General features: G+C 72.8%; 49 protein-coding genes and 1 riboswitch. Of the genes, 31 read left to right on the top strand and 18 right to left on the bottom strand.

Features of this window, described 5'->3' with window-relative positions:
• Positions 1 to 125: 125 nt before the first annotated feature.
• Genes C7456_RS07550 through C7456_RS07540 form a run of 3 tightly spaced genes read left to right on the top strand, consistent with a single transcriptional unit; the run spans position 126 to position 1892 of the window.
• Entirely contained in the window at positions 126 to 770 is a 645-nt protein-coding gene (locus C7456_RS07550) for a YceI family protein (RefSeq protein WP_109723141.1), read from the top strand.
• Positions 754 to 1335, top strand: coding sequence for a cytochrome b (locus tag C7456_RS07545; RefSeq protein ID WP_109723140.1), 582 nt, complete (start codon positions 754 to 756; stop codon positions 1333 to 1335). The genes C7456_RS07550 and C7456_RS07545 overlap by 17 nt, the downstream gene beginning before the upstream one ends.
• Positions 1332 to 1892, top strand: a complete 561-nt coding sequence (locus tag C7456_RS07540; protein WP_109723139.1) for a YceI family protein — start codon at positions 1332 to 1334, stop codon at positions 1890 to 1892. Before C7456_RS07545 ends, C7456_RS07540 begins: the two co-directional genes overlap by 4 nt.
• 649 nt (positions 1893 to 2541) lie before the next feature.
• On the opposite strand, the gene C7456_RS07535 is transcribed toward C7456_RS07540, so the two are convergent.
• Complete coding sequence (locus tag C7456_RS07535) at positions 2542 to 2796, bottom strand: glutaredoxin family protein (RefSeq protein ID WP_425454629.1); 255 nt, start codon at positions 2794 to 2796, stop codon at positions 2542 to 2544.
• A gap of 234 nt (positions 2797 to 3030) precedes the next feature.
• On the opposite strand from C7456_RS07535, the gene C7456_RS07530 reads away from it, so the two are divergent.
• The 3 genes from C7456_RS07530 to C7456_RS07520 all read left to right on the top strand — a co-directional run bounded on the left by C7456_RS07530 (position 3031) and on the right by C7456_RS07520 (position 8268).
• Positions 3031 to 5436, top strand: coding sequence for a TonB-dependent siderophore receptor (locus tag C7456_RS07530; RefSeq protein WP_109723137.1), 2406 nt, complete (start codon positions 3031 to 3033; stop codon positions 5434 to 5436).
• Between the two features lie 139 nt (positions 5437 to 5575).
• Positions 5576 to 6958, top strand: coding sequence for an L-serine ammonia-lyase (locus tag C7456_RS07525; protein ID WP_109723136.1), 1383 nt, complete (start codon positions 5576 to 5578; stop codon positions 6956 to 6958).
• Between the two features lie 104 nt (positions 6959 to 7062).
• The gene (locus C7456_RS07520; protein WP_425454627.1) at positions 7063 to 8268 is read left to right on the top strand and encodes a Fic family protein; all 1206 of its coding nucleotides are present in this window, start codon (positions 7063 to 7065) and stop codon (positions 8266 to 8268) included.
• A gap of 129 nt (positions 8269 to 8397) precedes the next feature.
• Here the strand turns inward: C7456_RS07520 and C7456_RS07515 are convergent, their stop codons facing one another.
• Positions 8398 to 8790 (bottom strand): transcriptional regulator, encoded by a 393-nt coding sequence (locus C7456_RS07515; RefSeq protein ID WP_109723135.1) that lies wholly within the window; start codon positions 8788 to 8790, stop codon positions 8398 to 8400.
• 106 nt (positions 8791 to 8896) lie between these two features.
• Here C7456_RS07515 and C7456_RS07510 point away from each other — a divergent pair, with 106 nt between their 5' ends.
• Complete coding sequence (locus C7456_RS07510) at positions 8897 to 9778, top strand: hypothetical protein (RefSeq protein WP_109723134.1); 882 nt, start codon at positions 8897 to 8899, stop codon at positions 9776 to 9778.
• Positions 9779 to 9861: 83 nt separating this feature from the next.
• Here the strand turns inward: C7456_RS07510 and C7456_RS07505 are convergent, their stop codons facing one another.
• Complete coding sequence (locus C7456_RS07505) at positions 9862 to 10467, bottom strand: OmpH/Skp family outer membrane protein (RefSeq protein ID WP_109723133.1); 606 nt, start codon at positions 10465 to 10467, stop codon at positions 9862 to 9864.
• A 331-nt stretch (positions 10468 to 10798) separates the two neighbouring features.
• Here C7456_RS07505 and C7456_RS07500 point away from each other — a divergent pair, with 331 nt between their 5' ends.
• Both C7456_RS07500 and C7456_RS07495 read left to right on the top strand, forming a co-directional pair.
• A complete protein-coding gene (locus C7456_RS07500; RefSeq protein ID WP_109723132.1) occupies positions 10799 to 12463 on the top strand; it encodes an APC family permease in 1665 nt (554 codons plus the stop codon).
• A gap of 270 nt (positions 12464 to 12733) precedes the next feature.
• A complete protein-coding gene (locus C7456_RS07495) occupies positions 12734 to 13324 on the top strand; it encodes a YceI family protein (RefSeq protein WP_211306285.1) in 591 nt (196 codons plus the stop codon).
• Positions 13325 to 13558: 234 nt separating this feature from the next.
• On the opposite strand, the gene C7456_RS07490 is transcribed toward C7456_RS07495, so the two are convergent.
• From C7456_RS07490 to metX, 3 genes are read right to left on the bottom strand one after another with little or no spacing between them, the layout of a single operon-like run.
• Entirely contained in the window at positions 13559 to 14644 is a 1086-nt protein-coding gene (locus C7456_RS07490; RefSeq protein WP_109723130.1) for a homoserine dehydrogenase family protein, read from the bottom strand.
• Entirely contained in the window at positions 14641 to 15828 is a 1188-nt protein-coding gene (metB, locus tag C7456_RS07485; RefSeq protein ID WP_109723129.1) for a cystathionine gamma-synthase, read from the bottom strand. Before metB ends, C7456_RS07490 begins: the two co-directional genes overlap by 4 nt.
• A 24-nt stretch (positions 15829 to 15852) precedes the next feature.
• Positions 15853 to 16878 (bottom strand): homoserine O-succinyltransferase MetX, encoded by a 1026-nt coding sequence (gene metX, locus C7456_RS07480; RefSeq protein WP_109723128.1) that lies wholly within the window; start codon positions 16876 to 16878, stop codon positions 15853 to 15855.
• An 88-nt stretch (positions 16879 to 16966) separates the two neighbouring features.
• A riboswitch (SAM riboswitch) is annotated at positions 16967 to 17079 on the bottom strand.
• A gap of 177 nt (positions 17080 to 17256) precedes the next feature.
• Here metX and C7456_RS07475 point away from each other — a divergent pair.
• The 7 genes from C7456_RS07475 to C7456_RS07445 all read left to right on the top strand — a co-directional run bounded on the left by C7456_RS07475 (position 17257) and on the right by C7456_RS07445 (position 24798).
• Positions 17257 to 18030, top strand: a complete 774-nt coding sequence (locus C7456_RS07475; RefSeq protein WP_109723127.1) for a 2OG-Fe dioxygenase family protein — start codon at positions 17257 to 17259, stop codon at positions 18028 to 18030.
• Between the two features lie 169 nt (positions 18031 to 18199).
• Positions 18200 to 18445, top strand: a complete 246-nt coding sequence (locus C7456_RS07470; protein WP_109723126.1) for a hypothetical protein — start codon at positions 18200 to 18202, stop codon at positions 18443 to 18445.
• 117 nt (positions 18446 to 18562) lie between these two features.
• Positions 18563 to 18919, top strand: coding sequence for a DUF1304 domain-containing protein (locus tag C7456_RS07465; RefSeq protein WP_109723125.1), 357 nt, complete (start codon positions 18563 to 18565; stop codon positions 18917 to 18919).
• 62 nt (positions 18920 to 18981) lie between these two features.
• Positions 18982 to 19650, top strand: a complete 669-nt coding sequence (locus tag C7456_RS07460; protein ID WP_109723124.1) for a M24 family metallopeptidase — start codon at positions 18982 to 18984, stop codon at positions 19648 to 19650.
• An 84-nt stretch (positions 19651 to 19734) separates the two neighbouring features.
• The gene (gene fusA / locus C7456_RS07455; RefSeq protein ID WP_109723123.1) at positions 19735 to 21891 is read left to right on the top strand and encodes an elongation factor G; all 2157 of its coding nucleotides are present in this window, start codon (positions 19735 to 19737) and stop codon (positions 21889 to 21891) included.
• 184 nt (positions 21892 to 22075) lie between these two features.
• The gene (locus tag C7456_RS07450) at positions 22076 to 23677 is read left to right on the top strand and encodes a peptide chain release factor 3 (RefSeq protein ID WP_109723122.1); all 1602 of its coding nucleotides are present in this window, start codon (positions 22076 to 22078) and stop codon (positions 23675 to 23677) included.
• 209 nt (positions 23678 to 23886) lie between these two features.
• Positions 23887 to 24798 (top strand): CPBP family intramembrane glutamic endopeptidase, encoded by a 912-nt coding sequence (locus C7456_RS07445; protein ID WP_109723121.1) that lies wholly within the window; start codon positions 23887 to 23889, stop codon positions 24796 to 24798.
• Positions 24799 to 24802: 4 nt separating this feature from the next.
• Here the strand turns inward: C7456_RS07445 and C7456_RS07440 are convergent, their stop codons facing one another.
• The 4 genes from C7456_RS07440 to C7456_RS07425 are packed head-to-tail and all read right to left on the bottom strand — an operon-like array spanning position 24803 to position 29120.
• A complete protein-coding gene (locus tag C7456_RS07440) occupies positions 24803 to 25273 on the bottom strand; it encodes a hotdog fold domain-containing protein (RefSeq protein ID WP_109723120.1) in 471 nt (156 codons plus the stop codon).
• Between the two features lie 49 nt (positions 25274 to 25322).
• On the bottom strand, positions 25323 to 25712 hold the full coding sequence (locus tag C7456_RS07435; RefSeq protein WP_109723119.1) for a hypothetical protein: 390 nt from the start codon (positions 25710 to 25712) through the stop codon (positions 25323 to 25325).
• Between the two features lie 11 nt (positions 25713 to 25723).
• Complete coding sequence (locus tag C7456_RS07430; RefSeq protein ID WP_109723118.1) at positions 25724 to 28195, bottom strand: acyl-CoA dehydrogenase; 2472 nt, start codon at positions 28193 to 28195, stop codon at positions 25724 to 25726.
• A 19-nt stretch (positions 28196 to 28214) separates the two neighbouring features.
• Positions 28215 to 29120, bottom strand: coding sequence for an alpha/beta fold hydrolase (locus C7456_RS07425; RefSeq protein WP_109723117.1), 906 nt, complete (start codon positions 29118 to 29120; stop codon positions 28215 to 28217).
• 236 nt (positions 29121 to 29356) lie between these two features.
• On the opposite strand from C7456_RS07425, the gene C7456_RS07420 reads away from it, so the two are divergent.
• From C7456_RS07420 to C7456_RS07400, 5 genes are all read left to right on the top strand, one after another.
• Positions 29357 to 29938 (top strand): TetR/AcrR family transcriptional regulator, encoded by a 582-nt coding sequence (locus C7456_RS07420; protein ID WP_109723116.1) that lies wholly within the window; start codon positions 29357 to 29359, stop codon positions 29936 to 29938.
• 483 nt (positions 29939 to 30421) lie between these two features.
• Positions 30422 to 32194, top strand: a complete 1773-nt coding sequence (locus tag C7456_RS07415; RefSeq protein WP_109723115.1) for a phosphoenolpyruvate carboxykinase (GTP) — start codon at positions 30422 to 30424, stop codon at positions 32192 to 32194.
• Positions 32195 to 32501: 307 nt separating this feature from the next.
• On the top strand, positions 32502 to 33050 hold the full coding sequence (locus tag C7456_RS07410) for an RNA polymerase sigma factor (RefSeq protein ID WP_109723328.1): 549 nt from the start codon (positions 32502 to 32504) through the stop codon (positions 33048 to 33050).
• Positions 33047 to 33481, top strand: a complete 435-nt coding sequence (locus C7456_RS07405) for a hypothetical protein (RefSeq protein WP_109723114.1) — start codon at positions 33047 to 33049, stop codon at positions 33479 to 33481. The genes C7456_RS07410 and C7456_RS07405 overlap by 4 nt, the downstream gene beginning before the upstream one ends.
• Before the next feature lie 16 nt (positions 33482 to 33497).
• Positions 33498 to 34403 (top strand): DUF4097 family beta strand repeat-containing protein, encoded by a 906-nt coding sequence (locus C7456_RS07400; protein ID WP_109723113.1) that lies wholly within the window; start codon positions 33498 to 33500, stop codon positions 34401 to 34403.
• A gap of 386 nt (positions 34404 to 34789) precedes the next feature.
• Here C7456_RS07400 and C7456_RS07395 read toward each other — a convergent pair whose 3' ends face one another.
• Positions 34790 to 35662 carry a hypothetical protein gene (locus tag C7456_RS07395; protein WP_342767294.1) on the bottom strand — a complete coding sequence of 291 codons (873 nt, stop codon included), beginning with the start codon at positions 35660 to 35662 and terminating at the stop codon, positions 34790 to 34792.
• Between the two features lie 395 nt (positions 35663 to 36057).
• On the opposite strand from C7456_RS07395, the gene C7456_RS07390 reads away from it, so the two are divergent.
• Positions 36058 to 38829, top strand: coding sequence for a bifunctional diguanylate cyclase/phosphodiesterase (locus C7456_RS07390; RefSeq protein ID WP_109723327.1), 2772 nt, complete (start codon positions 36058 to 36060; stop codon positions 38827 to 38829).
• 126 nt (positions 38830 to 38955) lie between these two features.
• On the opposite strand, the gene hslO is transcribed toward C7456_RS07390, so the two are convergent.
• Positions 38956 to 39870 (bottom strand): Hsp33 family molecular chaperone HslO, encoded by a 915-nt coding sequence (gene hslO, locus C7456_RS07385; protein WP_425454626.1) that lies wholly within the window; start codon positions 39868 to 39870, stop codon positions 38956 to 38958.
• Positions 39871 to 40210: 340 nt separating this feature from the next.
• On the opposite strand from hslO, the gene mtgA reads away from it, so the two are divergent.
• From mtgA to C7456_RS07370, 3 genes are all read left to right on the top strand, one after another.
• Positions 40211 to 40933, top strand: coding sequence for a monofunctional biosynthetic peptidoglycan transglycosylase (gene mtgA, locus C7456_RS07380; RefSeq protein ID WP_109723110.1), 723 nt, complete (start codon positions 40211 to 40213; stop codon positions 40931 to 40933).
• 217 nt (positions 40934 to 41150) lie between these two features.
• Positions 41151 to 42080: a glycosyltransferase family 2 protein gene (locus C7456_RS07375; RefSeq protein ID WP_109723109.1), complete on the top strand. Its 930-nt coding sequence runs from the start codon at positions 41151 to 41153 to the stop codon at positions 42078 to 42080.
• A gap of 99 nt (positions 42081 to 42179) precedes the next feature.
• Positions 42180 to 42608, top strand: coding sequence for a CBS domain-containing protein (locus tag C7456_RS07370; RefSeq protein ID WP_109723108.1), 429 nt, complete (start codon positions 42180 to 42182; stop codon positions 42606 to 42608).
• 8 nt (positions 42609 to 42616) lie between these two features.
• Here C7456_RS07370 and C7456_RS07365 read toward each other — a convergent pair whose 3' ends face one another.
• Complete coding sequence (locus tag C7456_RS07365; RefSeq protein ID WP_281268506.1) at positions 42617 to 43918, bottom strand: NTP/NDP exchange transporter; 1302 nt, start codon at positions 43916 to 43918, stop codon at positions 42617 to 42619.
• A 74-nt stretch (positions 43919 to 43992) separates the two neighbouring features.
• Here C7456_RS07365 and C7456_RS07360 point away from each other — a divergent pair, with 74 nt between their 5' ends.
• Positions 43993 to 45615 carry a GMC family oxidoreductase gene (locus C7456_RS07360; RefSeq protein ID WP_245889800.1) on the top strand — a complete coding sequence of 541 codons (1623 nt, stop codon included), beginning with the start codon at positions 43993 to 43995 and terminating at the stop codon, positions 45613 to 45615.
• 122 nt (positions 45616 to 45737) lie between these two features.
• On the top strand, positions 45738 to 47051 hold the full coding sequence (locus tag C7456_RS07355) for a serine hydrolase domain-containing protein (RefSeq protein WP_109723106.1): 1314 nt from the start codon (positions 45738 to 45740) through the stop codon (positions 47049 to 47051).
• A gap of 80 nt (positions 47052 to 47131) precedes the next feature.
• On the opposite strand, the gene C7456_RS07350 is transcribed toward C7456_RS07355, so the two are convergent.
• The 4 genes from C7456_RS07350 to gcvT all read right to left on the bottom strand — a co-directional run bounded on the left by C7456_RS07350 (position 47132) and on the right by gcvT (position 51071).
• Positions 47132 to 48154: an energy transducer TonB gene (locus tag C7456_RS07350; protein WP_109723105.1), complete on the bottom strand. Its 1023-nt coding sequence runs from the start codon at positions 48152 to 48154 to the stop codon at positions 47132 to 47134.
• Between the two features lie 313 nt (positions 48155 to 48467).
• Entirely contained in the window at positions 48468 to 48971 is a 504-nt protein-coding gene (gene metJ, locus C7456_RS17680; RefSeq protein WP_109723104.1) for a met regulon transcriptional regulator MetJ, read from the bottom strand.
• Between the two features lie 513 nt (positions 48972 to 49484).
• Positions 49485 to 49880 (bottom strand): glycine cleavage system protein GcvH, encoded by a 396-nt coding sequence (gene gcvH / locus C7456_RS07340; RefSeq protein WP_109723103.1) that lies wholly within the window; start codon positions 49878 to 49880, stop codon positions 49485 to 49487.
• A 90-nt stretch (positions 49881 to 49970) separates the two neighbouring features.
• Positions 49971 to 51071, bottom strand: a complete 1101-nt coding sequence (gcvT, locus tag C7456_RS07335; RefSeq protein WP_109723102.1) for a glycine cleavage system aminomethyltransferase GcvT — start codon at positions 51069 to 51071, stop codon at positions 49971 to 49973.
• 230 nt (positions 51072 to 51301) lie between these two features.
• Between gcvT and C7456_RS07330 the strand changes: the two genes are divergently transcribed.
• Genes C7456_RS07330 through C7456_RS07315 form a run of 4 tightly spaced genes read left to right on the top strand, consistent with a single transcriptional unit; the run spans position 51302 to position 54831 of the window.
• Complete coding sequence (locus C7456_RS07330; RefSeq protein WP_109723101.1) at positions 51302 to 52450, top strand: MlaE family ABC transporter permease; 1149 nt, start codon at positions 51302 to 51304, stop codon at positions 52448 to 52450.
• Positions 52447 to 53259, top strand: coding sequence for an ABC transporter ATP-binding protein (locus C7456_RS07325; RefSeq protein WP_109723100.1), 813 nt, complete (start codon positions 52447 to 52449; stop codon positions 53257 to 53259). The genes C7456_RS07330 and C7456_RS07325 overlap by 4 nt, the downstream gene beginning before the upstream one ends.
• Positions 53260 to 53263: 4 nt before the next feature.
• Positions 53264 to 54202, top strand: a complete 939-nt coding sequence (locus C7456_RS07320; protein ID WP_109723099.1) for an MlaD family protein — start codon at positions 53264 to 53266, stop codon at positions 54200 to 54202.
• Positions 54199 to 54831 carry an ABC-type transport auxiliary lipoprotein family protein gene (locus C7456_RS07315; protein ID WP_109723098.1) on the top strand — a complete coding sequence of 211 codons (633 nt, stop codon included), beginning with the start codon at positions 54199 to 54201 and terminating at the stop codon, positions 54829 to 54831. Before C7456_RS07320 ends, C7456_RS07315 begins: the two co-directional genes overlap by 4 nt.
• Here the strand turns inward: C7456_RS07315 and C7456_RS07310 are convergent.
• Positions 54785 to 55432, bottom strand: coding sequence for an alpha-ketoglutarate-dependent dioxygenase AlkB family protein (locus tag C7456_RS07310; protein WP_245889799.1), 648 nt, complete (start codon positions 55430 to 55432; stop codon positions 54785 to 54787). The genes C7456_RS07315 and C7456_RS07310 overlap by 47 nt on opposite strands.
• Between the last annotated feature and the right edge of the window lie 245 nt (positions 55433 to 55677).

The raw sequence follows: 55677 nt of genomic DNA, 5'->3' as shown, positions 1-55677 counted from the left end.
CTGCGGGATGATGCCAAAAAACGCCGTGCCATGGCGCATCGCGGGGCGCGCCGCCCTTTTTGCGCAACGCTGCGTTCACCGCGCGGCGCTGGCGCGCGCCGCCGGGTTCGGCCAGACTTCGCCGCATGCGCCGCGCCCGTCCGACAAGCCCGCTGCTGGCACTCGCCCTGCTGCTGCCGGCCGTCCTGCCCGCGCAGGCGAAGGAGGCGCGCTACCGCTACGACACGGTGCACAGCCAGATCCTCTTCAGCATCGACCACGACGGCTACTCGCGCCCGTTCGGCCGGCTGCGCATCGCGCAGGGCTGGCTGCGCTTCGACCCGGGCGACTGGTCGCGCTCGGCCACCGAGCTGGACATCGACCTGCGCAGCCTGGACATGGGCGACGCGGAGTGGAACGCCGCCGTGCTCAAGGGCGCCTTCCTCGACGCCGGCCGCGCGCGCTACGCGCACTTCGCCAGCACCTCGGTCGAGCGCAGGGACGCCCAGCACGGCGTGCTGCACGGCACGCTGACCCTGCGCGGCGTGACGCGGCCGGTGGACGTCGACTTCCGCTTCAACCGCGAGGGCCGCACCGTCTACGGCCTGCACGACGTGGCCGGCTTCTCCGCCACCGCGCGGCTGGACCGCACCGCCTTCGGCAGCACCGCCTACCAGGGCTCGGTCGGCCGCGACGTGATGGTCTGGCTGGAGCTGGAAGCCATCCGCGACGACCGCGCGCCCGCCCCGTCCGCCACCGCCCCGGAGCCCGCCCATGCCGCTGCGCAGTGACGCCGACCGCTGGGGTTCGCTGGCCAAGACCCTGCACTGGCTGATGGCGCTGGGCATCATCGGCGTGGGGATCGTCGGCCTGTGGATGACCGGCATGAAGCCGCCGATGGCCAAGATCGGCGTGTACGCGCTGCACAAGTCGATCGGCCTGACCCTGCTCGCGCTGGCGCTGCTGCGCATCGCGTGGCGGCTCGTCGACGGCCGCCCGCGCGAGCTGCCCGCGCCGCGCTGGCAGCGGTGGGCCGCGCACGCGGCGCACTTCGCGCTGTACGTGCTGATCCTGGCGATCCCGCTGAGCGGCTGGTGGTTCAACTCGCTGCACGGCTATCCGCTGCAGTGGTTCAAGCTGTTCAACCTGCCGGCGCTGGCCGCCAAGGACGAGGACCTGGCCCGCGTCGCCCACGCCGTGCACGAGTACGGCTTCTGGCTGCTGGTGCTGGTGCTGGTCGCCCACGTGGGCGGCGCGCTCAAGCACCACGTGTTCGACGGCGACGACGTGCTGCGCCGCATGTGGCCGTTCGCGCGCCTGCGCCAGCCCCCCACCGACGGAGGACCCCCGCCATGACCCGGACCGCTTCCCCGCGCCTCGCCCTGCTTTTCGCCCTGCTCCTGCCCGGCGCCGCGGCCGCGGCCGACTACCAGGTGCAGCCGGCCGCCAGCCGGCTCGGCTTCAGCGCCACCTTCCAGGGCGGCGCCTTCGAGGGCACCTTCGGCAAGTGGAACGCCGCGATCAGCTACGACCCGGCCAACCTGGCCGCCTCGAAGTTCGACGTCACCGTGGACACCGCCAGCGCCAGGACCGGCGACAGCGACCGCGACGGCGCGCTGCCCGGCGCGGACTTCTTCGACGTGGCGCAGTACCCGCAGGCGCACTTCGTCACCACCGGCTTCCGCCAGGCCGGCGGCCAGGTGATCGCCGACGGCCGGCTGACCCTGCGCGGCGTGACCAAGCCGGTGAGCCTGGCGGTGACGTTCAAGCCGCAGGGCGACGGCGCCACGCTGGACGTGAGCACCACGCTCAAGCGCCTGGACTTCGGCGTGGGCGGCGGCGACTACGCCGACACCTCGGTGATCGGCGCCGACGTGAAGGTCAGCGCGCACCTGCAGCTGGTCTCGAAGTAGGTCCGCGCGCGGCAGGCCCGCGAGGCGGATCGCCGCCACCTCTTTCCCACCCTGCTCGCAGCTCCCTTTTCCCCACCCTGGCCGCAGCTCCCTCTCCCCGGCGGGGAGAGGGTTGGGGCGAGGGGCCGGTCTTGCGGCAACGCTGGCAACCGCCGAGGCTCCGTTCCAGAGCCGAAGCCAGTCCGGGAATCCGCGCCGAATCCGCAGCCCGCTCCGAGCAAGCGCTTTCGCAAGCCCCGCCCCTCACCCTGCCCTCTCCCCGGAGGGGAGTGAGGAAGGCACGGCGGCCGGCATGCGGCTCCCGCGCCGCCAGGTTCGCTATGCGATCCCCGTAGCCTCTCTCCCCGTCCTGGCCGCAGCTCCCTCTCCCCTGCGGGGAGAGGGTTGGGGTGAGGTGCCGGTCTTGCGGCAACGCTGGCAACCGCCGAGGCCCCGTTCCAGAGCCGAAGCCAGTCCGGGAATCCGCGCCGAATCCGCAGCCCGCTCCGAGCAAGCGCTTTCGCAAGCCCCGCCCCTCACCCTGCCCTCTCCCCGGAGGGGAGTGGGAAAGGCGCGGCGGTGCGGAGGGTGACGCAAACCTGCGAGCCACCGCGGCAGCCGCTCGCCAGCGTGCTTCGCCGCCTGGCTTTCGCCGGCCTCGGCCCCTACCTCACTCCGGCTCTCTCCCCACCGGGGAAAGGACGCCCAGGAACGCGCGCACCGCCGCCGCGTCGAACGGCCAGTCCAGCTCGCGGCCGCCGTCCGCGTCGCGCAGCACCGGCACGCGCGCGCCGTAGCGCGCCTCCAGCGCCGCGTCGTCGTCCACCCACACGCTGTCGAAGTCCGGCGCGCGCGCCTCGGCGAGCACGGCCAGCGCCTGGTCGCACAGGTGGCAGTAGTCGCGCTGGTAGAGCACAAGTCGCATCGGCATGGGCCGCACACGATAGCCCACCGCGACTGCCGCCCGCGAACCCGCGCGGCATCCGCCGGGATGCCCCCGGCCCCGTGCCGGCCGCGACCCGCTGCCGCAGTCCATTGCACCGCACAAATGATAATTAATATCATTTACACGATTGCGGAGCCGCATGCCGGGTCGCCGATACGGCCGGGTTGCCGCCTCCGCACGCACCACACCAAAAACCACAAGGCTTCCTCCCCGATGTCATCCCACCCCCTCGCCCCGTCCGGCCCGCGCCGCCCGCTCTGCCGCGCCCTGCTCGCCGCGTTCGGCCTCGCCGTTCTCGCCTCGCCCCTCGCCGCCCGCGAGGCGCCGGCCGCCACCCGCCAGCTGCACCGCTACGACATTCCCGCCGGCCCGCTGGCACAGGCGCTGGACCGCTTCGCGGCGCAGGGCGGCGCGGTGGTCGAGCGCGACCTGCCGCTGGACGGCAAGCGCAGCCACGGCCTGCACGGCGACTACGCCGCGCAGGACGCGCTGGCGGCGCTGCTCGCCGGCTCCGGCGTGAAGGCGCTGGACCAGGGCGGCGGCCGCTACCGGCTGGCCGCGCGCGCGCCCGGCGAGCCCGAGGGCGTGACCACGCTGGAAGGCGTGCAGGCCACCGCCGACGTGGTGCAGGACGACGGCTACACCGTGCGCGCCGCCCGCGGCGCCACCCGCCTGCCGCTGTCGCCGCGCGAGACGCCGCAGTCGGTCAGCGTGGTCACCCGCCAGCAGATGGACGACTTCGGCCTCGACAACATCAACGCGGTGCTGGACGCCACCACCGGCGTCAACGTCGAGCGGGTGGAGACCGACCGCACCTTCTACAGCGCGCGCGGCTTCGACGTCACCAACTTCCTGGTCGACGGCCTGGGCCTGCCGTTCACCAACGGCGAGCAGGAAGGCGACATCGACACCGCCCTCTACGAGCGGGTGGAAGTGCTGCGCGGCGCCAACGGCCTGCTTTCCTTCACCGGCAATCCCTCGGCCACGATCAACTTCGTGCGCAAGCGGCCCACCGCGGACGTCCAGGGCAACGTCGGCGTCGGCGTGGGCAGCTGGGACGACCGCCGTCTGGACATCGACCTGTCCGGGCCGCTGAACGCCTCGCACAGCGTGCGCGGCCGCCTGGTCGCCACCGACCAGGACACCGACAGCTACCTGGACCGCTACCACCTGCGCAAGCAGGTCCTCTCCGGCATCGTCGAGGCGGACCTGAGCAACAGCACGCTGCTCAGCGCCGGCGTCAGCTACCAGGACAACCAGCCGCGCGGCGGCATGTGGGGCGCGCTGCCGCTGTACTACGCCGACGGCAGCCCCACCGACTACGCCCGCTCGACCAACCCGGCGGCACGCTGGACCACCTGGGACGGCGCCGACACCCGCGCCTTCGTCGAACTGACCCAGGACCTGGGCGCCGACTGGAGCCTGAAGGCGACGTTCAACTACCGCCGCTTCGCCGAGGGCGGCAACCTGTTCTACGTCTACGGGACGCCCGACCCGGCCACCGGGCTGGGCCTGTTCAGCTACCCCTCGCGCTACACCAGCGTGGAGAAGCAGTACGTGGGCGACCTCTACGCCAGCGGCCCGTTCGAGCTCGGCGGCCGCCGCCACGAGCTGGTGCTGGGCGCCAACGCGGCCAAGAGCGACGCCGACCAGCGCTCCCTGTACGGCAACGACGTCGGCACGCCGCTGCCCAGCCTCGACGACTGGAACGGCGACTATCCCCGGCCCGCCTTCGACGCCTCGCGGCAGGGCGCGCAACTGCACCTGCGCCGCAGCAGCCTGTACGCCACCGCGCGCTGGAACCTGGCCGACCCGCTCAGGCTGATCACCGGCGCCAGCCTGGTGCGCGTGCGCGGCAGCGGCGAGAACTACGGCACGCCCAACGACTACCGGCGCACGCGCGCGGTACCGTTCGTCGGCGCGGTGTACGACCTGTCGCGCAACTACTCGCTGTACGCCAGCTACGCGCAGCTGTTCAACCCGCAGACGCAGACCGACGTCAACAACAAGGTGCTGGACCCGGTGATCGGCGCCAACCTGGAGGCCGGCGTCAAGGGCGAGTGGTACGAGGGCCGGCTCAACGCCTCGTTCGCGCTGTTCCGCACCCGCCAGGACGGCCTGGCCGAGTACGCCGGCCACAGCCTGGAGACCAACCTGGACTACTACCGCGGCATCGACGCCGCCGCCAGGGGCTACGAGTTCGACGTGGGCGGCCAGCTCACCGAGCACTGGCAGCTGAGCGGCGGCTACACCCAGCTCGGCCTCGCCGACCCGGACGGCCACAACGTGCGCACCTACGTGCCGCGCCGCACCTTCCGCCTGGCCACCAGCTACCGCTTCCCGGCCGCGGGCGTGAAGCTGGGCGCCACGCTGCGCTGGCAGGACGCCATCCGGCGCGACCAGGGCGCGGTCGCCACCGACGGCAGCGAGATCGTCACCCGCCAGGGCGGCTACGCGGTGCTGGGCCTGATGGCCGGCTACGACTTCGCGCCGGGCTGGAGCGCCACGCTCAACCTGGACAACGTCACCGACCGCAAGTACCTCACCAGCCTGTACTGGGGCCAGGCCTACTACGCGGCGCCGCGCAGCTGGATGCTCGACGTGCGCTACAGCTTCTGACGCGCGCGCCCGGCGCCGCGGCCACGGCGCCGGGCGCAACCCTGCTCCGGCCGCGGGAAACGTACGCTCCCGCATCGAAGCGCCGGCGCACGCCTGCCGTAGAATGGGGCATTGCCCCACTCCCCCGCGTGCATCACCCATGGCAGTCAGCGTCTTCGACCTGTTCAAGATCGGCATCGGCCCGTCCTCCTCCCACACGGTGGGCCCGATGCGCGCCGCCGCGCGCTTCGGCGAGCGCTGGCTGGAGGAGAAGGGCGCGCTCGGCCGCGTGGCGCGCGTGCGCGCCGAGCTGTACGGCTCGCTGGCGATGACCGGCCGCGGCCACGGCACCGACAAGGCGGTGCTGCTGGGCTTCGAGGGCCAGCACCCGGACACCGTCGATCCCGACGCCATCCCCGGCATCCTCGAGCGCATCCGCGCCACCGGCCGGCTGCTGCTGCTGGGCAAGCACGCGATCGACTTCGACGAGAAGCGCGACCTGGTGTTCAACAAGCGCCAGAAGCTGCCGTTCCACACCAACGGCATGCGCTTCACCGCCTACGACGCGGAGGGCCGCGAGCTGGCCACGCGCGACTACTACTCGGTCGGCGGCGGCTTCGTGGTCAACACCGACGAGGCGGCCGAGGACCGCATCGTCGCCGACACCACCGAGCTGCCCTACCCGTTCGCCACCGGCGACGAGCTGCTGGCGCTGTGCGAACGGCACGGCCTCACCATCGCGCAGCTGATGCTGGCCAACGAGAGCGTGTGGCGCCCGGCGGAGGAGACCCGCGCGGGCCTGCTCGCCATCTGGAAGGCGATGCAGGACTGCGTCAACCGCGGCCTGCGCTCGCCCGGCACCCTGCCCGGCGGCCTGCACGTGGCGCGCCGCGCGCCGGCGATGGCCGAGGAGCTGCGCAGCCAGCCGGAGGCCGCGCTGAAGGACCCGCTGACCATCCTCGACTGGGTGAACCTGTACGCGCTGGCGGTGAACGAGGAGAACGCCGCCGGCGGCCGCGTGGTCACCGCGCCCACCAACGGCGCGGCGGGCATCGTGCCGGCGGTGCTGCACTACTACCACCGCTTCTGCCCGAAGTCGGACGAGAACGGCATCGTCGACTTCCTGCTCACCGCGGGCGCGATCGGCATCCTCTACAAGGAGAACGCCTCGATCTCCGGCGCCGAGGTGGGCTGCCAGGGCGAGGTGGGCGTGGCCTGCTCGATGGCCGCCGGCGGCCTCACCGCCGCGCTGGGCGGCAACGTGCTGCAGGTGGAGAACGCCGCCGAGATCGGCATGGAGCACAACCTGGGCCTCACCTGCGACCCGATCGGCGGCCTGGTGCAGATCCCCTGCATCGAGCGCAACGCGATGGCCTCGGTGAAGGCGATCAACGCCAGCCGCATGGCGCTCAAGAGCGACGGCAAGCACCGCGTCTCGCTGGACAAGGTGATCGCCACCATGCGCGAGACCGGCCGCGACATGAAGGACAAGTACAAGGAAACCTCGCGCGGCGGGCTGGCGGTGAACGTCATCGAGTGCTGAGCTCGCGCAGAGGCTTCTGCACCGGCATCCGCCTCTTGTTGTAGGCAGCCTTGCACATGCCGCGCGTTGCGCCCCACATTATCGTCAGCCTTTGATAAGGCTCCGTGATATGGCCCATACGCAAGGTTCCTGACGCACATGACCGCCCATCGCCACCGCGCAGGGCGCTATATCGCGCAGCCGACCGGCTACCGCGCCTTCTTCCCCGCGCCCTGCCGCCGGAACCACCGATCCGCCTGACGGACCAGCTGCAGTCCCTGCTGTCCACGGCGGATCGCGCGCTGGGACGCCTGGACGGTTCCATCCAGACGCTGCCCAATCCGGACCTTTTCGTCTTCATGTATGTGCGCAAGGAAGCCGTGCTCTCCAGCCAGACCGAAGGCACGCAAAGCTCCCTGCAGGACCTGCTTGCCGCCGAGGCGCACATGTTCACGCCCGACATGCCGCACGACGTGGATGAAGTGGTCAACCATGTCGCCGCGACGAATTACGGCCTGGAGCGGCTCAAGGAACTGCCCCTCTCCGTGCGGCTGATCCGGGAAATCCACGGTCGCTTGCTGCAGGGAGTCCGCGGCGCGCGGCTGACGCCTGGCGAGCTGCGCCGCTCGCAGAACTGGATCGGGCCGGCGGGTTGTTCGCTCAACGAGGCCAGCTTCGTCCCGCCTCCGCCGCACGAAGTGCCCGCCATGCTTGGCGCCCTGGAAAACTTCCTGCATACGGACAGCAGCCTACCGCCGCTGATCCAGATCGGCCTGGCCCATGCCCAGTTCGAGACCATCCACCCCTTCCTCGACGGCAATGGGCGCGTGGGCCGGCTGCTGATCACCTTCCTGCTCTGCCAGCGCCAAATCCTGCCGAAGCCGGTCCTGTACCTCTCGCACTTCTTCAAGCAGTTCCGCACCGAGTACGACGAACATCCGCAGGCCGTGCGCGATCGTGGCGACTGGGAGGGCCGGCTCGGGTTCTTCCTCCGTGGCGTCGCCGTCGTCAGCCACGAGGCGACCGAGACGGCGCGCCGCATCCTCGCGTTGCGCGAACAGCACCGCGGCGCCGTCACGGCCAGCCTGGGACGGGCTGCCGCGAACGGGCATCGGATACTGGAACACCTCTACCAGAACCCGATCATCTCCGTCGCCGGCGTGCAGAAGCTCACCGGCACCACCTACACCGCGGCCGACAACATCGTCTCCCGGCTGGTGGGGCTGGACATCCTGCAGGAAGCCACGGGCTACCGGCGCAACCGGCTGTTCCGTTACCAACCGTACATCTCGATCTTCGGCGAGAACACGTCGCGGGAAGACGGCGCCTGAACCCGTCCGGGCGCGGCGGCCATGTCGACGCGCCTTGCCTCGGCCGCCCTCGGCAAGTTCCGCGATCAGTTCGCGCACGGGCTTGCGCTTCCACGCCGTCCACGGCACCGGCATCGAGCGCCGGCTGGCTCAGCGCGTCTTGCGCGGCGCCCCGCTCCGCGCGAGCGCCGCGATCAGCTCCCGCACCAGCGCGCGGTGCGCCTGCGGCAGGGCGAGGAATTCCTCGATGGCCAGGCGGTCGGCGGCGCTCGGGCGCACGGACCAGCCGGCCGGCTCCTCGCGCACGCTTCGCGCGCCGTACTGGAGCTGGTAGGGCTCCAGGCCGACCAGCCCCGCCAGCGCGCGCAGGGCCGCGGGCTTGGGCATGTAGCGGCCGCCCAGCCAGCCCGAGATCGCCTGCGCCGTCACCACCACGCCGTGCCGGGCCAGCAGCTTCTCCAGCACCACCGGCCGGGGCTCGATGTCGGCGTGCTTCAGCGCGGCGCGCAGGCGTGCGGCGAAGGCGGCGTGTTCCCTCTTCATGCCGGGAACGGTAGGTGCAGCGCCCGCCGATAAGGAAAGGCATGCTTTCGTTTTCAGTAAAGTTTTGCTTTCATTCCGGCAAACGGCACTTGCGGGACTTGGCACGATGGACGAACAGGGCGAACCGCGCCTCCCGGCCGCCGGCGCGGAGCCGCACGAGGCCCCCGGCGCTTTCATCGAGGTTCCGCTGCGCGCGGACTTCGCCCGTTACGATTTCGCCCTGCCCATGCTGCGGCTCGATCCCGGCGAGGAGCCGCCGCTCGACGACGACGCGGCCGGCCCGTCGCACCCGGCGTGGCCACCGCCGGAAGCCGCCGGCCGTCCGGCCCGGCGGGACGCCCTGGCGTGGTTCCTCACCCTGCCCGCGTTGCATGCGGGACGATCCGCGCCCGCGACGGCGCACGCGCGCATGCCGGCGCAGGACGAGCCGCCGCCCGGCGCCGGGCCGGCGCCGCGGCGCGGCCGCGACCATCCGGTCCCGCTGCGGCGGCTTTCCGAACTCCCGAAGCTGCGCGTGCACCGCGAGCGCTCGCTGGCGGTCGGCAAGTGCATCTACCCGCGCCTGCCGCTCGGCGCGCGCGACGCGGTGCGCGAGATCGAGTTCCTGGCCTGGGCCGAGGAAGACCCCGCCGTGCTCGCGCTGTGCCGGCTCGACGAGCGCCACGCCTTCCCCGACCTCGCCTACCCGGACGACGCCGGCCGCCACGTGCCGTACCGGCCGCACTTCGTCGCGCGCACCGCCGTGGCGGACTACCTGGTCGACCTGCACGAGGAACCGGCCGCCGCCGCGCGCCGGCGCGTCGCCATGCGCTGGTGCGAGCTGGTCAACGCGCTGCCCGCCGCGCAGCGCGGCGACCGGCCGTGGCTGTACGCGCCGCTCGGCCCGCTGCCCTTCACGCCGTGGCGGCGGCGGCAGACGCGGCTCTCCGACCTGCTGGCCGGGGCGCGCTTCCGGCTCCGCGCCGCGCACGGCGCGCCGGCGGATTGAAGTCGCGGCGGTTTTCGGGATCGCGGCCGGAGGAATCGCACCCGCGGCTGCACGAGAGCCGCCGCAGTCGAGCCAGGCCCGGCCTACTTGCCCGCGGCCGGGGCGGCCGCCTGCGCCGGCAGCCTCTCCAGGTCGAAGCTGATCGTGCTCATCTTCGCGTCCAGGCCCTGCACCACGGCGGGCGTCAGGTCGTTGGCCATGTTGCCGCCGAGCACCACGCCGCGGTCGAGCAGCAGGCCGCAGCCCTTCTGCTGGTACACGCTGGCGACCACCGGCTGCGCCGCCGCGCCGATGCGCTCCATCACCCTGGCACGGGTGGCCTCCAGCTCGCGGCCGCGCAGGTTGCCGTCCGCCTCCAGCTTCTGCATGCGCTGACCCAGCGCCTGCTCGCGGCTCTGCCGCTCCTCCGGCTTCAGCGAGGCCGCCTGCGCGCGGTAGGCCTGCACGTCGGCGTCGAGCGGCTTGCGCTCGGCCGCCATCTCGGACTGGATCTGCTGGGCCAGCTGCTGCAGCCGCGCGGCGGCGGCCTTGCCGACCTTCGCGTTGGCGAACACCGCCTCGCGCGAGAGCAGGCACACGCCCGGCACCGCATTGCCGCCGAGGGAGGGCGCCGAGGGCGCGTTCTGCGCCGCGGCGACCGTCGCCGACAGCAGGCCGGCGCCGAGGAGGGTGAAGGTGGAAAGACGCATGGTGGGGAACCTCGTTGTCGAAAGGGCCGCCGTGGCGGGGGCAGGCGGCGGCACGCCCGGACCGCCAACGGTAGCCGCATCCCCGCGCGGAGGAAACGCCCCTCGGCGGGAACGGCCTCCGGCCGCGACGGCCGCCGCGCATCCCCGCGCGGAAGAGACGCCTTCGACGGCATTCCTGCCCGAAAGTTTCCGGCTCCCGCGCGCGCGGAAGCCGCGCCCCGCCGCAACGCAGCATGCGGCGAGGCTGACAGGCCGTGCCGGCCTCTGTCATCATCGAGAGGTTTGTGCCGTCACGGCGGTGCCTTGTCACTCGGAAAATGCGGGAGCCTGCATGACTTCTCACAGCCCGATCCGCCGCGACGTCGGCCCCTTCGCCCTCATGCTCACCGGCCTCGGTTCGATCATCGGCTCGGGCTGGCTGTTCGGCGCCTGGCGGGCCGCCGGCCTGGCCGGCCCCGGCGCGATCTGGGCCTGGGTGCTGGGCGCGGCGATCATCATGACCATCGCGCTGACCTACGCGGAGCTGGGCGCGATGTTCCCCGAGTCCGGCGGCATGGTGCGCTACAGCCACTACTCGCACGGCTCGCTGGTGGGCTTCATCGGCGCGTGGGCGAACTGGATCGCGATCGTCTCGGTGATCCCGGTGGAGGCCGAGGCCTCGGTGCAGTACATGGCCTCGTGGCCGTGGCAGTGGGCGCAGAACCTGTACATGCACATGCCCGACGGCCACGGCGAGCTGACCCTGCCGGGCCTGGCCATCGCCGCGGTGCTGGTGATCATCTACTTCCTGCTCAACTTCTGGAGCGTGAAGCTGTTCGCGCACTCCAACACCGCGATCACCGTGTTCAAGCTGATCGTGCCGGCCGCCACCGGCCTGGCGCTGATCGCCAGCGGCTTCCACGCGGAGAACTTCCACGTGGGCGTGCACGGCGACGCGCACGCGATCGACTTCGCCGCGGTGCTCACCGCGGTGGCCACCGCGGGCATCGTGTTCAGCTTCAACGGCTTCCAGAGCCCGGTGAACCTGGCCGGCGAGGCGCACGAGCCCGGCAAGAGCATCCCCTTCGCGGTGATCGGCTCGATCGTGCTGGCCACCATCGTCTACGTGATCCTGCAGGTGGCCTACCTGGGCGCGGTGCCGCCGGAGCTGCTGGCCAAGGCCGGCTGGCACGGCGTCGACTTCCGCTCGCCGTTCGCGGAGCTGGCGATCATCGTCAACCTGCACTGGCTGGCGATGCTGCTGTACGTGGACGCCTTCATCAGCCCCAGCGGCACCGGCATCACCTACACCGCCACCACCGCGCGGATGATCTACGGCATGGAGCGCAACGGCACGCTGCCGAAGATCCTGGGCACCGTGCACCCGAAGTGGGGCATCCCGCGCCCGGCGATGTGGCTCAACCTGGCGGTGTCCTACCTGTTCCTGTTCTTCTTCCGCGGCTGGGGCACGCTGGCGGCGGTGATCTCGGTGGCCACCATCATCTCCTACATGACCGGCCCGGTCAGTGCGATGACCCTGCGCCGCACCGCGCCGGACCTGCACCGCCCGCTGCGCATCAAGGGCCTGCCGGTGCTCGCCGGGGTGGCCTTCGTCATGGCCACCGAGCTGCTGTACTGGGCCAAGTGGCCGCTCACCGGGGAGATCATCCTGCTGATGGCGGTGGCGCTGCCGGTGTACCTGTACTACCAGGCCAAGGCGGACTGGCACGACTTCGGCCGGCAGATGAAGGGCGCCTGGTGGCTGGTGTGCTACCTGCCGACGCTGGCCTTCGTCTCGTGGATCGGCAGCACCACCTTCGGCGGCCGGGGCTACCTCTCCTACGGCGTCGACCTCGCGGTGGTCGCCGCGACCGGCCTGGTGTTCTACCTGTGGGGCGTGAAGTCCGGCTGGCGCACGCCGTCGGTGGAGGCGGCGCAGCTGGAGGCCCGCATCGACCCGGTGTCGCCGCTGGTGCCGCCGGACGAGGAGACCGCCGAGCGCATCGCCGGGCGCTGAGCCGGCGGTCGGCATGCCCCGAAAGGACGCGCGGCCCACAGCCGCGCGTTTTTTATTCGGATCGAGGCACGGCGGCCGCGCCGGCCGGGCATGGACCTCGCGCCCGGTGCCGTGTCGATAGCGCCCGCTCCCGCTCGTCGTGGAGACAAGCGGCGCGAACGTCGCCGCGACTTGCGGACGACCGTGCCGGCAGGCACATGCCCTGCCGCGGCGGACCCGGCCCGCCGACGCACTCCATGCCCGCCGCCTCTCGCCCACGAAGGAACCGCCATGTCCCCCAGCCCCGCCATGTCCCGCACGCTCGGCCTCGCCCTGCTGTTCTCGCTGGGCACCGCCCGCGCGGCCAGCGCGACCTACGACATCGACCCGGACCACACCTATCCCAGCTTCGAGGCCGACCACCTCGGCGGGCTGTCGGTCTGGCGCGGCAAGTTCAACCACACCACCGGCACGGTGACCCTGGACAAGGCCGCCGGCACCGGCACGGTGGATGTCGTCGTGGACATGCGCAGCGCCGACTTCGGCCAGGAGGAGCTGAACAAGGGCGCGCAGGGCGAGGAGCTGTTCGAGTCGGACAAGTATCCGACGGCGCACTACGTCGGCAGGCTCGCCGGCTTCGCCGACGGCAGGCCGACCGAAGTGGTCGGTGAGCTCACCCTGCACGGCGCCACCCATCCGCTGACGCTGAGGATCGACAGCTTCAAGTGCATGCCGCACCCGATGCTCAAGCGCGAGGTGTGCGGCGCCGACGCGCTGGCCACGTTCAAGCGCGACGACTACGGCATGAGCGGCGGCAAGGACTACGGCTTCAGGATGGACGTGACGCTGCGCATCCAGGTCGAGGCGATCCGGCGGCCCTGACCCGGCGGATCGTCCGGATCGCGCCGCCACGATCCGGGCCGCAGGGTCCATGCGCCGCCTGCGCGCGGCGCGCCCGCTTCCCGCTTCGGGAGTTTCCCGATGACCACCGCCTCCCCTGCGCGCCGCGCCGGAGATGGCGGGCCACCGGGGCGCGGCGCGGATGGCGTGCGCGGCACGCCATCCCGACTCGCAGCGCTTCGCGTCGGGCTCCGGCCCGCGCCGGCACGACGGGCGCTAGAGCAGCGCCAGCACGTCCCCCAGCAGCGCCTGCGCCGTCACCTCCGGCCCTGCGCCCGGCCCCTGGATCACCAGCGGCTGGGTGTTGTAGCGGGTGGTGGTGAGGGCGAACTGGTTGTCGGTGCCGTACAGCCGCGTGGCCGGATGGCCGGCCGGCACCTCGACCAGGCCCACGCGGGCGCGGCCACGCTGGTTGAGCCGGGCGAGGAAGCGCAGCGCGCCGCCGCGCGCCTTCGCCGCGGCATGGCGCGCGGCGAGCGGCTCGTCCAGCTCGGCCAGGCGCGCCAGGAAGGCATCCACGTCCACGCCGCGCAGCGGCTCGGGCACCAGGCTCTCCACCTCCACCTCGTCCGGGCGCAGCGCGAAGCCGGCGTTGCGGGCGAGGATCAGGAGCTTGCGCGCCACGTCCTCGCCGGACAAGTCCGAGCGCGGGTCCGGCTCGGTGTAGCCGCGCTCGCGCGCCTCCAGCAGCAGCGCGGAGAACGGCCGGCTGCCGTCGTACTGGTTGAACAGGTAGGACAGCGAGCCGGAGAACACGCCCTCCAGCGTGAGCAGCGCATCGCCGCAGCCGCGCAGCCGGCGCAGCGTGGACAGCACCGGCAGGCCGGCGCCCACGGTGGCCGAGTCGCCGTAGCGGCCGCCCTGCGCCACCGCGCCCTGCAGCGCGCGCCAGCCGGGCAGGTCGCCACCGGCCAGCGCCTTGTTGGCGGTCACCACGTGGTAGCCGCGCGCGAGCCATTCGACGTGGCGCGAGGCCAGCGGCGCCGAGGCGGTGGCGTCCACGATCACCCGCACCGCCGCGCCGCTGGCGTCCAGCGCGGCGAGCAGCGCCGCGTCGTCGCGCGCGTCGCCCTGGCCGCGCAGCTTCTCGCGCAGCGCGCGGTCGGCCAGCTGCGCCGGGTCGGTCTGCTGGCGGCGCGAGTTGGCCGCGCCGACCAGCCGCAGCGCGGCGGCGGCCGGCGTGTTGAGCAGCTTGAGGAAGGCGCCGCCGACCACGCCGGTGCCCAGCAGCACCACGGCGGCGGACGACGACGCGCGGGGTTTCGGCGCGGACGCGGCCTCCGCCGCCAGCACCGCGCTCATGCGCCCACCGCGCGTTTGGACGTCCGCACGGCTTGCGCGCGCGCCAGCGCGGCGGCGAGGTCGCGCACGAGGTCGTCGCCGTCCTCGATGCCCACCGACAGGCGCAGCAGCGCGTCGGCGATGCCGGCGGCGCGGCGCGCCTCCGGCGCCATCGCGGCGTGCGTCATGCTGGCCGGGTGCGCGACCAGGCTCTCCACGCCGCCCAGCGACTCGGCCAGCGAGAAGTACTTCAGGCCGTCGACGAAGGCCTCGATCTGCGGCACCTCGCCCTCCAGCTCGAAGCTCAGCATCGCGCCGAAGCCCTGCTGCTGGCGCGCGGCCAGCGCGTGCTGCGGGTGGGCGGCGAGGCCGGGGTAGTAGACCTTGCGCACCGCGGCGTGGCCGTCCAGGAGCTCCGCGATGCGCGCGGCGTTCTCCTGGTGCTGGCGCAGCCGCACCCCCAGCGTGCGCAGGCCGCGCAGGGTGAGGTAGCTGTCGAACGGCGCGCCGGTGAGGCCGTTGCAGTTGCCCCACCACTTCAGCCGCTCGGCCAGCGCGGCGTCGCGCGCCACCACCGCGCCGCCGACCACGTCGCTGTGGCCGTTGATGTACTTGGTGGTGGAGTGCACCACCACGTCGGCGCCCAGCGCCAGCGGCTGCTGCAATGCCGGCGAGAGGAAGGTGTTGTCCACCACCACCAGCGCGCCCGCCGCGTGCGCGGCCTGTGCCACGTGGCGGATGTCGGTGATGCGCAGCAGCGGGTTGGACGGCGTCTCCACCCACACCAGCGCGGGCTTCTCGGCCAGGCCCGCGGCCAGCGCGGCCGGGTCGGTGAGGTCGGCGAAGCGCACCTTGAAGCGCTCCTTCCTCGCCCAGGCGTCGAGCAGGCGCCAGGTGCCGCCGTAGCAGTCGTGCGCGGCCAGCACCGTGGCCCCGGCCGGCACCAGCTCCAGCGCCAGCGCCACCGCGGCCATGCCGCTGGCGGTGACCACCGCGCCGGCGCCCTGCTCCAGCCCGGCCAGCGCCTCGGCCAGCAGGTCGCGGGTGGGATTGCCGCTGCGCGAGTAGTCGTAGGGCCGCTTGCGGCCGAAGCCCTCGAAGGCGTAGTTGGTCGACAGGTGCAGCGGCGGCACCACCGCGCCGTGCTGGCTGTCCGATTCGATGCCGGCGCGCACCGCGCGGGTACAGGGGGCCGAGTCGCTCATGGTCGTGGGGTTCCTTGCTGATGTTCAGGCCAGCGCCTCGCGCAGCAGCGGCGCGAGCTGGGCGGTTTCCTTGAGGAAGGCGTCGTGGCCGTAGGGCGACTCGACCACTTCCAGCGTGGCCGCGCCGCGCAGCCGGCGCTGCAGCTCGCACAGGTCGGCCAGCGGCACCAGCCGGTCGGAGGGGAAGCCGATCAGCGTGGCCGGCACCGGCACCTCCTCGGGGCGCACGTCGTGCAGGTCGATCGACTCGGACAGCGCCAGGAAGCGCTCGGCGTCGAAGCGCTCGACGAAGCGGCGGCCGGCCTGCTCCAGGTAGTCCTCCACCGGGAAGCGGAAGCGGCCGTCGCGGAACTCCGGGCCGCCGGCGAAGCGGCGCGCGAACTCGTCGCTGCCGCGGTAGGTGGTCATGGCGAGCTGGCGGGCCAGCGCCAGCGCCTCGTCCACCTGCCCGCTCCGCTGGCCCAGCCGCACGATGCCGCGCTGCACGCTGCGCTGCGCGGTGGCCAGCGGGTGCGGGCGGTGCGCGCCGGCCAGCAGCACCAGCCGGCCGGCCGCGTAGGGATGCCGCGCCGCGAAGGCCAGCGCCACCATCGCGCCGTAGGACGAGCCGACGAAGGCGTGCGCCTGGTGGATGCCCAGCTCGGCCAGCAGCGCGGCGATGGCGTCGGCCTGGTCCTCGCTGGACACCGCCTCGGTGCCCAGCTCGGCCGGGGCCAGCCAGTCGATCGACAGCACGCGGCAGCGCCGGAGGTCGATCGCGCGCCCCTCGCCCACCAGCTCCTGCCACCAGCCGGGCGAGGCCTCGGCGTCCAGCGCCACCACGTCGCGGCTGGCCGAGATGCCGCCCTGCACGATCACCGTGGGCGCGTCCGGCGCGCCGCACCACAGGTAGCGCACGTCCACCATCGCCGGGCCGTGGCCGTAGCGGGGCGACAGCGCCACGCGGCGCGCGCTGCGCTGGGTGAGGTGGTCGCGGCGCGCGTCGGCGCGCGGGCGCGGCAGCGGGACGGGGGAGGCGAAGGTGTTCACGGGCAGCGGCTGGCAGGTCATGGAAGGCTCCGGCAAGGCATCGCCTGCGGTATTGCCGGAAAAGGCCGCCGCCCGCGCCGCCGGCCTCGCGGGGCCGCGGCGCGGATCACGCCCATCTCTCGGTGGCGCCACGCGCCCCGCAGGAATTGGCACCGTTGCGGGCTCGTCCCGCAGGTTGCCCCGGCTTCAAAGGGCCTATCCCTCCGCCGGTCTCGATGAGTGGAACGGACTCTACCGGTCGCCGTGCAGTCCTGTCAATAGACGTCTAAACGTCTACACATCCAAATTTCGCCAAATCCGGCGCAGACGGCCGCATGGCGCCGCCGGACGGGACGCCCCGCGCCCGTTGGGCGGCGCCGCGGCGCGGCGCTATGCTTGCCGTTTCCGCCCGCCCCCGCCATGACCACCGACCCCGCTCCCGACGTCCCCACCCTGCAGGCCCTGCTGCGGCGCGACGGCTACGCCTTCCTCGGCGGCGATGCGATGCGCCGCCTGCTGGAGGACGGCGGCGCGCTGGACGACTGGCCCGCCTTCGCCGCCAGCTGGGACGACCTCGCCCCCGACGCCTACCTGGCCGCCCGCGGCCGCCAGCGCCGGCGCCGCCACGCGGTGTTCGCCGCCGGCGCGGCCGGCCCGGTCCGCCGCGAGCCGCGCCAGCCGCATTACCAGAGCCTGGACTACAACCCGCTGCAGGGCGGCATCGAGCGCTGGTTCGAGCCGATCCTGCCGGCGGTGGCCGAGGGCGCCACGCTGCGCCGCATCCTGGCCTTCGGCCGCGACTTCTTCGGCGCGCTGGCACCGGCGACCCGGCGCTGGCGCGTCGAGGTCCACCAGTTCCGCATCGAGGCGCGCGCCGGCGCGGCCGGCGAGCCCACGCCCGAGGGCGTGCACCGCGACGGCGTGGACTACGTGCTGGTGCTGCTGGTGGACCGCGCCAACATCGAGCGCGGCACCACCACCATCCACCGGCCCGACGGCGGGCTGCTGGGCAGCTTCACCCTCGCCCGCCCGCTGGACGCGGCGCTGGTGGACGACGCGCGCGTCTGCCACGGCGTGACCCCGGTCGTCCCGCACGACCCGCAACGGCCGGCGCACCGCGACGTGCTGGTGGTCACCTACCGCGCCGAGGCCACCGCCGGCGAGCCGCCGGCAGGACAAGGAAGCACCGCGTAGCCCGGCGCGGGCTGCCACGGGGAAAGGCGCCGCGCCTGACCCGCCGCGCGGCAACGTGCTCCGCCGTTCCGCGGGCCACGCTCAAGCCCTGCGGCATGCCGCCGATGACCTCCCGACGCCCGGCATGGCGCGACGTGCCGCCGGGTCCGCCACACCGTCGGGAACCGCCATGCGCCTGCCGCCGTCTCGCCCCGCCGTCCGCGCCGCGTCGCGCGCCCGTCCCGCCCTGGCGCTGCTGGCGCTGCCCGCCGGCGCGCTCGCCCTGCAACGCCCGCACGGCCTGGCCACGGCCGATCTGGCCTGCCTGCTCGCCTGCCTGCTCGGGCTCGGCTACGCCGGGCACGCCTACCTCGGCTTCTGCGCCGGCGTGCTGGCGCGGCACCGCGCGGTGCAGCGGCGGCGGCGCGCCCCGTAGCCGCCGTCCGCGCCGCAGGCGCCGCGGCAGCGTGCCGGGAGCACCCTTCCGCCGCGGCCCCGGCGCGGTCATGCTGTGGCGTCCGGGCCGCGCACGGCCTTCGCCCGAGGAACCGCCATGTCCGCCGCCGCCGCCGTCGTGACCGTCCTGGTCGCGCTGCTGCACCTGTACTTCCTGGTGCTGGAGATGTTCCTGTGGGACAAGCCCGCCGGGCGGCGCGCCTTCGGCCTCGACGCGGAATCCGCCGCGCAGACGAAGGTGCTGGCCGCCAACCAGGGGCTGTACAACGGCTTCCTCGCCGCCGGCCTGCTGTGGGGCCTGTGGCTGGGCGCGGACGGCCGCGCGGTGCGGCTGTTCTTCCTCGGCTGCGTGCTGGTCGCCGGCGTCTACGGCGGCCACACCGCGAGCCGGAAGATCCTGTGGGTGCAGGCGCTGCCGGCGGCGCTGGCCCTGCTGCTGACCCTGGCGGCCTGAGCCGCCCGGCCGGCCGCCGGTGGGATAATGCGTCCCCGCCCCGGCATCCACTGGACCCAGGCATGACCACCCCGCGCGAAGCCGTCGGCCAACGCTTCGACCCCGCCCTGATGCGCCGCGCCCGCGAGCGCAGCTGGGCCGTGCTCGCCGACATCCGCGGGCGCATGCGCCCCGGCCTCGACGAGGAACAGGCCAAGGCGATGGCCGCCGAGGTGTTCCGCGCGCACGGCGTGGAGCGGCTGTGGCACCCGCCCTACATCCGCATCGGCCCGAACACGCTCAAGACCTACCGCGAACCTTCCGACCCGGGCGTGCGGCTGGGCGCGGACGACGTGTTCTTCGTCGATCTCGGGCTGGTATTCGACGGCCATGAAGGCGACGTGGGCGACACCTTCACGGTGGGCGAGGCGCCGCGCCAGCAGGCCTGCGCCGAGGCCGCCCGCGCATTGTTCGACGACGTCGCCGCCGCGTGGCGCACGCGCGGCCTGAGCGGCCGGGCGCTGTACGCCTATGCGGGCGAGCGCGCCGCGGCGATGGGCTGGCGCTTCAACCACGCGATCAAGGGCCATCGCCTGGGCGACTTCCCGCACGCGGTGCACAAGGCCGGCAACCTCGGCGACCTGGGCGCCGTTCCCTCGCCGGGGCTGTGGGTGCTGGAGATCCAGCTCGCCCATCCCGGCGAACCGTTCGGCGCCTTCTACGAGGACCTGCTGGAAGGCGCTTCCGCCTGAAGGCGCCGCCCGGCCGCGCATTGAAAACGCCCGCGGCGGACGCACCTGGGGCGTTTCCCCGCCACCACGAACGGAGCTCCCCACGTGGCCCGCCAGAAACCCCTGCAGCTGTACCGCAACATCGGCATCATCGCGCACATCGACGCCGGCAAGACCACGACCACCGAGCGCATCCTGTACTACACCGGCAGGAAGCACCAGATCGTGGACGTGCACGACACCAAGGAGGGCAAGGGCTCCACCACCACCGACTACCTGGAACAGGAGCGCAAGCGCGGCATCACCATCCAGTCCGCGGCGGTGTCCGCCGAGTGGAAGGGCCACCAGATCAACCTGATCGACACGCCCGGCCACGTGGACTTCACCATCGAGGTGAACCGCTCGCTGCGCGTGCTCGACGGCGCGGTGGTGGTATTCGACGGCGTGGCCGGCGTGGAGCCGCAGACCGAGACCAACTGGCGCCTGGCCGACCAGTACAACGTGCCGCGCCTGTGCTACGTCAACAAGATGGACCGCATCGGCGCCGACTTCGCGCACTGCGTGCAGGGCATCCGCGAGCGCCTGGGCGCCGACGCGCTGCTGTGCCAGGTGCCGCTGGGCAGCCACGACGAGTTCGTCGGCATGGCCGACCTGGTGGCGGGCGTGGGCTACCTGTGGAAGGGCGACGACAAGGACAGCCCGTGGGACACCGTGCCGCTGGAGGAGATCCCCGCCCGCGTGGACTTCTCCGCCGCCGCCGACCGGCAGTGGGTGGCCGACCTGCCGCGGCTGCGCGTGGAGACCATCGAGCGCGCGCTGGAGATGGACGACGCCGCGTTCGAGAAGCTGCTCGAGGCCGGCGACGTCGAGGCCTTCATCCGCGGCGGCGACTTCAGCGTCGAGCTGCTCAAGCGCTGCATCCGCAAGGGCTGCGTGGCCGGCGCGCTGGTGCCGGTGCTGTGCGGCTCCTCGTACAAGAACAAGGGCGTGCAGCAGCTGCTGGACGCGGTGGTGGACTACCTGCCCTACCCCGGCGAGAACGGCGGCATCGCCATCGTCGACCAGGACGGCCACGTGACCGGCGAGCAGGGCGTGGTGGACGACGCCCCGGCGCGCGCGCTGGCCTTCAAGGTGATCAACGACCCGTTCGGCACGCTCACCTTCTGCCGCGTCTATTCCGGCGTCATCAGGAAGGGCGACACCCTGCTCAACGTCACCCGCAACAGGAAGGAGCGCATCGGCCGCATCGTGGAGGTGCAGGCCAGCGCCACCCGCGAGATCGAGGAGGTGCGCGCCGGCGACATCTGCGCCTTCGTCTCGCTGAAGGAGACCGAGACCGGCGACTCGCTCAGCGACCCGGCGCACCCGGCGCTGCTGGAGCGCATGCGCTTCCCCGAGCCGGTGATCAGCGTGTCGGTGGAGGCGAAGAACCGCAACGACGTCGACAAGCTCTCCACCGCGCTCTACAAGATGGTCAAGGCCGACCCCTCGCTGCGCCTGGAGGTGGACAAGGAGACCGGGCAGACCGTGCTCAAGGGCATGGGCGAGCTGCACCTGGAGATCACCATCGACCGCATGCGCACCGAGCTCGGCGTGGACGCGGTGATGGGCAAGCCGCGGGTGAGCTTCCGCGAGGCGTTCGGCCAGGCGGTGGAGCACACCTACACGCACAAGAAGCAGACCGGCGGCTCCGGCCAGTTCGCCGAGGTGAAGATGATCTTCGAGCCGGGCGAGCCGGGCTCGGGCGTGGTGTTCTCCGACGAGGTCGTCGGCGGCCGCGTGCCGCGCGAGTACATCCCGGCGGTGGAGCACGCGGTGCGGACGGAGTCGCGCGAGGGCCAGGTGGCCGGCTACGAGGTGGTGGACTTCAGGGCGCGGCTGGTGGACGGCAAGTACCACGACGTGGACTCCTCCGCGCTGGCCTTCGAGATCGCCACCCGCGCCTGCTTCCGCGAGGCGCACCGGCTGTCCAGGCCGAAGCTGCTGGAGCCGGTGATGAAGCTGGAGGTGGTCACCGAGCCGGCCTACCTGGGCGACGTGATCGGCGACATCAACCGCCGCCGCGGCACGGTCAGCGACCAGGGCCAGCGCGGCACGCAGGCCTACGTGCAGGGCTTCGTGCCACTGGCGGAGATGTTCGGCTACATCAACTTCCTGCGCTCGGCGACCAGCGGCCGCGGCACCTTCACCATGGAGTTCGACCACTACCAGGAGGTGCCGGCGGGCATGGTGGAGAAGCTGATGGAGAAGGAAGCCAGGTAGGCCGGCACGCCCGGCGCCGGGGCCGCTCTTTTTTCAGGTTCGCGGAGCCTGGCCGCGGCACGGCCCGGGACCACGGTGCCCGGCGCGCCGCGGTCCCGGCGCCGGACGTTCCCGGGCCCGCCGGGAAGGCCCCCGCCCGATCCACGCTACAATGCGCGGTTCGCATCGCCCCCGATCCCGCCCCATGTCCACCCACCTCGCCGAAACCCGCCGCCGCCGCACCTTCGCCATCGTCAGCCATCCCGACGCGGGCAAGACCACGCTGACCGAGAAGCTGCTCCTGTTCGGCGGCGCGATCCAGATGGCCGGCAGCGTGAAGGGCCGCAAGGCCGCGCGCCACGCGACATCCGACTGGATGGCGCTGGAGAAGGAGCGCGGCATCTCGGTCACCTCCTCGGTGATGCAGTTCCCCTACGAGGGCAAGATCGTCAACCTGCTCGACACGCCGGGTCACGCGGACTTCTCCGAGGACACCTACCGCGTGCTCACCGCGGTGGACTCGGCGCTGATGGTGATCGACTGCGCCAAGGGCGTGGAGGAGCGCACGATCAAGCTGATGGAGGTGTGCCGCCTGCGCGACACGCCGATCATGACCTTCGTCAACAAGCTCGACCGCGAGGGCAAGTCGCCGATCGAGCTGCTGGACGAGGTGGAGTCGGTGCTCGGCATCGCCTGCGCGCCGGTGAGCTGGCCGATCGGCATGGGCAAGCGCCTGAAGGGCGTCTACCACCTGCTGCTGGACGAGGTGCACGTGTTCGAGCCGGGCCGCAACTTCACCCGGCAGGATTCGACCATCTTCAGGGGCCTGGACGCGCCGGGCCTGGAGGCGGCGATCGGCGCCGAGGCGCTGGCCGAGCTGCGCGAGGAACTGGAACTGGTGCAGGGCGCCTCGCACCCGTTCGACCTCGACCAGTACCTGGCCGGCCGGCTCACGCCGGTGTTCTTCGGCTCGGCGGTGAACAACTTCGGCGTGCAGCTGCTGCTGGACTTCTTCGTCGAGCACGCGCCCGGCCCGCGCCCGCGCGCCACCACCACGCGCGAGGTGAGGCCGGAGGAGGACAAGCTCACCGGCTTCGTGTTCAAGATCCAGGCCAACATGGACCCGGCGCACCGCGACCGCGTGGCCTTCATGCGCGTGTGCTCGGGCACCTACAGCGCCGGCATGAAGATGATCCAGGCGCGCACCGGCAAGGAGGTGCGCATCGCCAACGCGCTCACCTTCATGGCCAGCGACCGCGAGATCGTGGAGAGCGCCTACCCGGGCGACGTGATCGGCCTGCACAACCACGGCACCATCGCCATCGGCGACACCTTCAGCGAGGGCGAGCCGCTGTCCTTCACCGGCATCCCCAACTTCGCGCCGGAGCTGTTCCGCCGCGCGCGCCTGCGCGACCCGCTGAAGATGAAGGCGCTGCAGAAGGGCCTGGCGCAGCTGTCCGAGGAAGGCGCCACGCAGTTCTTCCGCCCGCTGATGAGCAACGACCTGGTGCTGGGCGCGGTGGGCGTGCTGCAGTTCGACGTGGTGGCCTACCGCCTCAAGGACGAGTACGGCGTGGACGCCGCGTTCGAGCCGGTGGGCGTGGTCACCGCGCGCTGGGTGCACTGCGACGACGCGAAGAAGCTGGAGGAGTTCCGCGAGAAGAACGCGAACAACCTCGGCATCGACGCCGCCGGCGAGCTGGTGTACCTGGCGCCCTCGCGGGTGAACCTGCAGCTGGCGCAGGAGCGCTGGCCGCAGGTGCGCTTCTCGGCCACGCGCGAGCACGCGGCCTCGGTCGAGGTCTGACCTTCGTCTGGCCCGCGGGAGCGCTGTGGAAGCGGCACCCGGCCGGCGGCGGCGCTTTTCCCGGCCGCGTCCTGCCGTTTCCCGACGATCGCGGCCGGAGGCCGCCCTTCCGCGCCCCCACCCCACGCAGGCCGGGACGCAACGGCAACGAGATAGGCGCCAGGAACGCGCACTGCTAGCCTAGCCGCGCCACCCAGGGGAACCCGCGCATGCAGACCGGAGCCGCCGTCGCCTTCGCCACGCCAACCGACGCGCCGCGCTGGCGGCGCTGGCTGGTCTACTCGCCGCCGGCGCGCATCGTGATCTTCGCACTGGCTTTCGCGGCGCTGGGCTGGCTCGCGGGGGCGCTCGGCCACGCCACCTTCGCCCCCGGCGGCACGCCGCCCTCGGCGCCGCTGCGGGTGGCGCTGTACCTGACCGGCTTCGTGCTGCCGGCGCTGCTGGCCTACCTGTTCCTGGTGCGCACGGTGGAGCGGCGCGCCGTCGACGAGCTGGCCTGGCGCAGGCTGCCGCGCGGCCTCGCCGCGGGCGCGCTGGCCGGCGCCGCGCTGTTCAGCGCCGTGGTCGGCGTGCTCTGGCTGGCCGGCAGCTACCGCGTGGCCGGCGCCAACCCGCAGGCGCACTGGCTGCAGGCGCTGCTGACGGTGGGCCTGGGCGCGGGCATCGGCGAGGAGATCATCACCCGCGGCGTGCTGTTCCGCATCGTCGAGGAAGGCCTGGGCACCTGGTGGGCGCTGGCAATCTCGGCGCTGTTCTTCGGCGCCGCGCACATCTTCAACCCTGGCGCCACGGCGTGGAGTTCGGCGGCGATCGCCATCGAGGCCGGCATCCTGCTCGCCCTGCTCTACCACGTCACCCGCTCGCTGTGGCCGTGCATCGGCCTGCACGCGGCGTGGAACTTCATGCAGGGCACGGTCTACGGCATCCCGGTGTCGGGCACGCGCGCGGACGGCTGGCTGGTGTCCAGCCGCGGCGGGCCGGACTGGCTGAGCGGCGGCGCATTCGGCGCCGAAGCCTCGGTGGTGGCGCTGCTGGTGTGCTCGTCGCTCTCGGCGGCGCTGCTCGCGGTCGCGCTGCGCCGCCGCTCGATCGTGCCGCCGGCCTGGCGCCGGCGCGGCTGAGCCCTCAGCGCCCGCCGCGCGGCGACACCCACATGTCGATGCGGGCGCGGAACACCTCCTCGCCCGCGTCGTCGCGCACGCTCACGCGCACCGGCCAGGCGTAGCCGGCGGGCGCTTCCGCCGCCGGGGCCTCCGGCGTGGCGACGGCGTGCATCGCGCCCCTCGCCTTGGCCAGGTATTCCACCGCCATGCCCTTGGGTATCCAGCGCATCGAGGCGGGGATGGTGGCGTCGGTCATCACGCCGGCGCCCAGCTCGGCGAGGTTGCACAGCGCGATCGCGTGCACGGTGCCGATGTGGTTGTGCACGCGGCGGCGGTCGCGGATGCGCACCTCGCAGCGGCCCGGCTTCAGCGCCACGAAGCGCGGCGCGATGGTGGCGAAGTACGGCGCCTTCCAGCAGATCAGGCGCGAGTACAGCCAGCGGCCGCCGGGCAGCGGCGCCAGCCGGCGATAGAGGGCAAGCGCAGGACTCACCGGACGTTGCTCCACGATGGATCGCCGGCCGCCACCGGATCGCGGGCGCTCACGCCACCCTCCCCAGCGCCAGCGGCAGCGCGAACAGCACGGCGCCGAGCGCGAACAGCGCCGTCAGCACGTGCAGCGGCAGGACGTTGTAGCGCAGGAACACGAACTGCTCGGCCAGCCGCCCGGCCCAGAACAGCGCCATGCCCGCCAGCAGCGCGCGCCCCAGCCGCGTCGCCACCAGCTCGTGCGGCAGCCAGAAGCACAGCGCGGCCACGCCGAGCAAGACGTAGATCAGCCGCAGGTTGAGGATCTGCACGACCGCGCGCGTGGCGAGGTTGGTCCCGCGCAGCGCGGCGGGCCAGTCGAACAGCTTCCAGAACGCCAGGTGGAACGCGGCGAAACCCAGGCTGTGCGCGCCGCACAGATAGACCAGGGTTTCGCCGCGCATGGCCGGGCCGCCTAGGCCGCGTCGGCCAGCTTCCTGCGCTCGTCCGCGCGCGTCACCGCCGCGCGCAGCTCGGACGGGTCGAAGTCGTCCACCGCGATGAACTCGGCCACGCCGTCGCGCACGCGCTTGAGCAGGTCGTGCTCGGCCTGGCTGATCACGCCGGCCTGCAGCGCCTCGGCGAGCTGGCCGTCGTACTCGTGCGCCTTGAACTGGCCGGCCTTCTGCGCCTTGAGGAACTTGCGCTCGACCGGCTCGGCGGCGATCACGTCGGGCAGCAGCGCGTTCATCCGGCCCACCGTGTTGTTCGGCGTGGGCTTGAGGTAGACCCAGTCGACCAGGCGGTCGCGCGCCTCGTTGGGCGCGGTGAGCAGCGCGGCGACGCGGCGGCCCAGGCGGTCGGACGGCGGCACCTCGCGGCGGCCCAGCGGGAACACCAGCGCGCGCAGCAGCCACGCCACCGGACGCACCGGGAAGTTGCGGATGGCGCCGTCCAGCGCGTTCTGGATCAGCCACATGCACTCGTGGAAGCCCCAGGCCAGGAACGGGCGGTCGGCCTCCGGCCGGCCGGTGTCCTCGTAACGCTTGAGCATGGCGCTGGCGACGTAGAGGTAGCTCAGCACGTCGCCCAGGCGCGCGGAGAGCTTCTCCTTGAACTTCAGCTTGCCGCCCAGCACGCCCATGAACACGTCGGCGCACAGCGCCAGCGCGGCGGAGTAGCGGTTGAGCTTGCGGTAGTAGCGGCGCGTGTAGGCGTCGCCCGCGGCCTCGCCCATGCGGCCGCCGGACAGGCCCATCGTGAAGCTGCGCACCGCGTTGGAGAGGCCGAAGCCGATGTGCCCGAACAGCGCCTTGTCGAAGCTGCGCAGCCGCTCGCCGTAGTCGGCGATGGACAGCGCCTGCATCTCCTTGAGCACGTACGGATGGCAGCGGATCGCGCCCTGCCCGAAGATCATCAGGCTGCGCGTCATGATGTTGGCGCCTTCCACCGTGATCGCGATCGGCACGCTGGACCAGCCGCGCCCGGCGTAGTTCTTCGGGCCGAGCTGCACCGCCTTGCCGCCGTGCACGTCCATGGTGGCGCCGGCCACCACGCGCGCCCACTCGGTGGCGTGGTACTTGGCGATCGCCGAGGGCACCGCCGGCTTCTCGCCGCGGTCCACCGCGGCGGCGGTGGCGCGCGACAGCGCCGCGGTGGCGTAGGTGAGGCCGCCGATCCGCGCCAGCGCCTCCTCCACGCCCTCGAAGCGGGCGATCGCCAGGCCGAACTGCTTGCGCATGCGCGCGTAGGCGCCGGTGGCGGCGGCCGAGGCGCGCATCGCGCCGGTGGCGTTGGACGGCAGCGAGATCGCGCGGCCCACCGACAGGCACTCCACCAGCATGCGCCAGCCGTGGCCGGCCATGTGCGGCCCGCCGATCAGCGTGGACAGCGGCGCGAACACGTCCTTGCCGTGGATCGGGCCGTTCTGGAACGGGATGTTGAGCGGGAAGTGGCGGCGGCCGATCTGCAGCCCCGGCGTGGAGCGCGGCAGCAGCGCGAGGGTGATGCCCAGGTCCTCCTGCCCGCCCAGCAGGTGCTCCGGGTCGTACATGCGGAAGGCCAGGCCGATCACCGTGGCGATCGGCGCCAGCGTGATGTAGCGCTTGTCGAAGGTGAGCCTGACGCCCAGCGTCTCGACGCCGTCCACCACCTGCTTGCAGACGATGCCGTAGTCCGGGATCGAGGTGGCATCGGAGCCCGCGTAGGGGCCGGTGAGCGCGAAGCAGGGAATCTCCTCGCCCACCGCCAGGCGCGGCAGGTAGTAGTTCTTCTGCTCGTCGCTGCCGTAGTGCAGCAGCAGCTCCGCCGGGCCCAGCGAGTTGGGCACCGCCACCGTGGAGGACACCGTGGCCGACATGGTGGACAGCTTCTGCAGCACCGCCGAATGGGCCAGCGCGCTGAAGCCCAGGCCGCCGTACTGCTTGGGGATGATCATGCCGAAGAACTTGTTCTTCTTGATGAACTCCCACACCTCCGGCGGCAGGTCGGCCAGCTCGTGGGTGATCTGCCAGTCGTCGATCATCGCGCACAGCTGCTCCACCGGGCCGTCGAGGAAGGCCTGCTCCTCCACGCTCAGCTCGGGCCTGGGCTGCTTGAGCAGCTCGTGCCAGTCCGGCTTGCCGGAGAACAGCTCGCCCTCGAAGCCCACCGTGCCGGCCTCCAGCGCGGTCTGCTCGGTCTCCGAGAGCTTCGGCGTCACCTTGGCGAACAGCTTGAGCAGCGGCGCGGTGATCTGCCGGCGGCGGAAGCCGTCCAACAGCAGCGGCACCGCGACCAGCGCCTCGACCAGCAGCAGCACGACCGTGGTGGCCGGCGCGTGGGCCAGCAGGCCCACCACCAGCGTGGCCGCCGGCGCGACGATCGCCCAGGTGCGCAGGCGGGTGCGGTGGTAGGCGCAGGCGCCGGTCGAGATGAGCGCCGCCAGCAGGGTGAGTATCACGGACATCTCGGCATCCTCGTTGCGGTTACGCTGCGCCGGCGCCGCGCGCGGCGCCGGCCGGATTCGGTTGGGCGGGATCGAGCGACTCGACGAAGCGTGCGATCTCGCGCGTGAATGCGTCGTTCGCGTCGCCGGCCAGCATGTGCGTGGCGTCGGCCACCTCGACGTGGCGCGCGTGCGGCACCAGCGCCAGGAACTCCTCCACGGTGGCGCGCGAGACCACGTCGCTGCGCGCGCCGGAGAGCAGCAGCACCGGCACGTCCACCCTGGCGGCGGCGGCGAGCAGGCGCGGCTGGTAGCGCTCGCTCTCGCGCACCACGCCGCCGAGCAGGGCCGGGTCCCAGTGCCAGCGCAGGCGGCCGTCCTCGCCCTGGCGCAGCAGCGGACGCAGCTGTTCCTCGCTCTTGCGCTCGCGGCGCTGCGGCAGGTAGGCGGCGATCCGCTCGGCCGCCTCGGCGTAGTCGGAGAAGCCGTCCGGGTGCGCCTGCATGAAGGCGAGGATGCGCTCCACCCCGGCCGACTCCCAGCGCGGCGTGATGTCCACCAGCACCAGCGCGCGGAACGGCGCGGGCCGCACCTCGCCCGCCACCACCAGGCCGAGCAGGCCGCCCATCGAGGCGCCGACCAGCACCGGCGGTTCCGGCTGCGCGCCGGCCAGGCGCAGCAGGTCGTCGGCGAACTGCTCGATGTGGTAGTCGCCGCCGGGCACGCGGCCGCTCTCGCCGTGGCCGCGGCTGTCGAAGCTCACGCAGCGGCAGCCGCGCGCCGCCATCGCCGCCGCCGCGCCGTTCCAGGCGCCGCGCGTCTGGCCGAAGCCGTGGGCGAACAGCAGGGTCGGCGCGCCGCCGGGCCGGCGCGTTTCCACCGCCAGGCGCACGCCGTCGGCGGCCGGGAAGAAGGTGCGGGAGGCTGGGGCTTCGGCGATGACCATACGCTTGAGTATGGATTGCCGTCGGGGCGTCGTCAATACGATGCCGGACGATGCCGGCGGGCTTTGCCCATCGCGGCCGGAGGCCGCTCCCACAAGGCTTGCGGCAACCTTGTGGGAGCGAGCGGCCTCCGGCCGCGATCCCCTCGTGCCGCAACGCCCGGCCACTCCATTCATACGAAAGCCCCGCCGCCCCAAGCGCGCATTGCAAAGCCGCCCACTGGGGCTACCATGCGCGGATGAATGCAAGCACCAAACCCGAACGCACCCGCCTTTCCGCCGAGAGCTGGGAAGACGCCGCCCTGGAACTGATCGCCGAGCAGGGCGTGGGCGCCCTGGCCGTGGAGGCGCTGGCGCGCCGGCTGGGCGTCACCAAGGGCAGCTTCTACTGGCACTTCCGCACCCGCGAGGCGCTGCTGCAGGCCGCGCTGGAGCGCTGGGAACAGTATGGCGAGCGCGAGGTGATCGCGCAGATCGAGGCCATCCCCGACCCGCGCGTGCGCCTGCCCGAGCTGTTCCGCCGGGTCGCCCACGAGCTGCAGCCGCACCGCGTGTACGCCGCGCTGCTGAAGGCGCTGGACCACCCGCTGGTGGTGCCGGTGATGGCGCGCGTGTCGCAGCGGCGCACCGAGTTCCTCACCGCCGCCTTCCGCGAGGCCGGGCTGCCGCCGAAGGAGGCGCTCAACCGCGCCCGCCTCACCTACGCCGCCTACGTCGGCTTCCTGCAGCTCAACTTCACCCTCGGCCTGCCGCGGATGAGCCACGAGGACTTCGACGCCTACGTCGAGCACATGATCCGCACCCTGATCCCGGCGGCCTGAGCGTCCGCCGCCGCCCTGGCCACGGGCGACGAGCACGGGCGGTTCCCGCCGTCATGCCGGCGCAGGCCGGAATCCGGCAGCGACCACGCTTGCTCCCCGCTTGCCGCAGAGGATCGGGGTTCCGGCCTGCACCCACGGCTGCCGGGGGACAGGCTCGATGCGCTGCGACGCAGGGCTGCCCGGCTGGCGCCATGGCTCCCGCCGCCATCCCGGCGCAGGCCGGGTTCCGGTAGCGACCCGCCCCATTCAAGCCATCACTGGACGACCGCCGCGCCCCCTGGCGGGTCGTCCGCTACGCCGGCGGCCTTCGCGCCACGCGCCCGTCCGGCCCGCGCCGGAACCACGGCCGGACAAGGCGAACGCGGCCTCGGCACGGCGCGGAACGCACCGCCGCCTTCCCCGTGCTGCGCCGCGCCTTGCCATACCAGTTGACGTAAACTAGCGTGCATATTCCTTTTTTCCCTAAGACCTTAGAGGAACGCGATGGCTAGCAAGCTGGAAACGCTTACGCGCTGGGTGGACGAGGTGGCGGCCCTGACCCGGCCGGCCCGGGTCCACTGGTGCGACGGCTCGGACGCCGAATACCGGGCGCTGGTGCAGCAGATGCTGGCCACCGGCGACCTGATCGAGCTGAACCAGGACACCCACCCCGGCTGCTACCTGCACCGCTCCCACCCTTCCGACGTGGCGCGCGTCGAGCACCTCACCTTCGTCTGCACGACCGACCGCGAGAACGCCGGCCCGAACAACCACTGGATGGCCCCGGCCGAGGCGCACGCGAAGATCGACGCGCTGTTCGACGGCTGCATGGAAGGCCGCACCCTGTACGTGATCCCGTACTGCATGGGCCCGATCGACTCGCCGCTGTCGCGCTGCGGCGTGGAGATCACCGACAGCCCCTACGTGGTGGCCAACATGCGCATCATGACCCGCATGGGCGCCGCCGCGCTGGCGCGCATCGAGCGCGAGGGCGCGTTCGTGAGGGGCCTGCACTCCACCGGCGAGCTCGACCCGGAGCGCCGCTTCATCATGCACTTCCCGGAGGAGCTGGCGATCAAGTCCTACGGCTCCGGCTACGGCGGCAACGCACTGCTCGGCAAGAAGTGCCACGCGCTGCGCATCGCCAGCTGGCAGGCGAGGACGGAAGGCTGGCTGGCCGAGCACATGCTGATCGTCGGCATCGAGAACCCGCAGGGCCGGACGCACTACGTCGCCGCCGCCTTCCCCTCGGCCTGCGGCAAGACCAACCTGGCCATGCTGATCCCGCCCGAGGGCTACCGCCGCGACGGCTGGAAGGTGTGGACGGTGGGCGACGACATCTGCTGGATGCGCCCCGGCGCGGACGGCCGGCTGTACGCGATCAACCCGGAGGCCGGCTTCTTCGGCGTGGCGCCGGGCACCAGCACCGCCACCAACTCCAACGCGCTGAAGTCGATCGCGCGCGACACCATCTTCACCAACGTCGCCCTCACCGCGGACAACCAGCCGTGGTGGGAGGGCCTGCCCGGCACGCCGGCCGTCGACTGGCAGGGCCGCCCCTACGACCCGGCCAACGGTCCCGCGGCACATCCCAACTCGCGCTTCACGGTGAGCGCGAGGCAGTGCCCCACCTGGTCGCCGCGGGCGGAAGACGCGCAGGGCGTGCCGATCAGCGCCATCGTGTTCGGCGGCCGCCGCCCCTCGCTGCTGCCGCTGGTGATGGAGGCGCGCGACTGGGCGCACGGCGTGCTGATGGGCGCCACGATGGGCTCGGAGACCACCGCCGCGGCCACCGGCGCGGTCGGCGTGCTGCGCCGCGACCCGATGGCGATGAAGCCGTTCTGCGGCTACCACTACGGCGACTATTTCACGCACTGGCTGTCGTTCGACCGGCCCGGCGCGAAGCTGCCGAAGGTCTTCCACGTCAACTGGTTCCGCAAGGGCGCGGACGGCCGGTTCCTGTGGCCGGGCTTCGGCGACAACCTGCGCGTGCTGGAATGGATGATCGCCCGCGTCGAGGGCCGCGCACGCGGCGTGGAGACGCCCGTCGGCATCCTGCCGGAGCCGGGCGAGCTGCGCGTGGACGGCCTGGCGCTGGCGCCGGGCGCGCTGGAGGAACTGCTGGCCGTGGACGTGCCCGGCTGGCAGGCCGAGCTCGACGCGATCGGCGACTACCTGGAGAGCTTCGCCCCGCGCCTGCCCGCGCGCCTGCGCGCGGAACGGCGGCGCGTCGCCGCCGCGCTGGCCGACGACGAACCGCTCGCCGCCCGCGCCTGACCCACACCGCCGCCGCCACTCCCTCTCCCCTGCGGGGAGAGGGCCGGGGTGAGGGGCCATGCCGCCGCACGCTCCCCCGGCGAAGCGCCAGCGCCCGACCCGGCACCCGCACATCCTCGAAGCAAGCCGGGAGCACGGCGGGTTCATCGTTGTGCGATCACCCCATCCGCAAGCCACGGCCTCGCCCTCACATTTGCTCGCCACGCACCGCGGCACCATCCGCCACGCCGCGCCTTTAAACGCTCCTCCCCGCCCCCGCATCCAAGCTGGCAAGATGGAAGCCGCCTGCCTCGCCACCGGAAGCCCCATGCCGACGCCCACCGTTGCGTTGTCGCCCGATGCGGATGACGCGCGCGCCGCGGCGGCGGGGGACCGGCAGGCGTTCCAGCGGCTGTACCGGCGCCACGCGGACCGCATCTACGGCGCCGTGCTGCGCCTGGCCGGCTACGACCATGCGCGCGCGGAGGACCTGACCCAGGATGCCTTCGTGCGCGCCTGGCAGAAGCTCGGCGAGTTCCGCCACGAGAGCGCGTTCGGCACCTGGCTGTACCGCCTGGCGGTGAACGTGGCGCTGATGGACATCCGCGCGCGCGGTGCCAGCCCGGTCGGCTTCACGGACGAGGAACTGCTGCCGGAGCATGGCGAGACGCCGTTCTGCGCGGCCGAGCGCGAGGAGCTGGAACGGGCGATCGCCCGCCTGCCCGCCCGCGCGCGCGCCGTGCTGGTGCTGCACGACATCGAGGGCTGGCGGCACGAGGAGATCGGCGCGGAGCTGGACATGGCGGTCGGCACGTCGAAGGCGCAGCTGCACCGCGCGCGCGGCCTGCTGCGCAAAGTCTTGGGAGCATCGTCATGAACGAATTCGAATGGCGCCGCCAGCTGCGCGACCTGCGCCGGCCGGTCGCACCGCGACGCGACCTGTGGCCGGACATCGAGGCCACGCTGGGCGGCCTCGACGCACCCGCCGCGCGCGCGGCCTCGCGCGCCCCGCAATGGCTGGCCGCGGCGGCCGTCGCGGCCCTGAGCCTGCTGTCGGTGGGCTTCGGCCTGCTGCAGTCGCGCCGGGCGGCGGAGCCGGGCCTCGCCACGATGATGGCGCCGGCCGCGCGCGCGGCGTGGAAGCCGAGCGACCCGCGCCTGGCCGGCGCCGCGATCGAGCTGGACGCCGCCCGCCTGGAACTGCGCCAGGCGATGCGCCAGGCGCCCGACTCGACCGCGCTGCAGCGCCTGCTCGAGCGCACCGAACAACAACAGTCGCGCCTGCGTCATCTCGACCAGGCGGGCTGACCCACGGGGAATCCGCATGAATACCACCACCCGCTACCTTCCGCTGCTGCTGTGCCTGTGCGCCGGCCAGGCGCTGGCCGACACGCCGATCGACCTGCGCCACGCCGCCACGCCCGACGCGCGCGTCTCGATCGGCAACATCAAGGGCTCGGTCAGCGTCACCGGCTGGGACCGCAACGAGGTGCGGGTCACCGGCCGGCTCGGCGACGGCGCCAAGCCGCTGGAGATCACCGGCGGCGACAGCAGCCTTTCCATCAAGGTGGAGGCGCAGGGCAAGTCCGGCTGGTTCGGCTGGGGCAGCGACAGCGCCATGGGGCCGAGCACGCTGGAGGTGCGCGTGCCCAGGGGCGCGTCGCTGGACATCGACGTGGTCAGCGCGCCGCTGGACGTCGACGGCATGGACGGCGGGCGCATCGAGATCAATACCGTCAGCGGCAAGGCCCGCGTCAACGCGCGCACGCCCTCGCTCAGCGTGAACAGCGTGAGCGGCACGGTGGAGCTGGCCGGCCACGCCGAGCGGGCCGACCTGGAGACGGTGAGCGGCGACATCCTGGCCCCGTCGCTGGGCGGCGAGGCCGAGTTGCAGACGGTCTCCGGCCGCATCCAGGCCGCCGGCGGCCCGTGGCGCAAGTTCAGCATGAGCACGGTGTCCGGCGACACGCAGCTCGCCGGCGGGCCGGCACCCGGCGGCAGCATGGACATCGACAGCATGAGCGGCGACGTGCAGCTCGCCCTGCCGGCGAACGTCTCGGCGCGGATCCACGCCAGCAGCTTCAGCGGCGACCTGCGCAGCGACTTCGGCAGCGCCAACCACAGCGAGCACGGCCCGGGCAGCGAGCTCGACGCCACCGTGGACGGCGGCCAGGGCCGCATCCACATCGAGACCTTCAGCGGCGACCTGCGCATCCGCCGGCAGGACTGAGCGTCCCGCCCGGCGCAAACGGAAACGCCGTCGCGCGGGCGACGGCGTTTTTCTTGCGCGGCTGCGGCGACCACCGCGCGCGAGTCCAATGCGCCGGCGCGATGGGCCGCAACGGCATGGTGGGAGCGGGCGAGGTGTCCGGGCATCGCGGCCGGAGGCCGCTGTGGGAGCGGCCTCCGGCCGCGATCAGCCCGACGCAGGGCCGCCAGCGGCCCCGATGCCGCCGTCTATGCCACGTCGCAGTACCGGGCGGTCGGGCACGGCTTTGCCTGGCCGTAGAAGCACGGGAGGCGGCGGAAGAACGGCGAGCGCTGCCTGCACGCCGGCCCGCGCCTCATCCCGCCGGCCTTCCCGCCGTTCTTCCAGGGAGGGTCTGGAACAGGCGCTCAGAGATCCTGGTGGTACTGCACGTAGGGCGTGCGCGACTGGTCCGGCTCCGGGCCCACCGGCGTGTTGATCGGGCCGCCGGAGGACCACAGGTTCTGCGCGCCGATGCTCAGCTCGCCCTGCCACGGCAGGCGCACGGTCACGCCCAGGTCGATGCTGTTCCAGTGGCGGTCCGCGTTCAGCGCGCCGGGGATGCTCGGGCGCAGCGTGCGGCCGACGATCGCGCCGCTCAGCGGGCCGCGGTCGACGCCGAAGCTCAGCGCCTTCTGGTCCAGCGAGCCGACGCCGAGCAGGTTGCCGGGCAGCAGCTTGATGCGGCCGACGCTGGCGCCCAGGTCGATGCCGCTCTTGGCGTCCAGCGCCACGCGGCCCTGCGCGTTGAGGTGGGTGCTGCCGTCGAAATCCGGCAGGCCGCCCACGCCCGGCGCGGCGCCCGGCAGCACGCGCGGCAGCGCCGGCGGGTGCGGCGTGTCGGTGGCGCTCACGCTCAGGCCCATGCTGTAGCGGCCCGCGTTGTAGGTGGCGCCCACGTCGCCGCTGTAGACGGTGAGCGGCTGGCTCAGCCAGTTGCGCTGGCCGACGTCGGCGTGCAGCTGCAGGTGCGGGTCCACGCCGTACTGCAGGCCGGTGCTCACCATGCCGGTGGCGTCGACCACGCTGAAGGAGAGCGGGTCGCGGCCGCGCTGCGCGGCGTCGCCGGAGGCGCGCTGGTCGGCCTTCAGCGCCAGCATGCGGCCGTCGCTGCCGCGCCACAGCGGCACCACCACGCCCGGGCTCACCTCGGCCGTCTGGTCGGGCGCGCGCTGCAGCAGCTGCCGGGCCAGCGCGTGCGTATCGCCGTCCAGCGACTGCCCTGCCGCGGCGAGCGGCATGAGCAAAGTCAGCAATGGCAGCCAATGACGACGCATGATGTGCGCTGGACCCCCGGACAGTTCCCGACCCGCCCCTCAACCCTCTGGTGAGGGGCAGGCCGAAGGGATTCTACTCCATTTTACTTTAAACTAACACCCTGCGATACGCTCCCGGGGGTGACCCGGGCCACAGTTTCCACGCGCCTTGGACCGGCCGCAGGCCCTTCCGGTTCCTGCCGCCCGGCACCCCCGGCAGGCTATAGTCATGGCCAGTCTCCTGGGGGGAACCCGTCTTGCCGAGCCAGCCCGCGCCACCGCCCCGCCTCGTCCGGCCCGCCCCCGCGGACCCGGAGCTCGGGCTGCTGCTGCGCGACGCGGTCGAACAGCTGTTTGCCGCCCCCGATGCGGCCAGCGTGATGGAGATCTTCGAGACCGTGGTGGCCGAATGCGGGGTCGCCGGCCGCATGGTCTGGCGGCTGCCCGAGGACGGGGGCGACGAGCGGACGCCCTGCATCGACCTGGCCGAGGACCCGCAGGGCCTGCGCACGCTCTCCCTGCAGCTGACGGCCGACGAGCCGGACGAGGCCACGCTCGACCTGCTGGCCTGGTTCGGCCGGCTGGGCACGGTGCGCCTGCGCCAGCAGTCGGAGACCACCCGGCTGTACGAGGCGATCTCCCGCCTGGCGCTGGCCGAGCGCCTGCAGCGCGCGCTCTACGCCATCGCCGAGCAGGCCGGCGCCGAGCACGACATGACCGAGATGATGCGCTCGCTACACACCATCGTCGGCAGCCTGATGTACGCGGAGAACTTCTACATCGTGCTGTACGACGAGGCGACCGACACGGTGCGCTTCCCCTACTACGTCGACACCGTCGACACCGACCCGCCCTCGCCCGACGAGAGCACCCCGCTGCAGGAGATCGAACACAGCCTGACCTGGAACCTGCTCAAGGGCGGGCAGCCGCTGATGGGCTCGATCGACGAGCTGGCGCAGCAGCTGCGCGGCCGCTTCCGCCTGGTCGGGCCCCACTGCGAGCACTGGCTGGGCGTGCCGCTGAACCGCGACGGCCGCGTGGTCGGCGGCATCGTGATGCAGAGCTACCGCCCGGACACCCACTACACCCAGCACGACCGCGAGCTGCTGGGCTACGTCGCGCAGCACGTGCAGTCCGCGCTGGAGCGCCGCCAGGCGCACGCCGAGCTGGAGCGGCGCGTGGCCGACCGCACCGCCGCGCTGCGCGAGGCCAACCGCGTGCTGCGCCAGCAGGTGCTGCAGCGCCAGCGCGGCGAGCGGCTGCAGGCGGCGCTGTTCCGCATCGCCGAGCTGGCCAGCGCCTCGGAGAGCCTGGACAATTTCTACGCCGCCGTGCACCGGGTGATCGGCGGGCTGATCTACGCGCGCAACTTCTACATCGCGCTGCTCGACGACGAGACCCAGCAGCTCACCTTTCCCTACTCGGTGGACGAGATCGACAGCGTGCGCCCGCCGCGCCGGCACGGCCGCGGCGCCACCGAGTACGTGCTGCGCCACGGCAAGCCGCTGCTGGCCGGGCCGGAGGACATCGACCGCCTGGTGGCGCTGGGCGAGATCACCCAGTTCGGCGCCCGCTCGGTGTGCTGGCTGGGCGTGCCGCTGCTGCTGGGCGAGCGGGTGATGGGCGTGCTGGCGGTGCAGAGCTACAGCCCCGAGCACACCTACAACGAGCGCGACCAGGAGCTGCTCACCTTCGTCAGCTACCACGTCGCCAACGCGCTGCAGCGCAAGCACAACGCCGAATCGCTGAAGCAGGCCTACGCCAGCCTGGAGCGCCGCGTCACCGAGCGCACCCGCGCGCTGGCGCTGGCCAACCGCGACCTGCGCGAGCAGATCGCCGAGCGCGAGCGGGTGGAGCGCCGGCTCAAGTACGAGACCCTGCACGACTCGCTCACCGGCCTGCCCAACCGCACGCTGCTGCTGCAGCGGCTGGAGGGCGCCCTGCAGCGCTACCAGGCCAACCCGCAGGAGCTGTTCGCGGTGCTGTTCATCGACCTGGACCGCTTCAAGGTGATCAACGACTCGGTCGGCCACCTGATCGGCGACGACCTGCTGTTCCAGGTCGGCGGGCGCATCCGCGCCTGCCTGAAGACCCGCGACGTGGTGGCGCGCCTGGGCGGCGACGAGTTCGCGGTGCTGCTGGAGGGCATCAGCGACTTCACCAAGGCCACGCTGATCGCCGAGCGCATCATCACCGAGCTGCAGGCGCCGTTCCGGCTCGGCGCCAAGGAGATCTTCACCTCCGCCTCGATCGGCATCGCCCTGCCCAGCCCGCACTACCAGCGCGCGGAGGAGCTGCTGCGCGACGCCGACGCGGCGATGTACAACGCCAAGGACCAGGGCCGCCACCGCGCCGCGCTGTTCGACGACCGCCTGCGCCGCGAGGCGCTGTCGCTGCTGGAGATGGAGGGCGACCTGCGCCGCGCGCTGGCGCGCAACGAGTTCGTGCCGTTCTACCAGCCGATCGTGGCGCTGGCCGACGGCCGCATCGTCGGCTACGAGGCGCTGCTGCGCTGGAACCATCCCGACCGCGGCCTGCTCGCCCCCGGCGAGTTCCTGGTGGTGGCGGAGGAAAGCGGCTGCGCGGAGAGCATCGACTGGCAGATCTTCGAGCAGGCGTTCGCGCAGACGCCGCAGCTGGTGGGCAGCGAGGGCTTCGTCAGCATCAACGTCTCCGGCCGCCATTTCCGCTCGCCCGACCTCGACGCGCGCCTGCTCGCCCTGCTGCGCCGGCACGAGGTACCGCCGCACAGCATCCGCATCGAGGTCACCGAGCGCGCGCTGCTGGACAACCCGGCGCAGGTCAAGCGCATCCTGGAGCACCTGCAGCACAACGGCGTGGGCATCGCGCTGGACGACTTCGGCACCGGCTACTCCTCGCTGAGCTACCTGCACCAGTACCCGTTCGAGACGCTGAAGGTGGACCGCTCCTTCATCACCGAGCTGCCGCACGTGGGCGAGAACCAGGCGGTGGCGGTGGTGCGCGCGATCCAGGTGCTGGCCGACTCGCTGCGGATGAAGGTGATCGCCGAGGGCATCGAGGAGGAGAGCCAGCGCGCGGCCCTGCTCGCGGTCGGCTGCCGCTACGGGCAGGGCTTCCTGTTCGCCGAGCCGAGGCCGGCCAGCGCGTGGCTGCCCGCGGCGGCGTCCTGAGCGCCCCGGGGGCTTCCCGGCGCCGGCGGTCCGGCCTCTTGCCCGCGCCGCGTCCGCCCGCCACGCCTTGCGCCGCAGCGGCGGTGAGCGGCGCGGCGCAGGCCCGGACGGGCTTGCGGCCGCCGCCTACTGGGTCGTATCGGGCACCTGCGCCGTGGCGCTGGCGCTGAGCAGGTGCTCGGCGTCGATGCGGTCGAAGGTGTAGCGCTGCGCGCAGAACTCGCAGGTCACCTCGATCTCGCCGTCGCGCGCGGCCAGCGCCGCCTCCACCTCGTCGCGGCCGAGCGCGCGCAGCATGCCTTCCACCCGCTCGCGCGTGCAGCTGCAGCCGAAGGCGAGCGGGCGCGGCCCGAACAGGCGCACCGATTCCTCGTGGTAGAGCCGGTACAGCAGCTGCTCCGGCGCGGTGGCCAGCAGTTCCTCCGCGCCCAACGTGGCGGTGAGGTGCAGCACGCGGTTCCAGCCGTCCTCGTCGGGCTCCGCGCCGTGGCCGCCCTCGCCGGGCAGCTTCTGCAGCATCAGCCCGACCGCGTGCTCGCCGTCGGCGGCCAGCAGCAGGCGCGCCGGCAGCTGCTCGGACTGGCCGAAGTAGCCTTCCAGCGATTCGGCCAGGCCGGCGTGGCGCAGGTCGACCAGGCCCTGGTAACGCTGCCCGCGCTCGGCGTGGCCGATGGTGATCGCCATCACCGCGCCGGGCAGCGCGGCCAGGTCGAGCGGGTCCGGCAGCGGCTCGTCCCAGCGCGCCAGGCCGCGCAGGCGGCCCTGGTCGGTGCACTCGACGAACAGCAGGCGCAGCGCGCCGCCGCTCTTGAGCTCGATCGACAGCGCGCCGTCGAACTTGATGTTGCCGGTGAGCAGCGCGCCGGCGGCCAGCGACTGGCCGAGCAGCCCGCGCAGCGGCGCCGGGTAGGCGGCGCGGCCGGCCACCTCGCGCCAGGCCGCGCCCAGCCGCACCAGCACGCCGCGCACGCCGGCGCGCTCGAGCAGGAAGCGGTGCAGCACATCTTCGACGAGTACGGTTTCCAAGACTTCACCTCGCATGGCGGATCGTCCCAGATGGGGGCGCGCGGACGCCGGCACAATGCCGGCCGCCGGTCGCGCCGCGCCGGGCGTCGCGGGAAGGCTCTCTTGCCCTGCCGGGAGCCATGGCGGGAGCGGCGCGATGGTCGGGGCATCGCGGCCGGAGGCCGCTCCCGCAGGAGCCGCGCAAGCCTTGGGGGGAGCGGCCTCCGGCCACGATCGACCCGACGCGGGACCGCCAACGGCCGGGCGCCGCCTCCCCAGCCGCCTGCGCTTCATCCCGCCGGCCTTTCCGACGCCTTTCCCCCGGAAGATTTTGAACAGGCCCTTATACTGCCGCCGATTCCCGACCCGAGCCGCCATGCCGCCGACGCTCCGCGCCCTGCTCCGCCGCCTGCCGCGCTCGCTCGCCGTGCTGGCCGTGTCCTGGCTGGTGCTGTCGTGGCTGGTGGTGCTGGCGCTGCGCTTCGTGCCGCCGTGGACCTCCGCGGTGATGATGGAGCGCCGGCTCGGCGCGCTGCTGCGCGGCGAGCACGGCTTCGCGCTGCGCCACCGCTGGGTGCCGTGGTCGGACGTCTCGCCCTGGGTGCCGCTGGCGATGGTGGCCGGCGAGGACCAGAAGTTCCCGTTCCACCACGGCTTCGACTTCGACGCGATCCAGGACGCCGTGGACGCCGCCGACGAGGGCAGGCGCCTGCGCGGGGCCAGCACGATCAGCCAGCAGACCGCCAAGAACCTGTTCCTGTGGAACGGGCGCAGCTTCGTGCGCAAGGGACTGGAGGCGTACTTCACCGTGCTGATCGAGCTGACCTGGCCGAAGCGGCGCATCCTCGAGGTCTACATGAACGTCGCCGAGCTGGGCGACGGCGTCTACGGCGTGGGCGCGGCCAGCGAGGCGTACTTCCACGCGCCGCCGTCCCGGCTGGGACCGGCGCAGGCGGCGCGGCTGGCCGCGGTGCTGCCCAGCCCGCGCCGGCTGCACGCCGACCGCCCCAGCGCCTACGTGCAGCGGCGCGCGGACTGGATCCAGCGGCAGATGGCGCAACTCGGCGGGCCGGCATATCTGCAGCAGGCGCCGCGCTGACGGCGGGCGCGTCGTCATTGCGATTGCGTGCGCGAGCGTGCGTCCGATTGCGCTGATGGCTGGTCTCGCCGTCAAGGCGCGCTTCGGGTCGGAGCGGCGACGCGGGCGTGGCCCCTCGCCCCGGCCCTCTCCCCGCAGGGGAGAGGGAGCAAGGCCAAGCCTCGCGGCGGGGACGGCGCTCCGCTAGCATGCGGGCGATTCTCCGCGGATGCCGTCCATGGCGCAGCTCACCGTCGTCGTCCCCGCCTACAACGAGGCCGCCGTGCTGGAGGACTTCCACGCGCGCCTGGCCGCGGTGCTGGACGGCCTGGGGCTGGACTGCGCCGTGCTCTACGTGGACGACGGCAGCGGCGACGCCACCTGGGCGGTGATCGGGTCGCTGCTGGCGCGCGACGCGCGCGCGGGCGCGCTCCGGCTCTCGCGCAACTTCGGCAAGGAGGCCGCACTCACCGCCGGGCTGGACCACGTGCGCGAGGGCGCCGCGGTGGTGATCGACGCCGACCTGCAGGACCCGCCCGAGCTGATCCCCGAACTGGTCGCGCAATGGCGCGCCGGCTACGACGTGGTGTACGCCACGCGCAGCGCGCGCGCCGGCGAGGGCGTGTTCAAGCGCCTCACCGCGGCGGCGTTCTACCGCGCCATGGAGAAGCTGTCCGACACCGCCGTGCCGCGCGACACCGGCGACTTCCGCCTGCTCTCGCGCCGCGCGCTCGACGCGCTGGCGCAGCTGCGCGAGCGCCAGCGCTTCATGAAGGGCCTGTTCGCCTGGATCGGCTACCGGCAGACCGCGGTGCGCTACCTGCGCGAGCCGCGCCAGGCCGGGCGCAGCAAGTGGAACTACTGGCGGCTGACCCAGCTGGCGATCGAGGGCATCACCTCGTTCTCCACCGCGCCGCTCAGGCTCGCCACCTGGGTCGGCCTGGGCTCCTCGCTGCTGGCCTTCCTGTACGGGCTGTGGGTGCTGGGCAAGGCGCTGCTCTACGGCGACCCGGTGCGCGGCTACCCCACGCTGATGCTGGTGATCCTGTTCCTGGGCGGCGTGCAGCTGCTGGCGCTGGGCGTGATCGGCGAGTACCTGGGCCGCAACTACGCCGAGAGCAAGCGGCGCCCGCTGTACTTCGTCGAGGAGGCCCGCCTGCCGCGCTGAAGGGCGCGCTTCACGCCCCCGCTACGCTGCCGCGCCGCGGCGGCGCTAGACTGCGGCGGCGGCCCGCCCGCGGCCGCGCCGAGCGGAGGCAAGCAAGCCATGCGTCAGGTCAGGCATCTGCTGGAAACCAAGGGCAGCGAGGTCTACGCCATCGCGCCCGATGCGCCGGTGCTGGAGGCGATCAAGCACATGGCCGAGAAGCGCGTCGGCGCGCTGCTGGTGATGCGCGGCGAGGAGCTGGTCGGCATCGTGTCCGAGCGCGACTACGCGCGCAAGGTGATCCTGCAGGGCCGCTCCTCGGCGCAGACGGCGGTGGCCGAGATCATGAGCAGCCCGCCGCTCACCGTGTCGCCGGACACCGACGTGTTCGACTGCATGCGCCTGTGCACCGACAGCCGCATCCGCCACCTGCCGGTGCTGGACGGCGAGCGCGTGGTCGGGGTGATCTCGATCGGCGACCTGGTCAAGGCGGTGATCGACGCGCAGGCCGAGCAGATCGACCTGCTGCAGCGCTACATCACCAGCTGAGCGCCGCCTCAGCGCGAGGCCAGCGGCGCCGCGGCCGGCGGCGCCTCCGGCTGCAGGTCGGGCGAATGCGCGGCGCGGCGCGCCACCCAGGCGCCCAGCGCCGACACGCCCACGCCGATCGCCGCCATGCCGCCGGCGGCCACGCCGGCCGCGCCGAGCAGGTTGACGCCGCTGGTGACCAGCACGTCGCCGAAGCGCCAGATCGCGGTCTCGACGAAGTTCTTGCCCTTGTAGCGGGTCTCCCGCGGCACCCGCGTGTAGAGCGCGTCCGCGGCGGGCTTGGTCATGCCGTAGGCGAAGCCGCGCGAGCCGACCATCAGCACGCCCAGCATCGGCACGGCGAAGCCGAACACGCTGACCGGGCCCACGCCGACCGCCGCCGCGACCGCCAGCAGCGCCACGTTGACCAGCGCCGGCACCACCAGCCCCCAGCCGGCACCGCGGCGCACCAGCAGCCAGCGCGTGAGGGTGAGCTGCAGCAGCGCGCCGAGCAGGTTGGTGGCCAGGTCCAGGTCGTTGTAGAAGTCGGTGCGCGCCACGCGGTCGGGGAAGTGCGCCTTGGTGTAGTCGGCCAGCAGCGCGTAGGTCAGCGTGCCGATGCCGTCGCCCACCACCATCAGGATCGCCATGTAGCGCAGGAACGGGCGCGTCCACAGCTCGCGCACGCCGGCCCACAGCGAGCCGCCGATCACCTCGTCGCCGCGCATCCGCCGCGAGCCGTCGCGCCGCTCCGACAGCGACAGCAGCAGCAGCAGCGCGGCCGCCAGCGCGGCCGCCGACGCCGCCAGCAGCGGCGCCACGCCGATCAGCCGCACCAGCAGCTTGGTCACCAACGGCCCGAAGATCGCCCCGGCCATGCCACCCAGCGCGATCAGCGGGAACGCCCGCCGCGCCTGCAGGCTGTCGAAGATGTCGGCCATGAAGCTCCAGAACAGCGACACCACGAACAGGTTGAACACGCTGACCCAGACGTAGAACACCACGCCCAGCTCGCGCGCGCCGATGCGGTCCTGCGCCACGAAGGCGGGCACGAAGGCGAGCAGGCAGGCGATGAAGAAGCTGTAGCTCCAGCCGAGCAGCCGCTTGCGCGGGAAGCGCGAGACCAGCGCGCCGAACGCCGGGGTCAGCGCCAGCATCACCGCGAACACGGTGGCGTAGAACAGCGGCAGCGACTGCGAGCCCACCGCGCCGCTCAGCTGGTCGCGCACCGGCCGGATGATGTAATAGGCCGTCATCACGAAGAAGAAGGCCAGGGCCGACAGGATCGAGGCGAAACCTTCGTTCGCTGCGGCGGAGGGAGTGGGTTTCACCGGGGACGTCCAGCGGGGCCTCGGCAGAGACTAGCATGCGATCCGCCGGCGGCCGGCGCGAAGGGGGAACGGCAGTGGAATTCGACTACGTCATCGTCGGCGCCGGCTCGGCCGGCTGCGTGCTGGCCAACCGGCTGAGCGCGGACCCGGCCACGCGGGTGCTGCTGCTGGAGGCGGGGCCGCGCGACTGGAACCCGCTGATCCACATGCCCGCCGGCATCGCCCGGCTGGCCAACAACCGCCGGCTCAACTGGAACTACGCGACCGAGCCGGAGCCCGCCCTGCTCGGCCGCCGCCTGTGGTGGCCGCGCGGCCGCACGCTGGGCGGCTCCAGCTCGATCAACGCGATGTGCTACGTGCGCGGCGCGCCGGCCGACTACGACGAGTGGGCCGCGGCCGCGGGCGACGCGAGCTGGTCGTGGGAACGGGTGCTGCCGTTCTTCCTGCGCAGCGAGGACAACGCGCGCGGCGCCTCGCCGCTGCACGGCGTCGGCGGCCCCTTGAGCGTCTCGGACCTGCGCCACCGCAACGAACTGTCCGCCGCGCTGGTCGAGGCGGGCGTCGAGGCGGGCTTCGGCCGCAACGACGACTTCAACGGGCCGACGCAGGCCGGCTTCGGCTTCTACCAGGTGACCCAGCGCGACGGCGCGCGCTGCTCGGCCGCCACCGCCTTCCTCGGGCCGGCGCGCGGCCGCGGCAACCTCACCGTGCTCACCGGCGCGCGCGCCGAGCGCGTGCTGGTCGGGCGCGGCCGCGCGCACGGCGTCGCCTTCCGCCATCGCGGGCGCGTGCGGCGCGCGGAAACCGGCGAGGTGATCCTGGCCGGCGGCGCGATCAACTCGCCGCAGCTGCTGATGCTCTCCGGCGTCGGCCCGGCCGACCACCTGCGCGCGCACGGCATCGCCGTCGCCGCCGACCTGCCCGGCGTGGGTGGCAACCTGCAGGACCACCTGGACATCTGCACCCTGGTCGGCAGCCGGCGCGCGGTCACCTACGACCGCCTCAACGAGCTGGCGGCGGGCTGGCGCTGGCTGCGCCACCGCGACGGGCCGGGCAGCTCCAACGTGGCCGAGTCCGGCGGCTTCGTGCGCAGCGCGCTGGCGGAGGACGCGCGCTGCGACATCCAGTTCCACTTCGTGCCGGCGCTGCTGGACGACCACGGCCGCCACCGCCTGCCCGGCATCGGCTACACCCTGCACGCCTGCTACCTGCGCCCGCGCAGCCGCGGGCGCATCCTGCTGCGCTCGGCCGATCCGGCGCAGCCGCCGGCGATCCACGCCAACTACCTCTCCGACCCGCAGGGCCACGACCTCGCGCGGATGGTCGAGGCGCTCCGGCTCTCGCGCGAGATCCTCGCCCAGCGCGCGTTCGACGCCTACCGCGGCGCGCCGGTGCTGCCCGAGCGCGAGCCGGCCGACGACGCGGCCCGCGCCGCCTTCATCCGCCGCAAGGCCGAGACCATCTACCACCCGGTCGGCACCTGCCGCATGGGGCGCGGCGCGGACGCGGTGGTGGACGCGCGGCTGCGCGTGCGCGGCGTCGGGGGCCTGCGCGTGGTGGACGCCTCGGTGATGCCGACGCTGCCCGGCGGCAACACCAACGCCCCGACGATCATGATCGCCGAGCGGGCCAGCGCCTGGCTGCTGGACGGGGAGGACGGCGGGGAACGTTCGCGCCGCGGCGCGGTCCTCCGGTAGCCGGCGGCCGCGCGGCGGTTGTCGCCCGCTCCCGAGTGCCACACAATCGGGAAATCGCCGGAGCAAGCTCCGCTGTCTTCGTCCCCAGGCGTGCGCGCACGCCGGAGCCACGTCCGAGTCTCATGTCGTTTTCCAAGCTTTCCCTGCTGATCGCCGGCCTGCTCGGCCTCGCCGCCCCCCTGCATGCCGCCGGTCCCGCCGCCGCCCCACCCGCCGCCGGCGCCGCCGCCGGCACGGCCCTGCCGCCCCAGCGCGTGCAGGAGACGCTGGCCGCCTACCGCCAGTGGCTGGACCGCCTCGACCAGCGCCACGCCGTCGCCGGCCTCGCCACCGCGGTGGTGGTGAACGACAAGGTGGTGTTCGAGCACACCCTGGGCTACGCCAACGCCAGCAGCGGCGAGAAGGTCACCCCCGACACGGTGTTCCGCCTGGCCTCGCTGTCCAAGGCCTTCGCCACCGGGCTGACCGCGATCCTGGTCGCCGACGGCAAGCTGAGCTGGGACACGCACCTGGTCAACGTGCTGCCGTTCTTCAAGCTCAAGAGCGTGCCGGACACCGAGCAGGCCACCGTGGCCGACATCCTCGGCCAGCGCCTGGGGCTGCCGCGCAACACCTACGACAACATGCTGGAGGACGACATCCCCTACGAGGAGCTGGTGCGCAAGCTCGACGAGGTGGACCTGGCCTGCGGCGTGGGCCGCTGCTACGGCTACCAGAACGTCGCCTTCAGCCTGATCGGCGACGTGGTGTACGCGATGACCGGCGACTTCTTCTACCGCGAGGTGGACAAGCGCATCTTCTACCCGCTGGGCATGAAGACGGCCAGCTACGGCCGCGACGCGCTGGAGTCGAGCAGGAGCTGGGCGCGCCCGCACCGCCCGTACGGGCACAGCTGGGTGCCGTTCGAGCCGAAGGAGAACTACTACCGCGTGGCGCCGGCCGCCGGCGTCAACGCCAGCCTGCACGACATGGAGCAGTGGCTGATCGCGCAGATGGGCGGCCGCCCCGACGTGCTCACCCCGGCCATGCTCAGGACCCTGCACGCGCCGGGCGTGCCCACCCCGGTGGAGCTGCACTCCACGCCCTGGCGCCGCGCGCGCCTCACCGCCGCGCACTACGCGCTGGGCTGGCGCGTGTTCGAGTACGGCGGCGAGACGCTGGTCTTCCACGCCGGCGCGGTGGAGGGCTACCGCACCATGATCGGCTTCTTCCCCAGGTACCACGCCGGCGTGGTGACGATGTGGAACTCCGCCGGGCCGGTGCCCTCGGGCCTGATGCCGATGGTGTTCGACAGCCTGCTCGGCCTGCCGCACGTGGACTGGGCCGGGGTGGAGGGCGACGCCCCCGCGGCCGCCGCGGCGCCCGTGCGCAAGAGCAAGCGCCCCGCGAAGAAGATCCGCCAGCCGGCGAAGAAGAAGCGGCGGCACGCCTCCTAGCGGCCGGCGCGCCCCGCGGCGACCGGAAGACAAAGGGGCGGCCCGGGCCGCCCCTTTGTCGTTTCGCATGCCGCGAGGGCCTACTGCTGCAGCTTGAACTCGATGTGCCGGTGGCCCTGGCTCGCCACCGGCACGCCGTCGCGCATGGCCGGCTTGAACTTCCAGCGGCGCACCGCGTCGCTGGCCTCGCGCTCGAACACGTGGCGCGGCTGCGAGCCGGTCACCCGCACGTCGGTGACGTTGCCGGCGGCGTCGACGTCGTACTCCACGTCCACCCAGCCTTCCTGGTTCGCCCGGCGCGCCTGCGTCGGGTAGCGCGCCGGCACGTACTTGATCAGCACCGCCTCGGTGCTGCTCGGCGCCGCGGCCGGCGCCTGGGCCGCCTGCACCGGCTGTTCCGCCTGGCGCTGCTGCTGCTGCGCCAGGCGCGCCTGCTCCGCCTTCTGCGCCTCGGCCTGCTGCGCCGCCTTCTGCTGCGCCGCCAGCTGTTCCGCCGCGGCCTTCTCCTCGGCCGCCTTCTGCGCCGCCAGCTGCTGCTGCTTCTGCTGCTCCAGCGCGTCCTGCTGCTCCTTGTCGAGCAGCTTGCGCTGGGCGTCGAGCTTGGAACGCAGGATGGTCAGCGTGTAGTTGGCCGGGTCGGCCTTGGCCAGCAGGTCGATCTCGCGCTGCGCCTCGTTGAAGTCGCGGCCGTTGATCGCCTGCTCGGCGGCGCTGGCAGCGAACGGGAAGGTCTCGCGCAGCGCGTCGGTGGCCACCGAGTTGCCCGGCTGCTTCTGCAGCGCCTTCAGGTAGAACTCGAAGGCGTTGTTGCCCGCCGGCGACAGGTAGCGCTGCTCGTTCATCGCCCTGCGCGCCTCGGCGAGCAGCTGGTTGAGGTCCATCGCCTCGACGTTGGCCGGCGGCGGCGCGGCCGCGGTCTGGCTGCTGGCCACCGGCGTCGACGGGTGGCCGCCGGCCTCCTGCAGCAGCAGTTCCTCGTGCGGCTGGATGATCAGGAACCAGGCCGCCACGGCCAGGACGGCGAACACGCCAAGAATGGCGAACAGCATGGGGCGGACGGCCCCGCGCGCCCCTGAGCGCGCATCAAGGTTTCGGGTATCCATGGTCTCTCGCTGAGTGGCAACCAGATACCCGCGCTTTTTCCCCCTGTGGATCCAGGAGCGGCGTCCCCCTCAGGCCGCCGCGGCGCGGATGTGCGAAAGGTAACCGCAATGCGGCAGCACGGCAAATCGCGGAGGGTTTCACGGCGCCGGAGACGGCGTTGGGCTAGGCGGCCGTCCGGCGGGCGGCGCGGCGGCTTTCGTTCCCCCTGAAACGAAGCGTCCCGGCCGGGGCCGGGACGAGTCGCTCTTTCGAAGCGTCTCCCCGCGCTGGGCACCGCGGGGAGAGAAATCGGTACGGCTTGTTGTTGTGGTCTTACTTCTTGGCGGCCTTGGTGGCCTTGGCCACCTTGGCGGGAGCAGCCTTCTTCGCCGCGACCTTCTTCACGGCGACCTTCTTCACGGCGGCCTTCTTGGCGGCAGCCGGCTTCTTCGCAGCAGCCTTCTTGGCGACCTTCTTCACGGCAGCCTTCTTGGCGGCCGGCTTCTTGGCGACCGGCTTCTTCGCGGCAGCCTTCTTCACAGCGGTCTTCTTCGCGGCCTTCTTGGCGGCGGGTTTCTTTGCAGCTTTCTTGGCAGTGGCCATAGTTCGTCTCAGCTCCTCATCAGTTGGCAGTGGTTGCCCAGTAAAAGCGTGAAGGAACGCCTCCACCAGCAAATCGCTGTTGGTGGCGTGCCGGAGATTGTTCACCTGACGGCGCGTGCGCTCATCGGACAGCAGTCGAAGCACATGCAGCGGAATGGAGACCGTGATCTTGCGTACCGCATTGGCCTTTTCTCCATGCTCGACATACGGCTCGATGTATTTGGTTGCCGACATGACGCCTGTTCCCCGTGATTCGTTGCGAAAGCTATTCCTGAAGATTTCCAGTGTCAATTGATTTTAACCGGCCGAATAACCGAATCCAGCCTCCCCCGCAAAGCTCCAAACCCCCGCCGCGCAAGGTCTCCGGCACCATCGGAGGCATTATCGAATGGACGTCCAGACGTCCATTCGATAAACCAGTGAAAATGCAACGACGCGCCGGAAACCGCATGAAACAAGGGTTTCCAGCCGATCCGCGGCGTGCGCGGCCGCATCGCGCGCCCGCGCACGCATGCGGGCGGACGGCGCGGGAAAGCGGCTCGTCCGGGGCTTCGCGCGAGATGAATGGCGGGCGACCGATGCCACCTCTCGACCGCCATCCGCGGCGGCGTCCGGTCGCCGCGAACCGGGCCCGACGGGCGCCGCCGCCGCGGTCGCCGGACCGCATCGCCCTCGCCGCCGCCGTTGCCCCGATGCGCCGACGGCCGCTCGCGCGGCCGTCGGACGGGACGCATCGGCGGGCGCGCGTCAGTGGTCTTCGTTCTCGATCAGCTCCGCGTAGGCGTCGGCGTCGAGCAGCTCGTCGAGCTCGCCGCGGTCGCTGATGCGCACGGCGAAGATCCAGCCTTCGCCGAAGGCGTCCTCGTTGATGATCTCCGGCTTGTCGGCCAGCGCCTCGTTGACCTCCACCACCTCGCCGGACACCGGCGAGTAGATGTCGGAGGCGGCCTTCACCGACTCCACCACGGCGACGCCGTGGCCGGCCTGCACGGCCGCGCCGACTTCCGGCAGCTCCACGTAGACCAGGTCGCCGAGCTGGCCCTGGGCGTGGTCGGAGATGCCCACGCGGACGATGCCGTCGTCTTCGACGCGGGCCCACTCGTGGGATTTGAGGAACTTCAGGTCGCCGGGGATCTCGCTCATGGTCGGGTCCAGTTGGGTTCGGGTTGGGGCGGATGCGGCGATTCTAACCGCAGCCTCCGCGTCGCAATACCGGCCGCGCGCGGCACGGCCTCAGATGCCCTCGCAGGGCTTGCCGTCGCGCACGAACGGGTACTTCACCACGCGCACCGGCACCTCGCGGCCGCGGATGTCGACCCGCACCTGGCCCGGCTCGCCGGCGGGGATGCGCGCGAACGCCACCGCCTTGCCGAGCGTGGGCGCGAAGCTGCCGGAGAGGACCTCGCCCTCGCCGTTGGCGGTGAGCACCTTCTGGCCGTGGCGCAGCACGCCCTTCTCGTCCAGCACCAGGCCCACCATCACGCGCGGCACGCCGGCGGCCCGCTGCGCCTCCAGCGCCCTGCGGCCGATGAAGTCGCGGCCCTCGTCCAGCGCGATGGTCCAGCCCAGCCCCGCCTCCCACGGCGAGACCGACTCGTCCATGTCCTGGCCGTAGAGGTTCATGCCCGCCTCCAGGCGCAGCGTGTCGCGCGCGCCCAGCCCGCACGGCGCGACGCCCGCGGCGGCCAGCGCCTCCCACAGCGCCACCGCGTGCTCGTTCGGCACGACGATCTCGAAGCCGTCCTCGCCGGTGTAGCCGGTGCGCGCCACGAACAGCGGCATGCCGTGCGGGCCCTGCGCGGCGGCGGCGGCGAAGCGGCCGAGCTTCTCGATGCGCGGGCGGTCGGCCTCGTGCAGCAGGCCGATCACCCTGGCGCGCGCGTTGGGGCCCTGCACCGCGATCATGGCGAAGTCGGGGCGCTCCTTCACCTCCACGCCGAACGGCGCGGCCTGCCTTTCGATCCAGGCCAGGTCCTTGGCGCGGGTGGCGGCGTTCACCACCAGGCGGAAGTGCGCCTCGTCGAAGAAGTACACGATGAGGTCGTCGATCACCCCGCCCTGCTCGTCGAGCATGCACGAGTACAGCGCCTTGCCGGCGGCCTTGAGCTTGTCCACGCTGTTGGCCAGCAGGTGGCGCAGGAACTCGCGCGTGCGCGGGCCGTGCAGGTCGACCACCGTCATGTGCGAGACGTCGAACATGCCGGCGTCGCGGCGCACCGCGTGGTGCTCCTCGATCTGCGAGCCGTAGTTGATCGGCATGTCCCAGCCGCCGAAGTCGACCATGCGCGCGCCGAGGGCGCGGTGGGTGGCGTTGAGTACGGTCTTCTCGGTCATCGCGGGCGGGCCCTGGGGAAAGCGCGCATTATCGCCGCCGCTCCGGGGCAATCCAAGCCGCAGTGCGGCGTGGCGGCGGGCATGTGCGGGCGGCCTCGCGCCGGGCGGGCCGCGCGCGATCGTCACCTTCCCACGCGACGGCGGCCGCATCCGGAACGGCCTCCGCGATGCACCGCCACGCGGAGCCGCGGCGCGGCCCTTTCCCGATCCGCTGTGGCTAGAATCGCCGCATGGGCGCCGACTCCATCGAGGGAACCGCGAGGCTCGACACCGCCACGACCCCGGCGCGCCTGCTCGTCGCCGGCGACTGGACGCTGGCCCACTACCCCGCCCTTCAGCGCACCGTCGCCGCGCTCGGCGCGCCGCTGGCCGTCGAGGCCGCGGTGGATTTCTCCGCGCTCGGCCGGCTCGACACCGCCGGCGCCACGCTGCTGGCCGGGTTGCTCGGCGCACGGCGGCTGGACGCGCTGGCCGCCGCCGACGGCAGCCTGCCCGCGGCCCGGCGCGCGCTGCTGCGCCTGGTCGACCAGGCGCTGGAAAGCTGGGAGACGGCCGCGCCGCGGCCGAGGCGTGTCCCGGCCGTGCTGGCGCTGCTGGAACGCATCGGCCGCACGATGGCCGCGCTGTGGCGCCAGCAGCTCCTGCTGCTCGGCTTCATCGGCCTCACCCTGCAGACGCTGGCGCGCGTGCTGCCGCGCCCGCGCCGCTGGCGCCCCACGCCGCTGGCGGCGCACGTCGAGCAGACCGGGATGGACGCCATCCCGATCGTGGCCCTGCTCACCTTCATGGTCGGCGCGGTGGTGGCCTTCCTCGGCGCCACCGTGCTGAAGGACTTCGGCGCCAGCATCTACACGGTGGACCTGGTGGCGTTCTCCTTCCTGCGCGAGTTCGGCGTGCTGCTCACCGCGATCCTGATGGCCGGCCGCACCGCCAGCGCGTTCACCGCGCAGATCGGCTCGATGAAGGCCAACGAGGAGATCGACGCGATCCGCGCGCTGGGCCTGGACCCGATGGAGCTGCTGGTGCTGCCGCGCGTGCTGGCGCTGCTGGTGTCGCTGCCGATGCTCACCTTCCTGGCCATGCTCTCGGGCATCGCCGGCGGCATGCTGGTGTGCGCGCTCGCGCTGGACGTGCCGCCGGCGATGTTCCTGGACATGTTCAAGCAGGACGTCGGCGTGCGGCACTTCCTGCTCGGCCTGTGCAAGGCGCCGGTGTTCGCCTTCCTGATCGCGGTGATCGGCTGCCTGGAGGGCTTCAAGGTCGGCGGCAGCGCGCAGTCGGTGGGCGAGCACACCACCTCCAGCGTGGTGCAGTCGATCTTCGTGGTGATCCTGATCGACGCGCTGGCGGCACTGTTCTTCATGGAGATGGACTGGTGAGCGCGGCGGCGGACGCCCGCGCCGGCGCCGGCGCCGCGCCCGCGGTGATCGAGGTGCGCGGCCTGGTCAACCGCTTCGGCGCGCAGGCGGTGCACGAGGACCTGGACCTGGACGTGTACCGCGGCGAGATCCTCGGCGTGGTCGGCGGCTCGGGCACCGGCAAGTCGGTCCTGCTGCGCAGCATCGTCGGCCTGCGCCGCCCGAACGCCGGCCAGGTGCGCGTGTTCGGCGAGGACCTGCTGGCGCTGCCGCCGGAGCGCCGTTCGCGCACCGAGCGCCGCTTCGGCGTGCTGTTCCAGCGCGGCGCGCTGTTCTCCTCGCAGACCATCGCCGAGAACGTGGCCACGCCGCTGATCGAGCACGCCGGCCTGGACCGCGCGCAGGCCGAGCGCCTGGCCGCGGTGAAGCTGGCGCTGGCCGGCCTGCCGGCGAGCAGCGCGGACAAGTACCCGTCCGAGCTGTCCGGCGGCATGGTCAAGCGCGCCGCGCTGGCGCGCGCGCTGGCGCTGGACCCGGAGATCCTGTTCCTGGACGAGCCCACCGCCGGCCTCGACCCGATCGGCGCGGCGACGTTCGACCGGCTCATCCTGACCCTGCGCGACGCGCTCGGGCTCACCGTGTTCCTGGTCACCCACGACCTGGACACGCTCTACACCATCTGCGACCGCGTGGCCGTGCTGGCGCGGAAGAAGGTGCTGGTGGCCGGCCCGCTCGACGCGGTGGAGGCCACCGACGACGCCTGGGTGCAGGAATACTTCCACGGGCCGCGCGGCCGCGCCGCGGCCGCCGCCCATCCGGCGAGGAGCTGAAGCCATGGAAACCCGCGCCCACCACGTCCTGGTCGGCCTGCTCACGGTGCTCACCGTGGCCGCCGCGCTGCTGTTCGGCCTGTGGCTGGCCAAGTCGAGCAGCGACCGCGCCTTCCAGGACTACGACATCGTGTTCAACGAGGCGGTCAGCGGCCTCTCGCAGGGCGCCGCCGTGCAGTACAACGGCATCCGCGTCGGCTCGGTCACCCAGCTGAAGCTGGACCCGCAGGACCCGCGCCGCGTGCTGGCGCGCGTGCGCCTGGACGCCGGCACGCCGGTGCGCACCGACACCCGCGCCAAGCTCGCGCTCACCGGCGTCACGGGCCTGGCGATCATCCAGCTGAGCGGCGGCTCGCCCGGCGCGCCGCCGCTGGCCGCGCGCGACGGCCGCCCGCCGGTGATCGTGGCCGACCCCTCGCCGCTGGCCAAGCTGCTGGCCAACGGCGAGGACATCATGACCAACGTCAACGAGGTGGTGGACCGCATCGGCCAGCTGCTCTCCGACGACAACGTGCAGCGCGTGGCGCGCACGCTCGACCACCTCGACCAGACCACCGCGGCGATCGCCGGCGAGCGCGAGGACATCCGTTCGCTGCTGCGCCAGCTCAACGAGGCCAGCCGCAGCGCCAACGCCACGCTGCAGCAGGCCGGCGCGCTGGTGCAGCGGACCAGCGGCCTGGTCGACCAGCAGGGCCGCGCCACGCTGGACAGCGCGCGCGCCGCGATGGCCTCGGTGGAGCGCATCGCCGACCGCCTCGACACGCTGCTGGCCGAGAACCGCCAGGCGCTGGACGGAGGCATCCGGGGCCTGGGCGACCTCGGCCCGGCGATCCGCGAGCTGCGCCAGACCCTGGAATCGCTGCGCGGCATCTCGCGCCGCCTCGACGAGAACCCCGCCGGCTACCTGCTCGGCCGCGACAAGTCCAAGGAGTTCGTGCCATGACCGCCATTCCGCGCTGCGCCGCCCTGGCCGCCGTGCTGCTGCTGGCCGCCTGCTCGGTGCTGCCCAGGGCCGAGGCGCCCACCGTCTACCGCCTGCCCGCCACGGCCACGCCCGCGGCGGCGGGCGGCGCGCCGGTCGACGTGTCGCTGCGCATCGACACGCCGCAGGCCGGCGGCGCGCTGGACGGCACGCGCATCGTGGTGCTGCCGGCCGGCGACCAGCTCACCGTGTACAAGGGCGCGCGCTGGAGCGACCGCGCGCCGGCGCTGCTGCGCGACCGCCTGTTCGACGCCTTCCAGGCCGACGGCCGCGTGCGCGCGCTGAGCGTGGACGAGAACAACCTGCAGGCCGACTACGAGCTGGCCGGCAGCCTGCGCGCGTTCCAGTCCGAGTACGAGGACGGCCACCCCGTGGCGGTGATCCGCTACGACGCCCGGCTGGTGCGCGCCGGCGCGCAGCGCATCCTCGCCGCGCGCCGCTTCGACGTGCGCGTGCCGGCGCAGGGCAAGGAGGTGCCGCAGGTGGTGGCGGCCTTCGGCGCGGCCGCCGACCGGCTGGCCGCGGAAGTGGTGCCGTGGACGCTCAGCGCCGCGCGGCAGGCGGCCGGACCAGGCGGAAGGTCAGATTGATCCGCGCGCCGGTCGGCGCGCGCGTGCGCGGCAGCTCGTGCCGGTAGTGGCGCTGCGTGTCGCCGGCCATGCGCAGCAGGCTGCCGTGCGGCAGCGCCAGCTCCAGCGTGTCGCCGGGGCGCGGCGGCTCGCCGCGGCCGCGCCGGCGGCGCAGGCGGAAGCGACGCTGCGCGCCCAGGCTGAGCGAGGCGATCACCGGCCGCGGCCCCAGTTCCGGCTCGTCGTCGCTGTGCCAGCCCATGCCGTCGCGGCCGTCGCGGTACAGGTTGGCCAGCACGCCGTTGAAGCGCGCGCCGCAGGCCTGCTCCACGCGGCCGCGCAGTGCGACCAGCACCGGCGGCCAGGGATGCGGGTCGAAGCGCGTGCCGGAGTAGGCGTAGTGCGCGTCCGCGTCGCCGATCCAGCAGCTCAGCCGCGGCGAGTCGACCTCGCGGCCGAACAGGCGGATGCGGTGGGTTTCCCAAGGGATCGCTGCGCGCAGCGCGGCGAACAGCGCGTCGGCCTCGTCCGCGGGCAGCCAGTGCGGCGACCAGCGCAGGTCGGCGGCCGGCAGGGGCAGGGCTTCCCATGCCGCCGCGCGCGAGGGGACGTGCCTCATCATGGCCGAGGGCGTTTTGTGTTCATGGGCGTCCGGAGCAATGCATCTTTATGACGATGTCCGTCGCTGGCTAGAGAGGATGAAGAGTCCTCTCCAGGAAATGACCTGTGGCAACTCTCGACGCCGCCCATCGGCGAGTGTCGCGTTTCCTATTGGGCGCCTCGAAAAACCCCGCCCATGCCGGTAGTGTAGCGCGCAGCCGAAGCCGCCCGAGAATCGCCCGATGATCAGCCTGTTTGCCGCCGAGG

Origin of the sequence: Fulvimonas soli (assembly GCF_003148905.1) — a bacterium.
GTDB lineage: Bacteria > Pseudomonadota > Gammaproteobacteria > Xanthomonadales > Rhodanobacteraceae > Fulvimonas > Fulvimonas soli.
The sequence above is the reverse complement of the archived record's forward strand: the minus strand, read 5'-3'. Positions and strand labels throughout refer to the sequence as shown.

Excerpts from the sequence above, each read along its gene's own strand:
- C7456_RS07550 (WP_109723141.1), top strand. The coding sequence starts at position 126 with ATGCGCCGCGCCCGTCCGACAAGCCCGCTGCTGGCACTCGCCCTGCTG.
- C7456_RS07545 (WP_109723140.1), top strand. The coding sequence starts at position 754 with ATGCCGCTGCGCAGTGACGCCGACCGCTGGGGTTCGCTGGCCAAGACC.
- C7456_RS07540 (WP_109723139.1), top strand. The coding sequence starts at position 1,332 with ATGACCCGGACCGCTTCCCCGCGCCTCGCCCTGCTTTTCGCCCTGCTC.
- C7456_RS07535 (WP_425454629.1), bottom strand. The coding sequence starts at position 2,796 with ATGCGACTTGTGCTCTACCAGCGCGACTACTGCCACCTGTGCGACCAG.
- C7456_RS07530 (WP_109723137.1), top strand. The coding sequence starts at position 3,031 with ATGTCATCCCACCCCCTCGCCCCGTCCGGCCCGCGCCGCCCGCTCTGC.
- C7456_RS07525 (WP_109723136.1), top strand. The coding sequence starts at position 5,576 with ATGGCAGTCAGCGTCTTCGACCTGTTCAAGATCGGCATCGGCCCGTCC.
- C7456_RS07515 (WP_109723135.1), bottom strand. The coding sequence starts at position 8,790 with ATGAAGAGGGAACACGCCGCCTTCGCCGCACGCCTGCGCGCCGCGCTG.
- C7456_RS07510 (WP_109723134.1), top strand. The coding sequence starts at position 8,897 with ATGGACGAACAGGGCGAACCGCGCCTCCCGGCCGCCGGCGCGGAGCCG.
- C7456_RS07505 (WP_109723133.1), bottom strand. The coding sequence starts at position 10,467 with ATGCGTCTTTCCACCTTCACCCTCCTCGGCGCCGGCCTGCTGTCGGCG.
- C7456_RS07500 (WP_109723132.1), top strand. The coding sequence starts at position 10,799 with ATGACTTCTCACAGCCCGATCCGCCGCGACGTCGGCCCCTTCGCCCTC.
- C7456_RS07495 (WP_211306285.1), top strand. The coding sequence starts at position 12,734 with ATGTCCCCCAGCCCCGCCATGTCCCGCACGCTCGGCCTCGCCCTGCTG.
- C7456_RS07490 (WP_109723130.1), bottom strand. The coding sequence starts at position 14,644 with ATGAGCGCGGTGCTGGCGGCGGAGGCCGCGTCCGCGCCGAAACCCCGC.
- metB (WP_109723129.1), bottom strand. The coding sequence starts at position 15,828 with ATGAGCGACTCGGCCCCCTGTACCCGCGCGGTGCGCGCCGGCATCGAA.
- metX (WP_109723128.1), bottom strand. The coding sequence starts at position 16,878 with ATGACCTGCCAGCCGCTGCCCGTGAACACCTTCGCCTCCCCCGTCCCG.
- C7456_RS07475 (WP_109723127.1), top strand. The coding sequence starts at position 17,257 with ATGACCACCGACCCCGCTCCCGACGTCCCCACCCTGCAGGCCCTGCTG.
- C7456_RS07470 (WP_109723126.1), top strand. The coding sequence starts at position 18,200 with ATGCGCCTGCCGCCGTCTCGCCCCGCCGTCCGCGCCGCGTCGCGCGCC.
- C7456_RS07465 (WP_109723125.1), top strand. The coding sequence starts at position 18,563 with ATGTCCGCCGCCGCCGCCGTCGTGACCGTCCTGGTCGCGCTGCTGCAC.
- C7456_RS07460 (WP_109723124.1), top strand. The coding sequence starts at position 18,982 with ATGACCACCCCGCGCGAAGCCGTCGGCCAACGCTTCGACCCCGCCCTG.
- C7456_RS07450 (WP_109723122.1), top strand. The coding sequence starts at position 22,076 with ATGTCCACCCACCTCGCCGAAACCCGCCGCCGCCGCACCTTCGCCATC.
- C7456_RS07445 (WP_109723121.1), top strand. The coding sequence starts at position 23,887 with ATGCAGACCGGAGCCGCCGTCGCCTTCGCCACGCCAACCGACGCGCCG.
- C7456_RS07435 (WP_109723119.1), bottom strand. The coding sequence starts at position 25,712 with ATGCGCGGCGAAACCCTGGTCTATCTGTGCGGCGCGCACAGCCTGGGT.
- C7456_RS07430 (WP_109723118.1), bottom strand. The coding sequence starts at position 28,195 with ATGTCCGTGATACTCACCCTGCTGGCGGCGCTCATCTCGACCGGCGCC.
- C7456_RS07425 (WP_109723117.1), bottom strand. The coding sequence starts at position 29,120 with ATGGTCATCGCCGAAGCCCCAGCCTCCCGCACCTTCTTCCCGGCCGCC.
- C7456_RS07420 (WP_109723116.1), top strand. The coding sequence starts at position 29,357 with ATGAATGCAAGCACCAAACCCGAACGCACCCGCCTTTCCGCCGAGAGC.
- C7456_RS07415 (WP_109723115.1), top strand. The coding sequence starts at position 30,422 with ATGGCTAGCAAGCTGGAAACGCTTACGCGCTGGGTGGACGAGGTGGCG.
- C7456_RS07410 (WP_109723328.1), top strand. The coding sequence starts at position 32,502 with ATGCCGACGCCCACCGTTGCGTTGTCGCCCGATGCGGATGACGCGCGC.
- C7456_RS07405 (WP_109723114.1), top strand. The coding sequence starts at position 33,047 with ATGAACGAATTCGAATGGCGCCGCCAGCTGCGCGACCTGCGCCGGCCG.
- C7456_RS07400 (WP_109723113.1), top strand. The coding sequence starts at position 33,498 with ATGAATACCACCACCCGCTACCTTCCGCTGCTGCTGTGCCTGTGCGCC.
- C7456_RS07395 (WP_342767294.1), bottom strand. The coding sequence starts at position 35,662 with ATGCCGCTCGCCGCGGCAGGGCAGTCGCTGGACGGCGATACGCACGCG.
- C7456_RS07390 (WP_109723327.1), top strand. The coding sequence starts at position 36,058 with ATGGAGATCTTCGAGACCGTGGTGGCCGAATGCGGGGTCGCCGGCCGC.
- hslO (WP_425454626.1), bottom strand. The coding sequence starts at position 39,870 with ATGCGAGGTGAAGTCTTGGAAACCGTACTCGTCGAAGATGTGCTGCAC.
- mtgA (WP_109723110.1), top strand. The coding sequence starts at position 40,211 with ATGCCGCCGACGCTCCGCGCCCTGCTCCGCCGCCTGCCGCGCTCGCTC.
- C7456_RS07375 (WP_109723109.1), top strand. The coding sequence starts at position 41,151 with ATGGCGCAGCTCACCGTCGTCGTCCCCGCCTACAACGAGGCCGCCGTG.
- C7456_RS07370 (WP_109723108.1), top strand. The coding sequence starts at position 42,180 with ATGCGTCAGGTCAGGCATCTGCTGGAAACCAAGGGCAGCGAGGTCTAC.
- C7456_RS07355 (WP_109723106.1), top strand. The coding sequence starts at position 45,738 with ATGTCGTTTTCCAAGCTTTCCCTGCTGATCGCCGGCCTGCTCGGCCTC.
- C7456_RS07350 (WP_109723105.1), bottom strand. The coding sequence starts at position 48,154 with ATGGATACCCGAAACCTTGATGCGCGCTCAGGGGCGCGCGGGGCCGTC.
- metJ (WP_109723104.1), bottom strand. The coding sequence starts at position 48,971 with ATGTCGGCAACCAAATACATCGAGCCGTATGTCGAGCATGGAGAAAAG.
- gcvH (WP_109723103.1), bottom strand. The coding sequence starts at position 49,880 with ATGAGCGAGATCCCCGGCGACCTGAAGTTCCTCAAATCCCACGAGTGG.
- gcvT (WP_109723102.1), bottom strand. The coding sequence starts at position 51,071 with ATGACCGAGAAGACCGTACTCAACGCCACCCACCGCGCCCTCGGCGCG.
- C7456_RS07330 (WP_109723101.1), top strand. The coding sequence starts at position 51,302 with ATGGGCGCCGACTCCATCGAGGGAACCGCGAGGCTCGACACCGCCACG.
- C7456_RS07320 (WP_109723099.1), top strand. The coding sequence starts at position 53,264 with ATGGAAACCCGCGCCCACCACGTCCTGGTCGGCCTGCTCACGGTGCTC.
- C7456_RS07315 (WP_109723098.1), top strand. The coding sequence starts at position 54,199 with ATGACCGCCATTCCGCGCTGCGCCGCCCTGGCCGCCGTGCTGCTGCTG.
- C7456_RS07310 (WP_245889799.1), bottom strand. The coding sequence starts at position 55,432 with ATGATGAGGCACGTCCCCTCGCGCGCGGCGGCATGGGAAGCCCTGCCC.